This window comes from Trueperaceae bacterium, assembly GCA_023954415.1.
Taxonomy (GTDB): domain Bacteria; phylum Deinococcota; class Deinococci; order Deinococcales; family Trueperaceae; genus JAAYYF01.
Window position 1 is genome coordinate 1 of the sequence record JAMLIB010000002.1, and the last position, 57,671, is coordinate 57,671.

The window sequence follows — 57,671 nt, forward strand, 5'->3', positions numbered from 1 at the left end:
GAGCATCGACCCTGACGCCCTCGCGCCCGGCGGCGGCGAACTCGCGCCCTTCAGCGCCGGCAACGGCACCGACAGCGGCACCTCCTGCTCGGCCCCCACGGGCTTCGTGGCGCGGCTCTGGTTCCCGCTCAAGCAGTTCGTCTCGCCCGTGCGCGACCAGGCGAACCGCGGGACCTGTTGGGCGTTCACGGCGATCGGCGCCATCGAGAGCCGCGAGCGCGTCCAGAACGCCAACCCCGTCAACCTCTCCGAGCAGTTCCTCGTCAACAAGGTCAAGAACGACTGGGCCGAGAGCGACTATTCGGACGGCTACAGCTCGCTCAACGCCATCAACCTCGCCACGCAGCACGGCCAGGTAATGCCGTCGGAGAGCGTCTGGACGTACAACACGGCGCCGAACCGGGCCGACTCGAGGGACGGGAAGGCGGAGTACTACCGAGGCACGTGCGACCCGTACGGCACCACGGGCGGCGGCTGGTGCTCCGAGACGGCGCACGAGAGCCCCGCCTACTGCACCACGGTCCTGATCTTCACCTACTGCGGCTACAAGACCATGACGTTCAGCGGTTCGGGCGTGTCGGCCGGCAAGGCCGTGCAGGTATGGTCGTCCGGGCAGACGTTCAACCTCAACAACTACCGCAACCTCCTAGCGCAGGGGCACGTGCTCATGGCGAGCTTCCCCGTCTACGAGGGGTTCATGTCGGCACCCGCCGGGGTCGTGTCCGACTACGACAAGAAGTACATCGACGACAAGGGCGACCTCGTCGACGGCTCCTACGGCGGCCACGCCGTGCAGATTGTGGCGTTCTTCAGCAACGCCGACCTCTCGACGCCGTCCTACACGTACGCCATCGGCGGGGGCGGCTACTTCGTCGTCAAGAACTCATGGGGCTGCGGGGCGGGCGACGGCGGCTACTACTACGTGCCGGCCGACTACGTCAGCAGCCGCTTCAACGCCCTCTACACGCTGGACTTCGACTCCAAGCGCAGCGCCGCGTGGACGAAGGAGCAGGCGAACCCAGGCAGCACCGAGGCGCCTGCAGTCACCATCAGGAACGCCCATCCCACGGTCGACCTGCGCGTCGGAACGGACCTGGCCGGCTTCTTCGGCGTGACGCACTCCGTCGCGAGCTCCGTGAACCTGACGGTGCGCTCCAGCGTGGACGGCCTGCTCTTCGACGGCGCGTGGAACACTGCGCCGTTCACCTTCCCCGCGTCGCTCGTGCGCACCTTCACGAGCACGGGTCAGCGCACGATCACGGTGCGCGCCAGCTACGCGGGCAACGTCAGCGAGAAGACGTTCGTCGCGAACGTCGTCAACTCGGCGCCTTCGCTCGCCATCTCGGGAGCAGGCACCGCGTACGTCGCCGAGGCCTACGCGATATCGGCGACCGTGTCGGACGTCAACGACGCCGGCACCGCCGCCCTATGCGCCCGCACGACCTGGAGCGTCACCTCACCGGACGTGCTGAGCACGACGACGGGCTGCCAGGTGTCCGTCACGTTCGGGACGACCGGCACCAGGACCGTGACGGCCACGACGCGCGACGCCGAAGGGCTCGGCACGACGAGGTCCCTGACGTTGAACGTGCAACCGACGCCGGTCAACCCGTACCCGCGGGTCACGGCCTACGGCGTGCACGCGCGCCGGTTCACACCGGTCGGTCAGGTCACCCTCTGCCTCAACAACAGCGTGAGCTCCGGGAGCACGATCGACTTCCGCGAAGACGGCTGCAACTTCGTCGGCGAGACCGGCACGCACAAGCGCTACTCCGCCTACGTGGAGGTGGAGAACCCGGACAACGAGACGCTCACGTACGACTGGCGCGTCTACGTCACCTACAGCGGCTCGGAGCACCTCCTCAACTACATCTCCGCCTCCCCGGACAGCACGTTCGTGCCCTACTCGCCAGGCAACGCCCTCGAAGGCACCGAGCCGTGCCGGATCACGGTGACGGTCCACACTCCCGACCCGGCCCGCGACAAGTCCCTGACGGTGTGGTCGGGCAGCTGCACCTACTACACCACGCGTATCAACTGAGGCGCCGGCCCGGGCGCGGCGCCCGGGAGCGCCGCACCCGGGAACGCCCGAGGCGAGCGACACGCTCTCGAGGGTGAGCAGCCCGACCGCCACGCGATGAGCCGGTGGACCGCGCTACACGACGCGGTCCACCGGCCCGTTCTGCTAAGCTCCACGAGCCGCGCGCGGACTCCGCCCGCGCGGCCCCCCACGCCTAGCGGAAGGCCAGACCAGGTAGATGCGCGACTCGCACTGACGACGAGGACCAGCTGATCGAGTTCTTCGACTCCTGACAGGAGGTCAGTGTGAGTATCGCTTTACGCGCCGTGGCCAAGGGCTACGGCGGCATCGCCGTCTTGGAAGACGTCTCCCTCAAGGTCGGGCGCGGCGACAAGGTCGCGCTCATCGGCCCCAACGGCGGCGGCAAGTCGACGCTACTGAGGATAGCCGCCGGGCTCGAGCGGCCGGACGCCGGCAGCGTCGTGGTCGAGGGCCGCGTGGCCTACCTCGAGCAGGCCGCGACGGCGCCGACCGACCGCTCCGGTGGTCAGGCCAGGAAGGCGCAGCTCGCCGAGCGGCTCCTCGCCGATGCCGACGTCTACTTGCTCGACGAGCCTACCAACCACCTCGACGCCGCCGGGCTCGCCTGGTTGGAGCGCTGGGTGCGTTCCAGCCCGGCCACCATGCTGATCGTCTCGCACGACCGCGCGTTCCTGGACGCCACGGTGAGCGCCGTGGCCGAGCTCGAGAGGGGCGAGCTCACCGTCTGGCCCGGCGCGTACACGGAGGCGCTGGCCACGAAGGCCACCGCGCGCGCCGCGCAGCTAAGGCAGCACGACGCCCAGGCGCGCACGAAGCGGCGCCTGGAGCAGGAAGCCGCCAAGCTCGCCTCCAAGGGCAGGAGCGCCGACAAGTTCGACGCGAAGCGCGCGGGCAACCAGGCGCTCATCCTCGCGAAGGCGAAGGCCGAGAACGTGTCGCGAACGCTCGCGCGGCGCGCCAAGGCGCTGCAGGAGCGCGCCGAGAAGCTGGAGCCCGTGAGGAAGCCCTTCGAGGACGACGGCCTGCCGGAGATCCCGCTGCCGGAGACCCCGCTCGGGCCGACGGACGTGGTCAGGTTCGCCGGCTTCGGCATGGAGCGCGGGGGCAAGCCGCTGGTCGGGGGACTCGACCTCGTGCTGCGCCGCGGCGAGAAGCTGGCGCTCGTCGGCCCGAACGGGAGCGGCAAGAGCAGCCTGCTCGCGACGGTGACGGGGGAGCTGGCCCCCACGACGGGCACCGTCTCCGTCGGGGTGACGCCCTTCGTCCTGGGCCAGCACGGCACGGAGCTCGACGCCTTCCTCACCGTGGAGGAGGCGCTACGCGACGCGCAGGGCGCGCTCCGGCGCCAGGACCTCCACTACCTGCTCGCGCGCATGGGACTGCCTACCGACCCGTCCGCGCCGGTCGCCACCCTCTCGGGTGGGCAACGCACGCGCCTCGCCCTCGCGCGCCTGAGCGTGACCCGTTCGCCGCTGCTCGTGCTCGACGAGCCCACCAACCACCTGGACGTGCGCATGGTCGAGGCGCTGGAGCGCCTGCTAGTCGCGTACCCCGGCGCCGTGCTCCTGGCGTCGCACGACCGGCGCCTGGTGGGGGCGGTGGCGGAGCGCGCCTTGCGGCTCGACGGCGAGGGGGGAGCGTGGCGGGTGGAGGCGGCGGACGGTTAGGCGCTCGGACCGAGCCGCCTACGACCCAGCCCCCAGCCCCGCTCTGAGCCGCTCCAACTCGCGGGCGTCCAGCCGCTCGCCGACCTCCGCCAGCCGTCGCTGCGCCCGCGCCAGCGCGGCGGCGGCGCCGGACGGGTCGCCCGCCCGCTCGCGCGCCTCCACCTCCAGGGCGGCGAGGCGCGGCTCGAAGGGGGCTACGTCCTGCAAGTACTGGGCCACGCGCGCGGCGTCGGTGGGCCGGAACCCGACCGCACGCCCGGCCACGCGGGCGGCGACCTCGGTGAGGCGCGCGGCCACGCCGTCCTCGCGCGCCTCCGGCACGTCCTTCAGGAACGGCCCGCGCCATGCCGCCAGCGCCTCTGTCGCACCGGCGTCGGCGGCCACCGCGCGCCCCGCGGCCACGCCTCCCTCGGCGCCTCGGCTCCCGGTGTCTTCGGCCACCTCCAGGAACCGTTCGGCATCCGAGCCCACGCCCGCGCCGAGGGCGTAGCCCCCGGGAGTGCGGGTCACGACCCGCGTGCCGTACTTGCGCCGCACCTGGTGCACGAGCTGCTTGAGGGCACGCACGGCGTCCGGCTCCGGGATGCTCGGGTAGAGGGCCTCTATGAGGTCGAGGTCGGTCACCTCGGACCTGCCGTCCATGCGCGCTTGCAGCAGGCAGGCGAGCAGCAGGCGGCGCTGTTCGCCCTTCACGGCCTCGGCGCCGCCGATCGGCCCAAGCCGCATGTCGCCCAGCACCTCCAACCGCAACTCGGCGCCCTCCGCCGCTCCCGGACCGGTCACCCCGCCCGCGCTCTGCGCGTGGAAGCCGTGCCCCGTGACTCCCTGCCCGGCGGTCGCCGACCCCATCGGCGCCGGTTCGTCCGCGGTCGAGCCGCTACCGAGGAGGCCGGGGAACGCGCGCCCGACGAGCACCCGGCCGACGCCGAGTCCGTTACCGTCGAACCATGCCAGCGCGGCGGCGGCGGCGGCCGCATCGCCTTCGGCGGCGGCGAGGTCGACGGCGACCTTGTTGGCTTCCAGCGCCAGGCCGCCACCGCGCGCGACCACGAGGGCGGCGCGCAGCTCGGTGGCCGCGGCCGCGGCGTCGCCGGCGGCCGCGAGGGCCAGCCCCTTGGCCCAGCGGGCACGGCACTCGTCGATGAGCGAGGCGCCCGTCTCCGGACCGAGGGCCGTCATCTCCTCGGCCAGCGCCAAGGCCTTGGCGCCGTCGCCCATACGGGCGCTGGCCGCGGCCGCGTCGAAGAGGATCTCGCGCACGACGCGCGGGCCGCTCGTCTCGCGGGCGAGCTGTAGGGACCGCTCGGCGTAGTGCCAGGCCAGGAGCGGCTCACCCCGCGCCAGGTGCAGCACCGACGTCATGGAGAGCGTGTTGACGAGGAAGCGCGACGGGCCGTACAGCTCCTGCGTCTCGAGCGCCTCCTCCAGCAGGTCCTCGGCCTCGGCGAAGCGGGCCTGGTCGATGCGCAGCTCCGCGAGCGCCGCCTGTGCGAACGCGTACGAGCGGCCATCGAGGGTCTCGCTCCTCAGCCGCAGGCACTCCTCCAGGCTGGCGTTCATCTCCTGGAAGCGGGAGAGCTGCTTGAGGAACGCGGCGCGGTTGAGCAGGGCGGTGCTGAGGAGCCGCGGTCGGTCCATGCCCCTCAGCAGTCCGACCGCCTCGCCGACGATCGCCTCGCTCGCCTCGAAGTCGCCCCGATGGTAGGCCACGAGGGCCCGCAGCGAGATGAACTCGCAGCGCAGCTCGTCGCTCAGGTCGCCACTGGCGCCGCGCGCCAGCAGCTCCTCGGCGAGACCCATGTCGCCGGTGGCCAACGCCGAGGCCGCCGCCGCGCGCAGCAGCTCGAAGCCGGGGCTCTCGTTCAGACGCGGGTTGGTCCTCCAGACCTCTAGCGCGGACCGGTGGTCGCCGGCGGCGTTGAAGCTCGTGACGAGCAGGTCCGCGACGTCCCGCGCCGGCGTGCCGGCCGCCGCCAGCCCGGCAGCCAGGTCGCGCACGGCGTCCAGCCTCCCCTGGCGCGCCAGCGCGTGGGCGTGCGCCCGCACCATGCGCGGCTCGGCGCCGGGACCACTCGCCGCTTGCTCCAGGAGCGAGAAGGCGGCCGGCAGGTCGAAGTCGATCAGCAGCGTGGCCGCCTCGTACGCCAGCCGGGCCCGCACCTCGCCCTGCGCGTACTGCGCCGCGCGCGCCAGGAGCCTCGCCCTGTCAGCCTTGTACGGAGCTACGGCCGCGGCGGCCAGCAGCAGGTCGAGCGCCTGACCGGCCGGCAGGTCAGCTGCCTCGACGAAGTGCGCCGCGGCGACGGGGTCGGAACCGAGGCTGGCCACGGCCCGCGCCGCCATGTCCTTGCGGCGGCCGGCAGGCAGGGTCGCCACCGTGAGCTCGCGCACGAGCCCATGCGAGAAGTCGCCGCGCCTCAGGAGCCCCAGCCGATGCAGGCGGGCGGACTGCACCGTCAGCTCGGCGTCCGTCAGGCCGGCGACCTCGCCCCAGAGGCGCATGTCCGGCTCGCCGACCGGCAGCAGCGCCCGCGCCTCGACGGCCGCGGCAGCCGCGGGCGAGTCGCCCTTGGCGTGCGCCACCACATGCTCGATGACGGCCTCGACGCGCGCCGGCCGCACGCCCGCCGGCGGCTCGCGCCAGTTCCACCGCCGCCCGTCGCTCCAGAGGAAGCCGCCGCGCGCCAGCTGCCGCTGGTACTCGAGGGTGAAGAGGGGGTTGCCGCCGGCGCGCGCGTACACCCACTCCGCGGCGGCGGTCGGGACCGGGCCACCGAGCGTGGCTCCAAGGAGCGCGGACGCGGCGTCCTCCCCGAGCGGCTCGAGCCACAGCTCGTCGAACGGCTCGCCGTGGAACTGCCTGCTGGCCACCAGCAGGCCGACGCCCGGGCTGCGCCTGCAAGCGCCGGCCAGCACGTGGAGCATGGCGGCGAGCTCCGGCGGCGCCTCGTGCAGGTCGTCGACGTGCAAGACGAAGGGGGCGCTGCGCTGCAGCGCGGCCGAGACGGCACCGACGAGGGCCGCCTGCTCGACCGCCTCGCCGCCCGCGGCGCGCTCCAGGCCGAGCCGGGCCCACGCCGGCAGGGCGTCCGGGCGAGGCAGCTCCCGCACCAACCGCGCGAGGCCGACGTTGGCCGGGAGGCTGAGGTAGCGGCAGCCGACGCTGCCAAGGGCTTGGGCAGCCAACGTGGTCTTGCCGATGCCGGGCGGCCCGGCCAAGGCCACGGCCGCGCCCTTCCGGCGGGAGACGAGCGGCCGCAGGCGCGCCAGGAGCTGCTCCAAGCGGTCGTCGGCGGGGCTGGCGGCGTGGTGGTTCGAGCGGTGATCCGGCAAAGGGTCGTCCTTCGGGGCTCTGCGTACGACCCCCGGGCCCCTCACATGATAGGCCGCCGCCCACCGGGCGTCAGTGCCGCTGCGGTTCGCGCCCCTCGTGGGCGAAGAGCCGGCCCCCGCAAGCGGAGCAGTACTCGCCGAACGGCGAGCCGATGGGGGCTCCGCAGCTCGGGCACGCCCGCAGCAGTTCCGCGCCGTCGTTGGGGCAGTAGTTCTCACCGGCCGAACTCGGGGTGGCGCGGGCGCAGACAGGGCAGATCCGGTACGAGACCGCCGGCTCCAAGGACGCGCGCGTCTTCGATGACATGCCAAGGATGTTCGCCCGCGCTCGGTTATGCGCCGGTTATACGGGAGGGCGTCGGGGTGTATTACGGCCAAGACGGCAATCGCACTGCGCTAATGCCGGCCCGGCCTTTATGCTGCGGCGAATAACTACATCGGAGGCCTCAAGCATGGATAGTCAGTCGTTCTTCTCCAAGCTCTTCGACATGTCGTTCACGCAGTACGTGACGCCGAGCATCATCCGGATCATCTTCGTGCTCAGCATCGTCATGGCCGGCATCGCGGCCATCGGCGTCTTCACGACGGCCTCCACGACGTTCGGGGGCGCCGGCGTCCTCCTGGGCCTGCTCCTCGCGGTGGTCGGCTTCATCCTTTACGTGGTGTTCGCGCGCATGGGCCTCGAGGTCGTCATAGCGCTGTTTCGCATCGCGGAGAACACCCGGGTCATCGCCGACAACGCGCGCCGGTCGAACGGCAGCGGCGACTGACAGCCGGTTCCACCCCGTCGTAACGAAGAAGCCGCCGGCCCCCTCTCGAGGGCCGGCGGCTTCTTCTTGCGCCCGCTAGGGCGTCAGATCTGCCTCACTCCTGCGCGGGCGGGGTGAGCAGGTTGGCGTAGATGCGGTAGGCGCCCGGCACGTTGTTCTCGATCTCCGTGTGGAGGACGAGGCTCGTGTAGGTGTAGCGGCCCTTGCCGTAGTCGGTCGTGAGCATGGAGCCGAGGAAGGGCAGCTCGTCCCACGTGTCCGGCCACTGCCTGTCGGTGACGCTGAAGAGCGGGGTGAAGTGCTCGTCCCACTCCTGCGCGAAGTACAGGCCGCGCTCCTTCACCCAGTTGTCGAAGTCGGCCTGGGTGAGGACGTTCGGGGTGGTCATGATCGGGTTCTCGGGCTCGAGGAACTCGACCTCGCCGTCGGCGGCCGTGACGCGCGAGAGGAGCGACACGCGGCCGAGCTCGATCTCGTACGGCGGCACGGACTCCGGGTCCCAGGCGTCGGCGGGGCGGTGGTACTGGACGAGCAGGTTGCCGCCGTCCTCGACCCACTGCAGGAGGCGCTGGTTAGCGGCGAACAGGTCGGGGCGGGCGCGGTACGCGTAGATGCCGACCGCGATGGAGTCGTACTTGCTGAGGTCGCCGGTGGTGAGGTCGTCCTCGGTGAGGAGATCGACGTTCATGCCGATCTGGCGGAGGCCTTCGTACACGCGGTCGGAGCCACCGTCGACGTAGCCGATGCGCAGGTTCGGATCGAAGGCGACCTCGAGGGCCTGGACGTTGGCGGAGGCGGAGCTCACGAGGTACGTCTTGCCGGTGTGCTCGTAGCTGATGACGCGGGTGTAGTCAGTGCTGGAGGCGTCGCCTTCCGCGCGGACGGCGAAGTCGTAGGCGCCTTCCACGACGCCCTCGCCCGGGATCAGGGTGAAGCTGGCGCCACGGGCGTCGCCCTTGCGGTCGAAGCTCAAGGCAACGGAGGCGGGCTCGACGGTCCAGCCTGCCGGGGCGTCGACAGTGAGGACCGTCTGGGCGGGGCCGTTCACGTAGTTCGTGGCGGCCACGTTCATGACGAGCTCGGAGGGGCTGAGGAAGTTGTAGACGAGGTTCTCGGGGGTGACGCGGAGGGAGATGTCGGGCAGCACGCCGATGATCGCGCGCGCGTCCACCGTGACCGAGACGGGCACGCCGTCGACCTCGTAGGAGACGACGCCGTAGACGTCGCCCGAGGCGCGGAACGGGTTCACGTTGCGGCGGTAGGGGTTGTAGTACGGGGCGTCCGCCGGGACGGTGACGACGAAGGTCTGCTTGGCGGTCTCGCCGTTGGTCAGGTTGGCCGGCTCGACGGCCTCCTTGGGCTCGACGGTCCAGCCTTCCGGGGCGACGACGGCGAACGTGACGTTGTCGGCGTTGACAGCGCCGCCGAGGTAGGCGCTGACGGTCACTTCGGTCGTGCCGCCGCGGGTGAGCTCCGGGTTGGCGGCCACGACGCGCGTGACGAGGGAGAGGGCGCGGCGGCTCGCGACCTGGAGCTCGAGCTCCTTCTGGGCGAGGCGGAAGTCGATGTCGGAGGCCGTGGCGGCGTCCACGTCGCTCGCAGCGAGGGCGGCGCGAGCGGCCCGCACGGTCGCGAGGGCGACGGTCAGCTCACCCTGCACGGCGCCGAAGTCGGGGAACGCGGCGATGGCGCGGTCGATGGCGGCCTGCGCGTCGGTCAGGAGGCCGGCGAGGCCGGCGTCGTCGACCTTGGCGGCCAGGTCGGCCACGGTGTACGGGATGCCGGCGAAGAGCGAGGTGTCGGTCTCCGCGTCCGTCACGAACGACTGGACGAGGTGGAGGTTGGAGTTAGAGGCGCGCTCGTCGGCCCAGCTGCCCATGTCCTGGCTGCGGTGGTAGGCACGCGACTGCTGGCCGAGCTGCTCGTACGTGGCGCCGTAGACCTGGTCGTACCCGCCGGTCGGGATGGAGAGGGTCGTCTCCAGCTCGAAGTCGGCCTGGCCGGAGCCGCGGCCGCTCGGCAGGTAGAACTTGGCGGCCTGCCACGGCTCGAGGCCCAGCTCGAAGTGCTCGGGGTAGGCGTTCGGGTCGGCGGCGAGGGCGAACGCCTGCTCGGCCGCGTAGGCCATGGCGCGGTGGTTGCCGTGCTGGCCGAAGACGTTCTGGAAGTTCGTGAAGATGACGTCAGGGCGGCTCTGGCGGATGGCGCGCACGAGCTTCTCCATCATGACGTCCTCGCCCCAGATCTCGAGGGTCTCGACGGCGGACTTGGAGAAGCGGAAGTCGAAGATGGGGTCGGCGAAGCTCTCGCTGAGGAAGAACAGCTCGACGTTGAACGCCGCGCTGGCCTGTTCCATCTCGCGGCTGCGCAGCACGCCGAGGGCCTGGCGGTACTCGGTGCCGATGGAGTTCTGGCCACCCTCGCCGCGGTTGGCGGTGACGGTGATGCTACGCACGCCGAGGCCCTTGGAGAGGAGCGCGATCTGGCTGGAGCGCTCGTCGTCGGGGTGGGCGCCGACGGTCATGAAGCTGGCGACCGACTTGAGGGGCGTGAGGGCCTCGTAGAGGTCGAGGATGCCGATCTGAGCCTCTTGCTCGAGGACGCGGGCGTCCGTGCGGCTCTGGGCCGACGCGAACGCGACGAGGAGCGCCATGAGCGAGACGACCACCGCGCGCAGAAGGTTGTTGGGCTTCGCTTGCATCAGGTTGTGCCTCCGTGGGTGTTCAACGTGGGTCCAAGGGTCGTGCCCCCGGCCAGTCGCTGCCGAAGTCTCCGCGGGCTCGCGTCGGCTTCGTCGAACCGTGTTCGGTTCCGGGCTGGAGTCGTGGCGTGCGGCCTGTCCTTCGCTCTTGCGAACCGTCACCTCCGCGGCCCTGGTGATGGTCGACGGCGGTCGGGCTAGGCTTCGCCGGCGGCTGGAACTCGCACTATGAAACAGCTTTCGCAATGGGGTTTCTAAATCTCCCTCTGAAAGGGTACGCAGGGTGTGCGGGGATGTCAACACGCCGTCATGGTCAAGTGGTACACAGGCCGGCCGTCCGGCCTGGGGCGGGGGGTGAGCGGCCCGGTCGTAGGTCGAACAACGCCGTTCGCAGCGCTAGGATCGATCAGCCATCCGCGCTCATGGCGGACTGGCGCCATGACTGTTACCATCGACGCCGCCGGCCGGCTCGTCATCCCGAAGACGCTGCGCGACGCGGCCGGGTTGCGCCCCGGCATGCCGTTGCAGGCGCGCCTGAGGGACGGTCGAATCGAGATCGAGCCGGCGCCGACCGCCGTGAGCCTGGTGATGAAGGACGGCATCGGCGTAGCGCGCAGCGCAGGTGCGCCAGGTGAGGACGAACCCGTCCTCCTCGCCTCGGAAGTAGAGACCGTCCGGGCTCGGCTGCGTGATGAGCGCGGGCAGTAACAAGCCGATCGCGCTCGACACGAGCGTCATCCTGGCGGCGCTGATCGAGCGTCACGAGCACCACGACCGCGCGTTCCCAGTCGGCCACGCCGCTAGCGAACGAGGCCGTACCCCGCCCACTCCTTGAGGAGAAGCGCCTCCAGGTCGGCGTCGGAGCGCGCGCGCAGCCACATCCCGCCGTGGCGCACGAAGGCGGCCTCCAGCCCCTCCTGCCACCGCCGCAGGTTCCGCGCGTAGACGGCCAGCGCGGCGGGCGTGAGCGCCACGTTCACCTCCGCCCCCGTCTCCACGTCCTCGAGGGTGAGCGTGCCGCCACCGAGCCCGCCCGTCGCGAGCACGCCCGGGTCCAGCTCCTCGGGCGAGCAGACCTGCACACCGACGACCGCCTGCCGGGCGCCCCGAAGCACACCCAACCCAGCCTCGGGGGCCGCGAAGAGCCAGTCGCTGACGACCAGGCACACTCCTGGGCGCGGCAGGCGCGCCGCGAGCGCCTTGGCGGCGTGGTCGAACTCCACCGCGCCCTCCGCCCGCAGCCCCTCGAGCCACTCGAAGAGCTGTCCGGCCGCGCGCACCCCGCCGCCCCGCGGACCCCAGCGCAGGCCGCGGCCGGTGAAGGCTACGAGCCGCACGCGGTCGCTGCCGGCGAGCGCCACGTACGCGAGCGCCCCGGCCACGCGCCGCGCTAGGACGGACTTCTCCGGCACGCCGCCCCCCATGGACGCACTCATGTCGACCACCACCGTCACGGCCAGCTGCTCCAAGAGGTCACCCTCCCGCACGAACAGCTCGCCGGACCGGGCCTCCAGATGCGGGTCGACGCGCCTGAGGTCGTCGCCCGGTTGGTAGGCGCGGTACTCGGCGAACTCGAGGCCGGGCCCGAGCGTGCTCGAGCGGTGCTCGCCCACCCCGCCGAACGTGCCGGCGCGCGGCACGTTCAGGCGGCGGCGCGCCAGGCGCTGCAGGAGGCTCGGCGGGGGCGCGACGTCCACCACGCTCAGCCGCACGTCCGCGCGCGGCTCCGGTCGCTCGCCTCCGCTCACGCGCTCACGCCCGCCCACTCACGCGCCCGCGCTGGCCTCGAAGACCTGCCGGAGCAGCCGCTCGGCGTCCACGCCCGGATCGGCCTCCCCCTCGAAGTTGAGCTGGAAGCGGTGCCGCAACGTGGGCGCCAACACGGCGCGCAGGTCGTCGAACGCCACGTTGTAACGCCCGCGCAACAGGGCGTTCGCCTTGGCAGCGAGCAGGAGCGACTGCCCGCCCCTCGGGCTCACGCCGAAGCGCACGTACCGCCGCACGTCGGGGCTCGACGCCTCGCGCTCGGGGTGCGTGGCGAGCAGGAACCGCGCGACGCCGCGCCTCACGTGAGCGGCGACGGGCACCTCGCGAACGAGGCGTTGCAGGTCGAGGATCGTGTCGGGCGTCGCCACCTGCTCGGGGGTGGGCAGGCCGGCGCCGGTCGTCTGCTCGAGGATGGCGTCCAGGACGTCCTCGCTCGGCAGCGGCAGGACGATCTTGAGGAGGAAGCGGTCGAGCTGCGCCTCCGGCAGGATGTAGGTCCCCTCGAGCTCGATCGGGTTCTGCGTCGCCAGCACGAAGAACGGGCGCGGTAGCGGCCAGGTGCGGCCGGCGGCCGTGACCGTGTTCTCCTGCATCGCCTCGAGGAGCGCCGACTGCGTCTTGGGCGTGGCGCGGTTGATCTCGTCGGCCAGGAGGAGCTGCGTGAATATCGGCCCATGCTGGAACTCCAGCCGCCCGCCTCCTCGCTCGTCGCGCACGAGGATCATCGTGCCCGTCACGTCCGCCGGCATGAGGTCGGGCGTGAACTGCACGCGCGCGAACTGCAGCCCGGCGGCAACGGACACCGTGCGCACGAGGAGCGTCTTGCCGAGCCCTGGCGCGCTTTCCAGCAGCACGTGCCCGCCGGAGACGAGGCCGATCAGGAGCTGGTCGACGACCTCGTCCTGCCCGAGGACGACGCGGCCGATCTCCCGGCGCAGGCGCTGCAGGCCGCTTAGCGCGCGCTCCAGCGCGGCGGCGTCGGTGGGGGCGGTACCGGCAAGTGGGGCGCCGGTGGACGGGGCGGTGGTCCGGCCCGCGGTGGTCGCGGCCGGGCCGTCTGGCTCGCCGCCGGATCGTGTCGGGGTCGTCGCTTCGGCTTCTGGCATGGGCATCAGTCCTTCCGGGGCGCGACCGGAGCGCGCGGTTTGGCGACGCGCAGCAGGTCGGGGGCGTAGCGCCACGTGAGTTCGAGGAGGAGCGCGAGGAGGGCGGCGCCGAGCGCCAGCGGCCACACGGGCGAGCGCGGCCAGTACCAGCCGACGGGCGCCAGGGCGTCCGCCAGGTCCGCGAGCGCGTGGCCACCCGTCGCGGTCGCCGCGGCCACGAGCCGCTCCGGGGCAGCGCGACCGGCGTCGAGGACGGCCAGGTAAGGCACCTCGAGCGTAAGCGTGGCGCCGCCGGCCGTCACGCGGTACGTGCCCGTCTCGTCCAGTAAGAGCTCGGAGGCGTAGCCGCCTGCCGCCGGCCGCGCGCTCAGGTCGGCGGACCGGCCGCCCGGCAGCTCGACGACCGCATCCGCCGCCGCCGACACCACGCGCAGGAGGTCGCCGTCGCGCACGAGGCGCACGGCGGCGGCGCTCGGGGTCCTGGCGAGCTGCCTGACCAGGTGCGCCCACAGCGTGGGGTAGGCCGGGTCGCTCAGCCACTCCCGCGTCCACGGTCCGGCGGCGTGGGCCGTGAAGGCGACCACCTCGCCGGCGCCGTAGTGCCAGCTAGCGAGGAGGGGCTGGACCTCTCCCTGCTCGTCCGTGATGGAGAGGTGCAGCCTGGCCTCCGGCTTGACGCTCGTCGGCACGTACCCGCCGACCGCCGGGAGCGCGTCCGGCCAGGCGCGCAGGAAGCGCGGGCGCTGGCCTTGCCAGGTCGGGGTGGAGTCGCGCTCGTCGGTGAGCTCGCCCGACTGCAGGAGGACCTCGTGGGCCATGATGCCCGGCAGCGCCGAGAAGTCCGCGCTGGAGTGGAACGTGCCGCCCCCCAGGCGGGCGACCTCGCGGAGCTGCTCCGCGTCCGCCTCGGGCCCGATGGCGATGGTAGACACGGTCACGTTCGCTTCCCGCAGGAGCGCGAGGATGCCGGGGAAGTCACCCGGCTGCGACAGGCCATCGCTCATGACGATCACGTGCGCGGCGGCGGCGCCCGCGCCGGACAGCTGCTCGTAGGCCGCCGCCAGAGCCGGGTACAGGTTCGTGCCGCCCCGCGGGTCGAGCTCGAGCACGGCGGCGCGGAACGCCTCGCCCGCCGCCGCCGGACCGAGCGGCACGAGCGTGCGCGCGGTGGAGTCGAACGCGATCAGGGTGCTCCTCGCCCCTTCCGGCAGCAGCTCGTGCGCGCTCAAGGTGGCCACCTTGGCGATGTCGAGCCGCACGGCGTCGCCCGCGTACTGACGCATGCTGTTGGAGCGGTCGAGGACGAACGCGATGGCCAGCTCGGGCGCCTCGCGCGGCACGAGGCTGGACGTGGGCGAGAGGCGCTCGAGGGGCGTCTCGTAGTAGCCGCCCGGGCCGAACGCGCTCTCGCCGCCGAGCATCAGGAGGGGCAAGCCGAGGTCGAACACCGCCGCCTCGAGGGCGAGCTGCTGCCCGCTCGTGAGGGCGATCGCGGGCACGTTCATGAGCGCCGCGGCGCTGAAAGCCGCCAGAGCGCCGGGGCTCGCCGGCAGCTCCCCCGGGGCGCTCGACACGACCTCCACCCCCTGCGCCTCGAGGGCGGCCGCGAAGACGCGCAGCCAGGCGTCGTCCTCGCCGACGAGGAGTACCCGCGGGGCGCGAGCCACGCTCACGTTCGCGACGCCCACGTCGTTGCGACCCTCGCCGTCGCCCGGCAGCGCCACGACGACCGCGTAGCGCTCGTCGCCGGGCTCGAGCGCCACGACCTCGACCGCCACCAGGTTGTCGCCCGCTCCCAGCACGACCTCGCGCTCGTCGAGCGCCTCGCCTCCACGGTAGGTCGTCACGCCCGCCGCCGCCGCGCTGCTCACGTGGACCACGGCCTGCAGCTCGAAGCGGTCGCCGAGCATGACGGCCGCGGGCGCGACGACGCGGCGGAGCACGGCGTCGGGGGCGGCAGAGGCCCCCGCGGCACCGTCAGTAGCGCCATCAGCGGCGCCTGCGGGGCCGTCGCGACCGACGTCCACCCGCGCGTCGAGCGTGAGGCCGCGCGCCTCTATGCGCGCGGCGGCGCGGGTGAGATCGCCGCGGGTCTCGAGCCCGTCGCCGGCAATCAGGAGGCGCGCGGGCATGCCGGGCGGGGCCGCCGCGGACGCCATGTCGAGGTCCTGCTCGAGGTCGGACCTCGTCGGTTCGGCCGGGGGCTCCAACGCCAGCTCCGCTGAGGGCTCCAGCGCCTGCCGCGGTCCCGTGACCACGAGCAGGCCGCCGCGGGTGGGCAGGGGGAGGCGCGCGTCTGTCATGGCGAGCGCCACGAGGGCGAGCACCAGGAGACGGGGGGCGAGGGCACCGAGCCGCGCCAGCCGGCGCGCCGCCAGCCCCTCACGGTCGCCGGCCCGTGCCGACGACCGCCACCAGACGACCGCCTCCGCCACAAGGACGACGAACAGCGCGGCCACCAGGATCCGGCGCAGCGGGACCTGGGATGGAGGGGCCCGACCAGGCGCCGCGCTCCCGTCCGCACCGGCCAAGGCCGGTAGGCGATCGGCGAGCGCGGCGACGGCGAGGGGCCGCGCGGCGCCGCGCGCGTCCATGAGCCGGTAGCTGCCGGCCATGGCGGGCACGAAGTCGGCGCTCGCCAGGCGCTCGGAACCGTAGAGGGTCGTGCCGAGCGGCACGCCGTGACCTCGCGGATCGGTCACGGCGAGCGTCCCGGCCGGCAGGGCGCACGCCGAGCCGACGAGGCACGGCCGCTCCACCAGGCGCCCGGCGTTAGGCTCGACGAGCTCCAGCAGACCGCGCACGAAGAGGGGGAAGCCGTCGGCCTCCGGCCAGTCGCTCGCGCTCAGGTCGAACGCGGTGCGAAGCTCCAGCCCGCTCTCGCCCCGCCGCAGCTGGAGCAGGGGTCCGTGAGAGCCGGCCACGAGCACAGTGGCGCCCGGCAGGGCCTGCGAGCCCCACACCGCGCCGAACGACGTGGCGCGCCAGTCGGTCGCCGCCACGAACGGCTCCTCGACCCACGGTCCAGCTATCACGTCGCCCGGCGCCGGACCGCTCACACGCTCCGGCGCCGGCTCCGACTCCGTGCGCGCGGACGCGAGCCACCACGTGCTGGTCCGCGGCACCGCCGGCACGACGACGCGGTCGAGGACCACGAGGTCGAACTCCGCAGCGTCTCGCGGCAGGCCCGCCGTGACAGGCAGCTCCTCGAGCTCGACGTATGCCAGGGCGCGCAGCGCCCTCGAGAGCGCGGCGTTGCCCGGCCCGAGGTAGAGGACCCGCACGGCCACCGGCCGAGCGTGAGCCACGAACGCGGCCACGCTCGCGCCCACCGAGAGTTGTAAGGTCCCCACCGTGGCTTCGGGGCCGAGGCCGAGGTCGGTGGGGAGGTCGAGGAGGAGGTCGAACGCGCCGCGGAGCTCGCCCGCGGTTCCCGGCTCCAGCGCCACGGCCACCGTGCCGACCCGCCCGAGGGCGCCCTGGCCCGCCGACCACGCCAGCTCAAGCGCGGTCGCAGCGGCGGCCCCGCCGGCGTCGGCCGCGCCTACGTCGACCGCCCCGGCATCGACCGCGCCGGACCCGTCGGCCCGCCCGACGACCTCGCCCGCGACGCGCCACTGGCCGGGCGCGGCGCCGGGCGTGAGCGAGGCCGAGGCGAGCGCCGCCGACGGACCGCCCGGAACCGGCAGAACCTCCGCGTCGGGCAGGACCGCCAGCGCCTCGGCCGCGCCCGCGACCGTCGGGCCGACCAGGACGACGCGCACGGCGCCGGACCCGACGCCGGACCCGACACCAGGCCCGACACCGACAGCCATCTCGTTGGCCACCTCGCCCGAGGCCCCAGCCCCGGCGCTCGTAAGCGTGAGCCCCTCGCCCGTCACGATGCGCCGGGCCAGCAGCGCGGCCTCGCGCCAGTCGGCGGTGCCGCCGCCGCTGACGAGGCCGGGGCCGAGGTCCGCCAACGACGTGCGCGAGGCCGGCCACCGCACCGCCAGCGGCGTCGGGCGCCCGGTGACGAGGACCAGCGACCAGACCGCACGCTCGCTAGCTCCGGTCGCCACGACCAGGCGCCGCACCTGTTCGAGCGAGGCGGCGAAGCGCGCCTGGTCCTGCGTGGCGCCGGCGTCGAGCAGCACGACGAGGTGGTCCGCGCCGGCGACCCCGAGCGCCGGCCTGGTCAGCGCGGCGGTCGCCAGCACGAGCGCTACGAGCTGTAAGACGAGCGCGGCGGTGAGCGGCGGTGGTCGCAAGGCGTGGCTGGGCCGCGGCGTGGCGGCCACGCCCTCCCACAGGAGCAGGCTCGACACGATCACGCGCTTCTTGCGCCGCATGTGTAGGAGCACGATCGGCCCGGCGAGCAGCAGGAGCGCGAACCAGGCCGGGGCGAGGAAGGTCACTGGCCCACGGCCCCCGCGAGCGAGCGGTAGCGGCGCAGGAGGTCGAGGTCGTCGGGGTAGGACGGGGGGCGCGACACGCGCGGCTCGTCAGCGGCGACGAACTCGACCCACGCGGCGGTCCGGTCGAGGCCGGCCAGGTCGGGCGCGTCGGGTAGCCGCTCCACGCGCACGCGCCTCCCGGAGGGGTCGGTCACGTCGGGGATGTCCAGCTCGCTCGTGCGTTGGGGCGCGCCGGGCAACCCCTCTCCCCCACCGCCCTCGTAGCCGGCAGTGGCGTCGCCGGCGACGGCAGCGTCCGCGAGGGCGACCGGCTCACCACCGCCACCTCCCGGGGCTGCGGCAGACTCGCGGCGGCGCGCGTAATCCCGCAGCTCCTGATCGCGGGTGGAGGCGGCGCCGTAGGTGGGGTTCGTGCTCCCGTCGTTGCGGAGCGACGGCGCCGCCGGCTCGGTGCCGACGGGTGGGGCCTGTTGGCGTCCTGCCGCCTCGGCCACGGCCCGCAACGCGTCGCTCACGTCGTCGCGCTGACGCTCGACGGCGTTCGCCGGGGCCGCCGTCGCAGGTAGGCTCGCGACGCCCGTCTGGCGCTCCGCGCCTGTCACCCCCGTGTTTCCTGCCGTTCCGCCGTCTCGGGGGCCGGCGCTCTCGTCTGACCGCGCTTCCCGAGCGCTCGCGCCGGCCTCCCCCGCCACGGTCATGAGCAGGTCGTCGATCCTGACGCGCGCCAGGTCGGCGCCGTGATCAGCGGCGACGCCAGCGGCCGGCTCGCCGCCGATCACCGCATCGACCCCCGGGGCCCCCGAAGGCAGGGGGGCGAGGAGGGCAATCGCGAGCAGCGCCGACCCGGCGAGCAGCGCCGCCCCTTGCCGCCTGGAGAGCCGTGGAGGGGCGAAGCCGCGCAACGTCAGGGCGCTCGCATGGGCGTCAGCGTCCGCGCGCAGTGCCTCGGCGACGGCGTCGCGCCGCTCGCCTAGTTCCAAGCTCGTGCTGAGCCGCTCGGAGAGGCCGAAGTGGCGTTCAACGGCGCGCGCCGCGCCGGCCAGGCCGAGCGTGAGGCGCAGCGCCGCCGCGGCGACGCCGACGGCGACGAGGAGGGCGGCACCGACCGCCGCGGCCACCGTCGGCAGGCCAAGCCACCACCCGTCGGCGGGGAGCGGCAAGACGCCGAGCCTGGTAGCCGCGACCAGACCCGCCCCGACCAGCGCCGCGCCCGCGAGGGCCCAACCGGAGCAGCGGACTAACGCCGTGAGGAACAGGCGCGCTCGCGCCCGCTCTAGCGTGCGGCGCATCAGGTCAGGACCGGCTGGGGCGTGGCCGCCGCGCTCGTGGCGTTGCTCATGGCGTCGAGGCCGACGCCGTGGGCGCGGGACGTCCGGAGAGTCGGGACGGAGCGAAGCACGGCTTATCCTAAGGGCTTTGCAAACCCGTTTGCACAAGGTGTGATCGAGGGCGATACACCGACTGGACGGTCATGGTCGAACCCGCAGCCGCGGTCGCCGGCCACGCTAGGGTTCACGGCCGCTGCCGCCGGGCTCGGTCAGCCGACCTCGGCCGCCCGCCCGCGACGTCGTCGGCTCCCCGACGAGGCCGGCGCGAGGACACTTGACAGCCACCCCCGCCCGGCACATACTCGCCCCGTAGCCCGAAGTGCGCTCTTGCGAGCCCGACGCCATGTCAAGCGCGGCGCCAGAGCGATCAGTGGCGACGGAAGGCGGTGTTACATGGCTCATGACGAAGTCTTCGTGATCGCAAGTCAACGGCGGGGCCGTGAACGCCGCTTGCCGGGCGTGCAGCTGTAGGGCACCGGACCGAACCCCCAACGAGCGAGGGACCTGGCAGCTTGGCTTGCAGAGCTTGGCTTGCAGAGCTTGACCGACGACGCTCGGCCTGCCGCGTGTGACCTGCCACGCTTGGCTCGCGGCGGCCGGCCGCCGGAGTCCGGCTCGAGCCTCCCACCGACGACACCCGTCGCACCCTCGAGGTGCCCGTCCCCACACGGCCCGACCGGGCACCCATCCTCGGAGGAAGAGTTTGTCTCGTAACGACTTGTCAGGGAAGCTGGAGGAGTGGGCCGACGACGCCCAGTCCCACGGTTTCAGGAGCGGCATCACGGAGAGCACGTTCGAACCGGGGCGGCCGAAGCGCGACCGCAGGAAGCCGAGCGCCAAGCGCAGGGCGGCGGACCTGGTGTTGCCTGAGGCCGCCAGGCAAGCCGCGGACACGGAGACGGAGTTCGCGGACGCGGACATGCAGCGGCTCTACGCGCGCGGCTACTTCGACAGGCTGATCGGCCAGGTGAAGGGCGGCAAGGAGGCGACCGTCTACCTGGTTGGCCGCGGCGACGAGCTGTTCGCCGCCAAGGTGTACGCCGACATCGACGCGCGCACGTTCCGCGACGACTCGGCCTACTGGGCCGGGATCACCATCCCGGACGCGCGCATCGCCAGGGCCATGAAGCACCGCACGCGAGCGGGTCAGGCAGCCAGGGCCGCCTTCTGGGTCGGCAGGGAGTACATGTACCTCTGGCAGCTCCATAGGGCGGGGCTGCCCGTACCGCGGCCCGCGGTCGGGCCGGAGGCGACGGCGATCAGCGCGGCCGGCGCGGTCGTGCTCATGCAGTTCATTGGTGAGGGCGACGTGCCGGCGCCGCGCCTCTCGGACGTCCGGTTGGCCGGAGCCGAGGCGGAGTCGGCGTACGCCCAGAGCGCCGCCATCCTCGTCCGCCTCGCGGAGTTCGGCCTCGTGCACGGCGACTTCTCGACCTACAACCTCCTCTGGCACCGGGAGAAGGTCGTCCTGATCGACGTGCCGCAGATGCTGGAGCTCCGCAACGGGCGCACGGCGCATGAGCTGTTGGCGCGTGACGTCAGCTCGCTCGTCACGTCGTTCCGGCGGCTGCGCGTGAACGCGGACGAGGGGGAGTTGCGCAGGGCCGTGCTCGGCGCGGCTAGGGAGGGCTAGGCCCGCGGTCGCGGTAGTTGCCGAGAGCGCCCTGGTAGAGGGCGGGGGCCGAACCGGGTTGGCCCGCGTCCAGCGCCGCCAGCGTGGCGTACATGCTGACGCGCAGCAACGCGGTCCAGAGGCCGCCGCGAGGCGCCCGCCTCCTAGTCCGCGTCGAGGTCTATCGCGTGATGGTCGAGGTTGGCGATGCCACGCTTCCAGTAACCGTCGACCACGACCCGCTCTTTAGACAGCCCGAGCTCGCGGCGGAAGTAGTCGCGGATCGGCCGGAGGGCCCCAGCCTCGCCGGCGGCGAAGACGAACCAGTCGTCGCCGTCGGGCGGGAGCACTTGGCGGACGGCGCGCTCGAGGCCACCAGCCCCGGCGTGATCTCGCAGCACCCACGTGACCTCGACGTCGGGGCGGTCCGTGAGCTTCTGGCGCTCCGCGGCGTCGGCCACCTCCACCACTACCCGCGCGGAGGCCGTCTCCGGCAGCTCCTCGGCGAACCGGCCCATGGCCGGCAGCGCCGACTCGTCGCCGGCCATCAGGTAGAAGGAGTAGTTCTCCGGGAAGACGATGTTGCCGCGGGGGCCCATGACGCCGAGCTGGTCGCCCGGCTTGGCCGCCGCCGCCCAGGCGGAACCGACCCCGCGACCGTGCACGACGAAGTCGATGACCAGCTCCCCCGTCTCCGGCAGCCAGCCCCTCACCGTGTAGTCGCGGAAGACGGGCTCGGCCGCGCCTTCCGGGCTCACCCAGCCCTCCTTCGTCCGCTGCGGCATGACGACCTCGCCGGACGGCTGCGGGAAGAGGACCTTCACGTGGTCCGTCGGGGCGAGGCGCACGTACGGGAAGCCGGCGTCCAGGTCGGGGCCGGCCAGGAAGACGCGCCGGTAGCGCGGGGTGATCTGCTCTACGCGGCTCACTCTCACGACACGCCGGCCGACGTTCTCGATGAAGTTCACCTGCGTCTGCCCGGTGCGGTTCGGACCGGACCAGGTCCGGGGTTGGCGCGTGGTCACGTTTGGTCTCCTATCGGTGGCGCGAGCGATTGTCCGCCATGATCGTCTGGTGGTCGTGGCAACCGCATGCGGTTCGGGCGGCTGCCTATGGACTTCGCGCCAACGCCGTGAACGTCTCGGCTCGTGCCCGCGTGTACCGAGCAGCGGCCTTATTCCCGAGTGATGTTATCAGGATTGGCCGGTGGCTTGCGAGCCTGCTGGAGCCGGGTACGTGACCCTCGACCCCTCCACGACCGCGAACTTCGTCAATGAGTGTGGCGTGGACTTGTCAGCGGACATGATGTCGAGCACGCGCACCCCGCGCACGAGCAGCGCGTCGCCGATGAGCGAGCGGTGGCACCGCCACGGCACGGCCTCGGCGCACATGATGGCGAGGTCGTCGCCCTCGCCTTCCTTCACCAGCGCCTCCACCGCCTGGGCGAACTCCGGCGTCTGCATGTAGTCGGCGTAGCCGCGGAAGGACGCGTTCCGCCAACCCAGGTTGACGCTGTCCTTGTGGGCGTGGCGCAGCCCGCCCAGCTCCTTCGCCCACCGGTACGAGATGCCGGCGGCCGCGAGGCTGGCCGGCAACTCGTCCTGGCCGAACTGCGGGTTGTGGCGCGACCTCGGCACCGTGCGCACGTCCACGAGCCGCTCGACGCCGTGGGCGGTGAGCATGCCGATGAACACCTCGATCGGGTGCGTGGAGTGGCCGACGGTGAAGATCGTTTCGGCGGGCATGGGTAAGAGTAGACCCTGAACGGTCTGACCTTCCCAGGATGAGGATCGCGGCCGCGCAGGCACGCACGGCGACCGTCCGTTTACCAGATAGCTTCTACCGACCCGCTCGCTCGGATGCGCGCATCCTTGGTGACGAGCGGCACGCCCAGCCGAAGAGCCGTCGCGACGATCATCCGGTCAGCGGGATCCGGATGGAAGGGCGACAGTTCGACGGCGCCCAAGGCGATCGCCGGGTCGATGGCCTCGAAGCGCAAGAAGGAGAGCGCAAGGCAGCCGCGAACGAGCGTGGTCATGTCGACCGTGAGTTCCAGCCGGCCTTTCTTGACCAGCAGCGCCGCTTCCCACACGCTGATGGCGGACACGACGATGCGGCCATCACGTCTGGCAAGCTCGATCCGCTCCGCCGCGGCTCGGCTGAGCCGACCAGGATCGCTCAGCCACCAGAGCCAAGCGTGCGTGTCGAGCAAGATCACCGAAGCGCTTCCCAGTCATCCTCTCCCACCGGCTCCGTCGGGCCGTCGTACCGGAGTACGACTCCCCGGAGAAGCCGAAGCGCGTCGTCATCATCGCCGTAGGGCTCGATCCTGATCACCGGGCGACCCCGGTCCGTCACCAAGAGGGGCTCTCCCGTCGCCTCGACTTCGCGAAGGTACTCGAGAACCTTCGGCTTCAGCTCCGACTTCGAGACTGTGCGCATAGCCGCTTTCCTCTCACACGCCGCCGGGCAATTATGCCCATGGTCTGTGACCATGAGCGTAATGCATTCTACCCGGAGTACGGTTACCGGCGGTTACGCCGCCGGCGTCCTTACCAGCTCTCGACGGCCTCCGCGAACGCCTTCCCTGTGACGTCGTCGAACACCACGAACCTGATCAGGTCGAACGTGCCCCGCTGGAGCCAGCTCTTGGCGACCCCCGCCGCGATCGGCGCGGCGATCTCTGGCGGGAACGCGCATCGGCCGGTGCCGATCGCCGGCACCGCCACGGACCTCGCACCCAGCTGGGCGGCTAGGGCGAACGCGGCCTCGTGGCGCTGGCGCAGGACCTCACGCTCACGGACGCCCCCACGCCACGGCTGCGCCGCCGTGTGGATGACGTAGGTCGCGGGGATGCCGAAGGCGGGTGTGAAGACCGCCTGCCCGAAGTCGACGCCCCCGATCGCGCGCATGGCCGCCACGTGCCGCGGACCGCCCGCACGGGCGAGCGCGCCGTCGACACCGGCGGCACCCATCAGGGCGCGGTTCGAGGAGTTGACGACGGCGTCCACCGCTTGCTTCGTGATGTCGCCCTTCACGACCTGGACGCGGCCCGCCGGCGAGGCGGCCTCGTAGAGGACGACGGGGGTAGCAAGGGCCTGCGCGATCCGCGCCTCCAGTTCTCGCCGCTCCCGCTCTCGCGTCTCCTCCTCCCCGAACTCCCAGATGACGTTCCTTCCTCGCTCGCCGAGGGCCCTCTTCCGCTCGGTCAGGACGCGTTCCGCGGCCACCATGGCCGACCGCTTCCTGTCGTTCGAGCCGTGGTAACGGTCGCGTGACTTCACGTCCGAGTAGCGCGCCGCGGGGCTGAAGGCGCGTTGCCGGACGTACCCCTCCATCTGCCCGAACTCCGCCTCCTCGCGGGAACGCTCCTCGCCTGCCGGCAACGTGCAGATCAGCGCGTCGAGCCGGCCGAGCCACTGCCTCGCCGCCTGCTCGTCCTCACTCGCCGCGGCTTGCGCCAGTTTGCGCTTGACGCCGGCCAGCTCTACCAGCACCCTAGCCTGGGCGACGCGTTCGTCCGTAGACGCGGCCTCCCAGGCAGCGGGCGAGAACCACGGGAGGTCGATCGGGTAGCTCTCCTCGTCGGGCGCGCCGGTCACGACGTCGTCCCAGTACAGCTTCAGCCTCAGATCCGCGTGACCGGGCTCGAGCTCGAGGCTCACGAGGTAGTCGCCCGGCATGCCGGCGAGCAGGTCGGAGAGGGCGATGCCCCTGTCATCCGTCCCCAAACCGGCGGTCCGGGCCGCGGCCGCGTCGGCATGGGCCAAGAGGGCAGCAGTCCGGGGCTCGGCGGCGAGCCGGACGTCGCGGCCACGCAACGAGCTCAAGCCGGCCACCTCCACCTCGAACGCGCGCGCCATGTCGGTCTCGTTGGCGAGGAAGACGTAGTTGCCCCTGCCGGCGTCGGCCATACCGCGCAGGAGGTCCTCGTCGTAGTGGACACCGAGCCCCATCGTCGTCGTGGTAACCCCGTGTGAGGCCGCTCGAGTGACGTCCTGCGCGATAAGACCGCGGTCGGTGACCCCGCAGTTCGCTTGGCCGTCGCTCAGGAGCACGACCCGGCCGACGACGCCCGGCTCTGCGCAAGCCATCACCTGCGAGAGGCCCTCGGCCCAGCCGCCGAAGAGGTTGGTGCTGCCGCCGGCCCGCACGGCGTCGATGGCCGCGTCGACCCGATCCCTGGGCGAGCCATCCGCCGCCGTCCGAACCTTGGCTACGACCGACTACAGCTGCGGAACGATGAGCACCATCCCCGGGAAGATCAGGTTGGGGTCGTCGATGAGGTGGGCGTTCGCCTCCAGCACGCGCGGCCACTGCGAGCCCTGGCGGTAGAAGAACGTGGCGATCGACGAGAGCGAGTCGAGCGGCTGCACGGTGTAGATGCCGCGCGCGCCCGTCAGCGTGGCCACCTGCTGCTGGGCCTCCTGAAGCTCGGAGCGGATCCGCGCGAGCTCCGCCTGGCGCTCCTCGCTCACCTGCTCGAGCTGGGTCCTCTCGTCTGACAGCGACTCGAGCTCGCGCGTGAGGTCGGCGGCGCGCGCCCTGGCGCTGTCGAGGTCCAGCGAGGTCGCTCCCAGGCGCTGCTGAAGATCGGAGCGCAGCGCTTGCGACGCGTCCACCGTGGCGCGCAGGCGCCCCAGCTCCTCGACGGCCTCGTCGCGCTCGGCCACCAGCCCGTCGCGCTGGGCAGCGAGCTGATCGCGCTGACTGGCGGCCTCGTCGCGCTCGGCCGCGAGCCCATCACGCTCGGAAGCGAGCTCGGCTGCCTGGGCGGCGAGCCCGTCGCGTTCGCTCACGGTGGCGGCAAGATCGGCCTGTGCAGCGCTGAGGGCGGTAGCGACCTCGTCACGCTCGGCGACTGAGGCGGCGAGGTTCGCCTGCGTCGCACTCAGGGCCGTCGCGACCTCGTCGCGCTCGCTCACGGCCGCAGCGAGGTCCGCCTGCGTCGCGGTGAGGGCGGTCACGACCTCGTCACGCTGCTGCATGACGATGTCCAGGCTCATCCTCGCCTCCTCGGCGGAAGCGTCCCCCTCCCCTGAGGCACCCACTCCAGAGGCACCCGCTGCAGAGGCGGTGCTCGCCGCCTCGGCCGCCGCCCTCGCCTCGGACGCCGCGGTGCGAGCGCCTTCGAGCTCGACCACGATCGCATCGCGTTCTTCCATGACCGCCGTGAGCTGGCGCGTTAGGTCGTCCCTGGCGACCCGCAGTTCGGCGATCTCGCGATCGGCCGCGTCGCTCAGGACGCGCAGGTCGGCAAGGTCGCCCCGTTCGTGGTCGAGCGCGGCACGTAGGTCGGCGACCTCCGCCATCGCGGCCGAGGCCTCATCGCGAGCAGCCTGTAGGAAAGCCACTGGCGCCGCGGCCACCGCCCCGGCCGCGTCGCCCGCGGCCGCGCCCTGGCCGGACTCGAGCGCTTCGAGCCGCGCCTGAGCCGCCTCGGACTGGGCTCGAGCCTCCTCCAACTGGGCCGTCGCCTGGGCGCGCCCCGCGATGGCCTCGTTCAACTGGGCATTGACGGCGTCACGCTCGGCGTTGGCCGCGGCGAGGTCGGCCCCGGCCTGGTCCCTCTCGGCGTTGGCCTGACCAAGCTGGGCGTTGACCGAGGCCACCTGGGCCAGGGCGGCGTCGACCCGACCCTGGGCCTCGCCCAACCTCGCCTCGAGGCCGGTAACCCGGTCCTGGAGGTCGGTCACGTTCGCGGCCGCCGTGTCGCGGTCGGCCTCGGCGCGCGCGAGCGTGTCGAGCGCCTCCGCGAGGCTCGCCTCGACGGCCTCCTTCGCGCTCGTCGCCTGGCTCAGCTCGCCCTGGAGACTCGTGACGCGGCCGGACAAGGTCGCGTTCTGCTCGGTGAGCTCCTTCTCCAGCTTGCTCGGGCCGCAGGCGAGCAGGAGCGTGAGCGGCATGACCGCCGCGAGGACTACGAACGAGGCCCGCCTCCGGCGAGCCGCTGGCCGGGTGCTCTGGTTGCGCATGACCGAATATACAAGGCGAGGGGCACTTCAGACGAGACTCATGAGAGCGGCCCAGGGAACGAGCGCTAGGCCCAGCGTAGGCCGCCCACGGCGAATGGCCGGAACTTTCTTCTCAAACTGCTGAACAATGTATTGACACCCGACCCGCTAGCCCCTACACTCCCCTCAAATGACAAGCGAGCGGCCTTCGCGCCACTGTCTGCAACGGCTACGTCAGCACTTCTCGCGGCTGTCTCCAGCCCAGCAGGTCGTCGCGGAGTACATCCTGAAGAACCCGAACGACGCCATGCAGGCCTCCATCCACGAGATCGCGGCGCGCTGCCGGACGAGCGTCGGCACCGTCGTGCGCCTCGCGAAGGACATCGGGTTCGAGGGCGTGAGGGAGATGAAGCTCGCCCTCGCGCTCGAGGTCGGCACCCTCATCCCCAACCTCACCGCGCGCCAGGGGTCCAGCCGCGGGAACGCGGCGGAACTCCTCGAGAACACGGTCCTCGGCCTGAACGAGACCGCCGCAGCCCTCGACATACCGGAGCTGCAGCGGGTGGCGCGCCTGATCGCCGAGGCAGGCCACGTCGACGTCTACGGGGCCAGCACCTCCTACCTCGTCGGGATGGACCTCGTCGAGAAGCTCAAGCGCCTCGGCATCTACGCCTCCGTGTACGAGAACAGCTACATGCAGGCGATCTCGGCCACGGGCCTCGGTCCGGGCGACGTCGCCATCGGCGTCTCCTACTCCGGCGAGACGCAGAGCGTGGTGGAGTGCGTGGCCATGGCCCGCGAGCAAGGCGCTACCACCGTCGCCCTCACGAACTTCACCGACTCGAGCATCGTGGACGTGTCCGACGTCGTCCTCTCGACCGCCGTGTCGCGCCACCTGATACCCGACGGCAGCCTGGGTGGCCGGATAGCGCAGCTCTACGTCGTGGACGCCCTGTTCATCGAGCTTATCGCCTCTGATTCCGAGCGCTTCGATGCGGCCTTCCACCGCTACAACCAGATCCTCCTGCAGAAGGTGGGCAAGTCCCGCGACCGCCTCGGCCTGGGCCTCAAGCACCCGGGCCTCGGCAGGGGCCGGTCAGGTGACGGCCCCTCGGCCCCGCCCCCCACCAGGTCCTCGGCCAAGACCCTGACCGTGGCGGCCAGCACCAAGAAGACGGCCAAGAACGCCAAGAACACCGGGAAGAAGAGCGGGGCCAAGACCCCGCGTAAGGAGAGCAGCCATGAGTAGCGCAGGTTCGATGCGCGCCGCCGTGTTCCGCGGGGTGCGCGACATCGCAGTGACGGAAGTGGCGCGGCCCACCGCGGAACCGGGCAAGGTCCTCGTGAAGGTGACGCGCACCGGGATCTGCACGTTCGAGCGGCGCATCTACAGCGGCGCCCAGAAGCACGTCCCCATGCCGTCTATCGCTGGGCACGAGGTCGCCGCGACCGTCGAGGCCGCGCCGGCGGACACGGGCTTCGAGCCGGGCGACCGCGTCGCCCTCGACCTGGTCTACCGCTGCGGCCATTGCTACTACTGCGTGCGCGGCCAGGACAACCAGTGCGTTCGGCTCTACAGCGAGGGCCTCAAGTGGGACGGCCTCAACGTCATCGGCGGCGGCTTCGGCGAGTACATCTCCGTCGACCCCGCCAAGGTCTTCAAGGTCGACCCCACCGTCCCGCACCACATCATCGCGCTCTCGGAGCCCCTCGGCTGCGTGATCCACAGCTTCAGCAAGACGACCGTCGGCCTCGGCGACACGGTAGCGGTGATCGGCGCCGGCACGATGGGCTCGCTCCACGTGGTCCTGGCCAAGCTCTACGGCTGCAAGGTGCTGGTCAGCGACCCCGACGAGGAGCGCCTCGCGTTCGTGCGCGACCGCCTCGGAGCGGACGTCACCGTGAACCCGACCAAGGACGACCCCATCGCCGCCGCTAGGGCGCTGTCCGCCGGGCGCGGCACCAACGCCGTCTTCGTGACCGCCGGTGTGGGCGCAGCCGCCGAGCAGGCCATCGAGATGGCGGGCAAGTACTCCACCGTGGTCCTGTACGCGTCCACCCACCCGGCCGCCAAGATCCAGGTCGACTGGAACCGCATCCACTACAACGAGATCCGCATCGACGGCACGGAATCGCGCACCAGGAACGACGTCCGCACGGCCGCCGAGCTCCTGCCCCAGCTCCAAGGGCGGCTCGAGCACCTCGTCTCGCGCCAGATCGCCCTGGAGGAGCTACCGGACGAGCTCGAGCACGGGGTGCCGACGGGCGCCACGCAGCGCGTCATCGTGAACTTGGAGGCGTGAACCTAGAGGCGTGAACCCAGAGGCATGAGTCTGGAGGCGTGAAGGCCGTCGCCCGTCCAGCCGCCCCATGAGGGACGGACCCACCACCGCGCGCCACCCGACCGGCGCCGAGGCCCCGACCACCGCCTGCGCGACGAGCGCAGAGAGCCCGCAACCGGGCGAAGCTAGAGAGTCAGGAGAGCGAACATGCACGTCAGCAGCACCAAGGTCCGCAGGCTCCAGAGGGTCTTCCGTGAGGACGGCCGCACGCTGATCGTGGCCATGGACCACGGGTCATACATGAACGTCCTCCCCCAGGCGGCAGACCCTGGGAGGATCCTCGACGAAGTGCGCGAGGCCGGAGCAGACGCCGTCCTTACCACCCTGGGCATAGCGACGACCTACACGGACCGCCTCGGCGGCATGGGCCTCATCCTGCGCCTCGACGGCTCCGGCTCCATGCTCGACCAGGGCTCCACCTTCGAGCAGCGCTACACCATCGAGGACGGGCTGCGCGTCGCCGCGGACGCCGTGGCGGCCATGGGCTTCCCCGGCGAGGGCCGGGGCGAGACCCTGCACAACCTCGGCCGGATCGCCAGCCAGTGCACGGCCTGGAACATGCCGCTGCTCGCCGAGATGATGCCGGGCGGCTTCAACCCGAGCCTGCACACGCCGGAGAACATCACTCTCGCCAGCCGCATCGGCGTCGAACTCGGCGCAGACATCATCAAGACCACCTACACGGGCGACGTGGAGTCGTTCAAGGCCCTCACCGCCGGCGTCTTCGCCCCCGTGGTCGTGCTCGGCGGGAACAGGAAGGGCGAGTTGGTGGACCTCCTCACGATGGTCCACGACTCCCTCCAGGGCGGCGCGAGCGGCGTGGCCGTCGGCCGCAACGTCTGGCAGCACGAGAACGCCGGGGGCGTGGTGCGCGCCCTCGCCCGCATCATCCACGACGGCGCCACCGTCGCGCAGGCAGCCAAGGAGCTCGGGTCGCGGTAGTGACCGAGTAGCCGATGCTCAGAGCGACCACCCAGGCCCTCGCCAGACGCTCCGCCACGTTCGCGGGGGAGCTGTGGGCGCTTGCGGCGGTAGTCGGCTACACCGGCTCGAACCTGTTCGGCCGCGCGGGCGTCGCCTTGGGCAACCCCGTCGCCGGCCCCCTGCTACGCGACCTCCCGAGCTTCCTGCTCGGGCTGGCGCTGCTGAGCCGCGCGGGACGCTACCGCCAGCTCGTACCAGGTCGGAGCGCCTTCCAAGGCGCCAAGCTGGTCCCCTTCGCCCTCAGCGGCGCCATCTCGGTCATCGGCACCTTCGCGTTCTTCTTCTCGCTGAGTATCGGCGGCGTGAACATCGCCGTGCCCGTCCTCCAGACCCAGCTCCTCTGGGGCGCCCTCTTCGGCTGGCTCCTCCTCGGCGAACGCGTCCTGCCCCGGGGCGTCCTCGGCATCGCCGTGACGTTCGCCGGCCTATGCGTGCTCGCCGTCGGGCAGAGCAGGGGTACCCCCGTGTCCGACGCCTGGTTCACGGCCCTGCTCTTGGCGCTGGTGCCGGCGGTGGCCTGGGGCCTCTCCGGCGTCATCTGGCGCCGCGGCCAGATGCAAGGCGTCGAGCGCGCCACCGGCATGACCGTGCACTACGGCACGTCAGTCAGCCTCAGCCTGGGCTTCCTCGTCGCGGCCGGCCAGCTTGGCGTGTATCAGGCTATCGGCTGGGAGAGCCTCGCCTCGCTCGTCATGAGCGGCATCTGCGGTGGCGTGATCGCCGCGTTCGCCATGTTCACGGCCATCAAGCTCCTGCCGGCCGCCACCGTCTTCGTCCTGAACGGCCTCACTCCCCTCCTCACAGCGCTGGGCGGAGCCTGGTTCCTGGGGGAGTACGTCAACCTGCTCATGTGGGCCGGCATCGCGCTAACGAGCCTCGGCGTCGTGGTGTTCCAGGCCACCAAGCCCGTCAGGATCGGCGCGCAGGACGGCGCACCAGGCGTGCCGGCGCGCGGCGCCCCCGGCGCGGCGGCCGCGCCGGCACCCGACCCACGCCCCGGGAGGCGGCGTCCATGAGCCGGCCCGAACGCCCACGCCCCACGGGTGGACCCGGCGACCTCGTCCTGGGCGTCGACCTCGGCACCACGGGCTTCAAGGCCGGGGCGTTCGACGCGGAAGGGCGCCTCGTCGCGGCGGGCAAGGTGGAGTACGCGCTCGAGCGGCCGCGCGCCGCGTGGGCGGAGCAGCCGGCCGAGCGCTGGTGGGAGGCCTTCGAGCTGGTGCTGAGCCAGCTCCGCGAGAACGTCGACACGCGCCTCATCCGCGCCATCGCCGTGGCGGGCCAGTCGCCGACCGTGGTGCCGGTCGGCCCGGACGGCGCCGCGCTCAGGCCTGCCATCACGTGGGCCGACCGACGCGCGGTCGCGCAGGCCGCCCGGATGGCGGAGACGCTGGGGGCCGGCTTCGTGAACATCGAGTTCGAGTCCTTGCCACGCGTGCTGTGGATCAGGGACAACGAGCCGGACGTGTTCAGGCGCACCGCGGCCTTCCTGCAGTCTTACGAGTACCTCGCCTTCCGACTGACGGGCACGGCCGTGACCATCGAGCCGCTCGACGGTCTGCCGAACTGGACCGACGACCGCTTGGAGCGCCTGGGCCTGGAACGGACCCGCTTCCCCGCTCGCACGGTGGGCACCGGCCGCGTCATCGGCACGGTGCGCCCCGCCGTGGCCGAGGCCCTCGGCTTGCACCCTGAGGCACAAGTGGTGAGCGGCACCGTCGACGCGTTCGCGCACTGGATCGGCGTGAACTTGAGCCGCCAAGGCCAGCTCTCCAACATCGGCGGCACCTCGGAGGGCGTGGCTTTCGCCTCCGAGGCGCCCCTAACCGACCCGAGGCACCGGGTCTTCCGCATGCGCAGCCCCTTCGGCGCCGGCTGGGTGATAGGCGGCGCCATGTCGAACAGCGGCGGCCTCCTCGACTGGGTGGTCGCCAAGCTGGGCGGTCCGCGCGCCGACCACGACTCCGTGCTCGCCGCCATCGCCCGCGTGAGGCCGGGCAGCGAGGGCCTGATCGCCCTCCCCTACTTCCGCGGCGAGCGGACCCCCATCTACGACGCCGACGCCCGCGGCTGCTTCTTCGGCGTGAGCGCCGAGCACGGCCCCGAGCACCTCGGCCGGGCGCTCCTCGAGGGCGTGGCCTTCGGCCTGCGTCAGGTCGTCGGCGTCCTCTCGGATATCGGCGGCGACGTCGAACGCGTGGTGATCAGCGGGGGGACGGCTCGCGCCGCCGCGTGGAACCGGATCAAGGCCGACGTCCTCGGGAAGCCCGTCCACGTACCCTCGGTCACCGACTCAGGCGTGCTCGGCGCCGCGATCCTCGCGCGCGCCGCCGTAAGCGACGAGCCGCTGAGCCAGGTGGCTCAGCGCATGGTCCACGATCGGGAGGTGATAGAACCGGACGCGAAGAACACGGCGGTCTACGACCAGACGTACCCACTCTTCCTCGAGCTCTACGAGCGCCTGAAGGAGCCGTACCGCCGCCTAGCCGAGCTGAACCCATCAGCGTAGTCCCGACTCGGACCCCTCCACCCAGCGATGACGCAACCCCACAGAAGGAGAGCCTTAATGAAGAAGCGTGGCTTGTCGATCGTAGTCGCTATGGCGTTGGCGCTTGGCCTTGGCTACGGCCTCGCGCAGCAGACCTTCGACGTAGCGGTGTTCTTCCCCGGCACCTTGGGCGGCAACCCGCTCGAGCCGCCGATCACCGCCGGCGTGACGCGCGTCCGCCAGGACTTCCCGAACGTCACGGTCCGCGTGGTAGAGGGCGGCGCCGCCTCGGACTGGGAGTCTGGGCTGACCGCCCTCGTGGCCACCCAGACGTACGAGCTGATCATCACCCTCACCGACGGGATGCCGCAGATCCTCCAGTCGGTGTCGGCCATGTTCCCCGACCAGAAGTACGTGCTGCTCGACTCCGCCGTCGAGGGGCTGCCCAACGTCTACTCGCTGATGTACTCCGACGAGGCGCTCGGCTTCGTAGGCGGCGTGTTCGCCGGCCTCCTCTCCAAGAACTTCAGCATGTCCGGCGATTCCGCCAGCCCCAAGGTGGGCCTGCTCGCCGGCACGCCGTACCCGCAGATGGACAACAAGATCCACCCGGGCTACGCGGCCGGCGCGCACTACGTCGACCCGAGCATCGAGGTGCTGTTCGCGGCCGTCGGCGACTGGAACAACCCCAACCGGGCCCGCGACCTCGCCCTCAACATGTTCAACCGCGGCACCACGGCCATCATGTCGATCACGGGCGGCGGCGACCCGGGCGTACACAAGGCGGCCTCGGAGACCGGCCGCTACGCCATCGCGGTCAACACGAACCAGAACGCCTCCATGCCAGGCGTCATCCTCGGCTCGGTGCTCAAGCGCATCGACAACTCCATCCACAGCGCCGTCGAGGCGGCGTTGGCCGGCACCCTGGCCTACGGCACGACCGACATCGCCGGCGTGAAGGAAGGCGCCATCTCGATAGCGGACGACGACCTGTACAGGGAGTTCGTGCCCGGCTCGATCCGTGACGAGCTGGCTTCCGTCATGGCCGCCATCGTTTCCGGCGAGATCGACCTGACGGCCCTCCTCCAGGCGGAGTTGGGCAACTGAGTCAGCAGGAGTAGTCGCGGGAGTGGCGCTCCCGACGAAAGGGGCGCCACTCCCTCCCGCACCCGACCCCGCCCAAGGAGACCTCGGCATGGCCCCGTATCTGGTGTGTGAAGGCCTCTCGAAGACGTACGGCGGAACCCTGCGTGCCCTGCAGGGGGTCAGCCTGAGCGTCGAGCGGGGGAAAGTACACGCGTTCATCGGGGAGAACGGCGCCGGCAAGAGCACGCTCGCCAAGATCATCGGCGGGATGGTGGCGCCGGACGCCGGGAGCATGAGCTTCGATGGCAAGCCCTACGCCCCCGGTAAACCGCGAGACGCCCACGCGCACGGGATCGGCATGGTGCATCAGCACTTCACGCTGTTCCCGGCCCTCACGGTCGCGGAGAACATAGTCCTGGGCGACGAGCCTACCCGCCTCGGCCAGGTCGACATCGCCAGGGCCGTGGAGGAGGTGAGGGCGCTGTCCGAGGAGTACGGCATGCCCCTCGACCCCAGGCGGCGCCTCCACGACCTGTCGGTAGGCGAGCAGCAGCGCGTCGAGATCCTGAAGGAGCTGCGGCGCGACGTCGAGCTCCTCATCCTCGACGAGCCCACCGCCGTCCTCACGCCCCAGGAGGTCGAGAGGCTCTTCAAGGGCATCCGGCGCCTGATCCGCGAGAACCGGACCGTCATCTTCATCGCCCACAAGCTCGAGGAGGTCCTCGCCATCGCGGACGAGATCACGGTCATGCGCAAAGGCCGCGTCGTAGGGCACCGCGACCGCGCCGAGGCCACCAAGGAGGAGCTCGTGCAGCTCATGGTGGGCGAGAGCCTGCCAGTGCACGAGCGGCGCTACGGCGCTGAACCGGGAGGCGAGAAGCTCGTCACGCGCGAGCTGACCATCCGGGACGAGCGGGGGCGGCCAGAACTCGACGGGATCACGCTCAGCGTCAACGCGGGCGAGATCCTCGGCCTGGCCGGCGTGGAAGGGAACGGCCAGCAGGCGCTCGAGCAGGTGCTCGGCGGGCTGATCACGCCCACCACCGGCAGCGTGGTCCTCAACGGGGCGGCCATCACGCGCGCTTCGCCCGCTAGGCGGCGCAGGCTGGGCCTCGCCTACGTCCCGGCCGACCGGCTGGAGTGGGGCTGCGCCCCCCAGGCGAGCGTCTTCGAGAACGCCATGACGCAGTGCTACAGGCGCGAATCCACCGCAGGTATCTTGCGACGGAGGCGGCTGCGGCAGGTCGTCCGCTCCATGTTCAAGCGCTTCGACGTCCGCGCCCCCGACCTCGACTCCCCTATCTCCTCCCTCTCCGGAGGCAACATCCAGAAGCTGATCCTGGCGCGCGAGCTCGGCTCCGAGCGGAGCGAGCGGCTGGAAGCTATCGTCATCTCCAACCCCAGCCGCGGCATCGACATCAGGGGCGTGCAGTTCGTCCACGACCTGCTCGCGGGCTACCGCGACGCCGGCTGCGCCATCCTCCTGATCTCCACCGACCTAGACGAGATCCTCGCCCTCAGCGACCGCATCGGCGTGCTCTACACTGGCAGGCTCGTCGCCATGCTGCCCGGCCAAGGCCGCACCAGCAAGACGGAGCTGGGGCGCTACATGCTGCAGGGCGACGACAAGGAGCGTGCGGCATGACCGACCGCCTGCTCGATCGACTCGCCGACGGGCTCAGCCTCGCCTTGACCATCGGCGTGGCGCTCGTCGCCGGGGCGGTCATCATCTGGCTGACGAGCGCCGACCCCGGCCACGCCCTGCGCGCCTTCTTCCTCGGCCCGTTCCAGAACAAGCTCTTCTTCGGCAACTTGCTGCAGACGGCGGCGCCCCTCCTGTTGACGGGCCTCGGCGTCGCGGTGGCCTTCCAGGTCGGCGCCGTGAACCTCGGCGCCGAAGGCCAGGTGTACGCGGGGGCGCTGGCCGGCGCGACGCTCCTACTGTTCCCACCGTTCGTCAGCCCGTGGCTGATCCCCGTCGCCGTGGTGGCGGCCGGAGCGGCCGGCGCGCTCTTCGCCTGGCTCGCCGGTTGGTTGCGGACGCGCTTCGGCGCCACGGAAGTCATCGGCTCGTTCCTGATCGGCGCGGCGCTCATCCAGCTCTTCGACTTCTTCCTCAGGCGCTACCTGGCCGACCCCACGGCGGGCTTCCCCACCTCCAAGCCGCTCGCCGCCACCTTCCGCCTCGCGAGGCTGCTGCCGCCTTCGAACCTCAACGTCATGTTCGCGATCGGCATCGTGCTGGCGGTCGTGGCCTTCTTCGTGCTGTACCGCACGACCTTCGGCTACCGCATCCGCCTGACGGGCTTGAGCGTGAAGTACGCGCGCTACAGCGGCATCCGCGTCGGCTGGCACTTCCTCGTGGCCATGGCCATCAGCGGGGCGTTGGCCGGCATCGCCGGCGTGGGGGAGGTGATGGGCGTGCAGGGCCGCCTCGTGACGGGCCTCTCGAACAACCTGGGTTGGAACGGCGTGACCGTGGCGCTGGTCGCGCGCCTCCATCCGCTCGGGGTGATCCCGGCCGCGCTCCTATACGGCTACCTGCACTCCGGTGCCACGGTGGCGGGCCTCACGTCCGACGTCTCGCCGCGCATAGCCGCGATCATCCAGTCGTTGATCTTCTACCTGATAACGGCGCAGGCCATCTACGTCTGGCTGCGGCGGAGGCTGGGGGCCGCACGCGCGAACGCCGGGCCCGGGGGCGCCCTGCCGAGCGGCGCGGCCGGAAGGCCACGACGCCAGGGCGGCCCGAGCGCCGCGCGGAGCGACCGATGAGCTCGTTGGCGGAGGTCTTCAACCTGCAGCTGCTGTTCGACGTGCTGCGCATGACGACGCCCATCCTCCTGCTCGCGCTCGGCGGCATGATCACCGACAGGGCGGGGGTGCTCAACATCGCCCTGGAGGGGCTCCTGGTGTTCGGGGCCTTCGCCGCGGTCGTCGGCACCGGCATGACGGGGAACCTGCTCGTCGGCGTCGTCGCCGCCCTCGTCGGCAGCGGGCTCCTGTCGCTCGCCTTCGCGTGGTTCGCCCTGTACCTGCGCGGCAACATCTTCATCGTCGGCCTCGCCACGAACGCGTTCGCGGCCGCCGTCACCACCTACGCCTCGTGGCTGATCTCGGGGCGCGAGGGCTCGCTCAGCTACCCGCAGGCGCCCACGATCGGCCCCATCAGCGTGCCGCTCGTGAAGGACGCCCACTTCCTGTCGTTCCTGAGCGGCCACACGGTCATCGACTACACGGCCTGGGCCCTCGTGCTCGTGGTCTCGTTCGTGGTGTTCCGCACGCGCATGGGGCTGCGCCTCAGGGCGGTCGGACAAGAGCCGCTGGCGGCGCGAGCCGTCGGGCTGTCGGTCCGCCGCATCCGCTACCTCGCGGTCCTGGCCAGCGGGCTCCTCGCCGGGCTGGCCGGCGCCCAGCTCTCCCTGACCCTCGGGGGCTTCGTGCAGAACATGTCCGCCGGGCGCGGGTGGATCGGACTCGTCGCCTCGATCGTGGGGAGCGGGACGGCGTTCGGGTCCGCCGCGGCCTCGCTCCTGTTCGGGGCCACGGAGGGCGTGGCGAACTCGCTCCAGATCACCGCGCCCAAGGTGCCGGCCCAGCTCCTCTTCGCCCTGCCATACGTGATCACCCTCGCAGCGCTGGTGTTCTACAGTGCTACCCGCTCACGCAAGAAGGGCGTGCTCGACACGTGAGCGCGCCCTCGCCCTTCAGGAGGATAGGCACTTGAGAGAGTTCGGCCTTTACATAGACGGCGAGTGGACCGCTGCGCTCGGTGGCGGGACCTTCGAGGTCATCGACCCCGCCAACGGCCGCCCGGTCGCGCGCGTGGCGCGCGGCGGGGCGCAGGACGTCGAGCGCGCGGTGCGCGCGGCGACCAAGGCCGCGGCGGCGTGGCAGGCCATGCCGCTACGCGAGCGCGCGGCCGCCATGCGGCGAGTAGCCGACCTCATGCAGCGCGACACGGAGGAGCTGGCGCTACTCGAGACGCTGGACTCCGGTGGCACGCTCTGGTACTCGCGGGTGACGGTGACGGACATCGCGGCCAAGCGCTTCGAGTACTTCGCCGGCCTCGTCGACAAGGTCGAGGGGCAGCAGATCCCGGTCTCCGCGAACCACCTCGTCTACACGGCCCTCGAGCCGCTCGGGGTGACCGCTCACATCATCCCGTGGAACGGGCCCCTCTGGGAGGCGTCGCGCAGCGTGCCCCCGGCCTTGGCGGCCGGGAACGCCGTCATCCTGAAGCCGGCCCAGGAGGCGCTCCTCGGCGCCATCAAGCTCGGCGAACTCGCCAAGGAGGCGGGGCTGCCGGACGGCCTCGTCAACGTGATCCCCGGGCCCGGCTCGGACGTGGGGGAAGCGCTGGTCCAACACCCCGGCATCCACGGCATCACGTTCACAGGCTCCGTCGCCACCGGCCAGCGGATCATGCGCGGGGCGGCGGCCACCATGAAGCGCCTCGTGCTGGAGCTCGGCGGCAACGCCGCGAACATCGTGTTCGACGACGCCGACCTGGAGCGGGCCGTGGAAGGGAGCGTCTGGGCCGCGTTCTCCAACTCCGGTCAGATCTGCGTGTCCGGGCCTCGCATACTCGTGCACGAGTCCGTGCGCGAGGAGTTCACTGCGCGTTTCGTCGAGCGCGTCAAGAGCCTGAGCGTGGGACCGGGGGTGGAGAACCACCCCATCGGCCCCGTCGTCTCGGAGCACCACATGCGCTCCGTGCTCGACTACATCGAGGTCGGTAAGCAGGAGGGCGCGAAGGTCCTGACGGGCGGCTACCGCGCGACGGACGGGGCGTTACGCGACGGTTACTTCGTGATGCCCACGGTATTCGACGACGTGACCCCGAGCATGCGCGTCTGGCGCGAGGAGGTCTTCGGTCCGGTCGTGACCATCACGGGCTTCCGCACCGAGGAGGAGGCCGTGCACATGGCGAACGACACCGAGTACGGCCTCGCCAACGGCATGTGGACGCAGAGCCTCGCGCGCGCGCACCGGGTGGCCCGGCTCCTGCAATCCGGCCAGGTGTACGTGAACGAGTGGTTCTGCGGCGATATCCAGTGCCCCGCCGGGGGGTACAAGATGAGCGGCATAGGCCGCGAGGAAGGCCAGCAGGCGTTGGGGAACTACCTGCAGCTGAAGAGCGTCAGGGTGAACTTGGGGTAGTTGGCGTCCTGGGCGATGTGCCGTTGATAGCCCCGACGATCAGGCCGGTGTAGTACCGCCGCGCACTCCGCAGTGGCGTACGCGGTGCGCGCGGCGGCCTTCGTGGGGCCGAGGCAACCGCGCGACCCGGAGCGCCCTCAGAGGACCCCTATCAACACGTGCCAATCCTCTCGGCCGTCGTCCGACACGGCCAGGTGGTACGCGACCACCCGCAACCCGGACTCCTCCATGACCTGCGAGAGGTGCGACGTCACCAGCGACACGTGCCCGCCCGCTCGGACCGGTCGCGTGATCATCACCGCCGCACCGCCCTCCGCCAACGCGAACAGCGAGCCAGCGAGCATCTCGGCCACCTCGTCGAGGTAGCTCTCGACCGTCGCGATCGCCAGCACCGGGTCGGACTGCCTTGCCAGCCAGGCCGCGTGCGTGGGCGGGTGGACGACGAGCATGTCGGCGGCACCGGCGAGCCCCATGGCCGCGACCCCCGCGTGCCGGTGCAAGGACCTGGCGTCGACCCGGTGTACGAAACCGGCACCCGGCTCCGTGTCGCCCGACCAACTATCGACCCCGAACTCGCGGGCCGCGAGGCCGATGGTCCCACTGCCGCGCCCGACAGCGCCGGCACGCGCATCCTGCAGACGACCAGGGAGCTGCTTGACTGCGAGGACGCCTACACCATCTCGCATGAGGACGGCTTCACCTGGTGGCTCGAGCGGCGCGCCCAGCGGTTCAGCCTCAGCGGTCCCCACGAGGACGGGGGCAGGCGCTTCAGAACGCTCTCGTTCACCACGGACTTCGTCGCAGGCGTATCCAGGCGCACCGCCGCCGTCGACTCGCTGATCGAACTGCTGCACCGCGGCGGCGAGATGACCAACGCCGCGCTCGTCGGCGACAAGCTAGTGCAACGGGGCCGCATCGCGATCTACGAGGACAGCTCGGACGAGGAGGTCGAGAACCGGCTCAAGATGTTCACGCATCGAGCCATCCTGGCCAACCTCATCTGCGGCGCTCACGGGCCGCGGGTGGCCGTCGGCCTCACCGCCGACGGCGCGGGCTTCCCTAACGTCACCGCAGACGACACCGTCCACCCCACTACCGGACCGCGCCGGCACCCCCACCCCCTCCATGACGCCCTGGACCGCATCTTCGTTGCCCGCGGGAACGAGCCGCTCCCTGGACCGTGCCGCCCCGACCTGGTCGAGTGCTTCGTCGACCTGGTCAAAGCCGGGTACAAGGTCTTCATCAAGCCCGACATGAGCGAGTACTTCCTCCCCGGTACGCAGCGAGGGATCGAGTACAGGGTGAGCCTCGACCTCAGCGAACGCAACGCGATGCTGGGCGGCGGCATGTTCGTGCGACTCACCCTCACCCTGCCCAAGACCATCGCGGAGAAGGCAGACTTCACCCTCCCGCAGCTCCTCAACGACCTCGAGTGGGATTCCCCCGATCCGCTCATGCAGTGCGGCGGCTGGGCCCTCCTGGCGCCCGACCTCCAGCCGGGGCCCAACCCCCTGCGGCCTACTGACGAGCTCCTACCGCTCGACAAGACGTCACTGCTCTACGGCGCCTTCTTCCCCAACGCCTCGATGACCGCCGGCCTCGCCATGGACGCGACCTTGGACGCGTTGGCACGGGTCGGGCGAACCGTGCGGTGGTTGCAGCCGGATTGGCCGAACTGAGGCGCCGCGCAGGTCACCCCGCCAAGGCCACCAACCCATCCGCCAACCGCGAGATGACGTCCCGCATGGCGAGCACCTCGCGCCAGCGCTCGGGGATCCCACTCTCACCGTAGTAGGCGCCGGCGAGCTGGCCGTAGACGGCACCGATCGTGTCGGCGTCCTCCCCGAGGTTCACGGCCAGAAGCGCCCCCTCCTCGAACGACGCCGCGCGCGCGAACGCCCATAACGCGGCCTCGAGGGACCTCACCACGTAGCCAGCGCCGCGAACGACCGGCGGTTCCCGGTGCAGGAACGAACCGCCGGCCACCTCGGCGACCCCCGGCGCCAGCCCGTCCAGTCCACCCGCGACCGGCGAGTAGTGAGGCGCGAGTAGCTCGGCCTTGGTGGCGCCGTTGATGGCCCCGACCATCAGGCCGGCGTAGTAGCGACACGCGCTCACGCACTCCGCGGCGCCGTGCGTGGTGCGCGAGCTCTCCCCCGCCAGGCGCAGCGCCGCGGCGGGGTCGTGGTGGAACGCCATCGGCACGGGCGCGAGGCGCATGAGGCTGCCGTTACCGGCCGACTGGCTGTCCTCACTGCCGCTGAACGCGTCGCCGGACCGCTCGAAGCTGGACAGCGCCGCACGCGTGGCGTTGCCGATGTCGAAGCAGCGACCGTTCACCGACAGGTGCCCTTCGCGCCACCAGCGCACGTAGCGCCGCATCTGGTCCAGCGGGTCGAAGCCGCCGGTCTCCACCAGGCTCTCGGCCAGGCAGAGCGCCATGCTCGTGTCGTCCGTCCACTCGCCGGGCTCGAGACCGAAGGGCCCGCCACCGACGATGTCGGTGACTGGTTCGAACGAGCCGGGGGACGTGAACTCGACGGTCGTACCCAGGGCATCGCCCACGGCCAGGCCGATGAGGGCGCCGCGCGCGGCGTCGCGGCGGGCGACCGAGCCGGTATCGCGGCCGGAAGCGGCCGCGGGATCCACGGCGCGGAGCGCAGCGGCCGCGGCATCACCGGCGCGGAGCGCAGCGCCCGCGTCGGACCCGGCGCCGCTCACCACCGCGCCCACGTCCCGGCCGACGCCCAGCGCCGCTCCGCGCCAGCCACGTAACCCGTCTGGAGCTCGTTCTCCAGCGCCTTCGGCTGCGCCACGCGCACGTAGCGGATGGCCTCCTCCGCAGAGAGCCCGTAGCTCGTGAGGGTGAGCGCCGCCACCGTGCCCGTGCGGCCGTGCCCGCCCATACAGTGGATTACGACGGTCTCGCCGGCCGCCAGCGCAGACCGGACGGTGGCGATCAGTCCGTCTACCTCCCCTTCCTGACCGGCCCGCGGCACCCGCGCGTCCTGGATGGGGAAGTGCTCGGTGCGCACCCCGCAGGCCTCGGCCACCGTGAACAGGTCGGGGATCCCGAGGTCCTCGTACTCGAAGTCCTCCAGCAAGGACACGAGTAGGTCCGCACCGTGCACCTCGCGCAGGCGCCGCATGTCCTGACCCAGGTCGCGGTCCCAGTAGACACCCTCGTCACTGCCGTGGGCCCTCTTGCCGGGTGCGAAGGTCAGGCCCAGGCGACCGGGAGTGCCGTGGGCAGCGTCGGCGACCCAGAACACCTTGATGGGGCTGTCTGCTGAGGTAAGGCGGCCAGCGTGGGTCATGGTCGATCTCCGGTCAGCGCGCTCAGCGCGCGCAGCAGCGTAGCGGCGGAACCCGTCAGGTACGGTCGCGGCGCCAGCGCCGCCCAACGAACCTGGTCCACGGACCTGGTTCGCCGCGCTCGGCTCCGCCTACCCCGTCCCGTCGCTTCCTGTCGCAAGGCGAACCTAGCATGCCTTCAGGTGGCCGGGTGGCAACTCGCCTCCGGTTGTAGTGTGTGCTCAAAGCTACATGGCGGCGAACCAAGAAGACCAGGAGGTCCATGGATGCGTCGATTCCGATGATCCCCATCATGGCCAACACGTTCCATCAGCCGTACGCCCGGCTCAACACCGAAGAGCAGAAGCTCGTGAAGGACCTGGTCATGGAGTTGCATCTTGGCGTTCACACGCCGGGTCAGAACCTCGAGAAGCTCGGCGGCACGGCCTCGAACGCGCACTCCATGCGGGTGAACGACGACATCAGGCTGATCCTGAACATCCACGGGCGGCACGCCGTCCTGTGCTACGTCGGTCACCACGACGACGCCTACGCTTGGGCGAAGGGCCGCACGCTCGAGGTGAACGAGGACACCGGGGCGGCCCAGTTCGTGGTCATCGACGAGAAGACCGTCGAGGTGATCAAGCGCAAGGTCATCGACCAGGCGCCCGAAACGCCCGAGGAGCGCCTCAGCCGCCGCCCCTTCAAGCACCTGACGGACGCGCACCTCGGCCTGCTCGGCGTGCCGAAGGCGTGGCGTGCCCTCGTGCGCGACGCCTCCGAGGAGACGTTCCTCGGTGAACTCGGCAGACAGCTCCCCGAGGAAGCTCGCGAGTACCTCCTCGAGGTCGCGGCCGGTGGCAAGCCGAACCTCCCCGCCAAGGTCGCGGGCCGCGACCCCTTCGAGCACCCGGACGCCAGGCGCCGCTTCCACGTACTGAACGTCGATGACGCGGCGCTGCGCCATGCCCTCGCCGAGCCTTGGGAGGACTGGGAGGTGTTCCTCCACCCCGCCCAGCAGGACGCGGTGGACCGCAGCCGTAGCGGTCCCGCCCGCGTGAGCGGCGGCCCGGGCACGGGCAAGACCGTCGTGGCCGTGCACCGCGCGGCCAGGCTGGCCCGTGAGGGGCGCGGGCGCGTGCTGCTCACCTCGTTCTCCAAGACGCTGGCCGAACGGCTGCAGGAGCAAGTGAACTCCCTGATGCGCCTGGAGCCCGCGGCCAGGGCGCGGGTCGACGTCGTCCACCTGCACCAGGTAGCCGTGCGCGGCTACAACGACCGCTCACCGCAGCCGTTCAAAGCGGTGCAAAGCGCCAGGCTCGAGGAGCTGCTGCGGCGGGCCTGGAACGAAGCGGGCGGCGGCGGGCAGACGCTGCCGTTCGCGGAAGCCGAGTGGGACATGGTCGTCGACCCGCTCGGCATCCGCGACTTCGCGTCGTACCGGGTGACCGAGCGAGCCACGCGCGTCACGCCCCTCGGGCCGCCGGCGAGGGAGCGGCTCTGGCCCGTGTTCGGCCGCCTGCACGAGCTGCTGGACGAGGAAGGGCTCACCACGTGGTCGGGTGTGTGCTGGCGCTTCGCGCGCATGTTGGACGCGCCCGGCGAGCGCCCGTACACGCACGTCGTGGCTGACGAGGCGCAGGACCTCGGACCCGCCGAGCTGAGGCTCCTGCGCGCGCTGGCCCCGGAAGGCGAGAACGACGTGTTCATCGCCGGCGACGGCTACCAACGCATCTTCAAGCCCCGCACCTCGTTCCTGGCCGCTGGTGTGGAAGTGCGTGGCCGCTCGAGCGTCCTTCGCCTCAACTACCGCACCACGGAGGAGATCAGGAAGGCGGCCGACGCGCTCGTGGCGCGCCGCGCCGCCGACGACCGGGAGGGCGAGCCCGGCGCGGTCTCCCTCATGACGGGCCCGAAGCCCGTCTACAACGTCTACCCGACGGTCATGAAGGAGCGCGCGGCCGTGGCCGAGTGGATCGCGAAGCTCGTCTCCACGGGCTACCGGCCGAGCGAGATCGCCGTCCTGGTGAGGACGAAGGACCTCCTGGGCGACCGCGTGAAGCCCGCGCTGGCCGCGGCGCGATGTCGGTACGTCGAGCTCGAGTCGGCCCGCGCGGACGAGGCACAGGGCGTGGCCATCGGAACGATGCACCGGAGCAAGGGGTTGCAGTTCAGGGCGGTCGTCGTGATGGGTGCCGAGGCCGGCATCGTGCCACTGGAGAAGGCGCTCAGGAAACAGGTGGACGAGCCGGCGCGCCGCGCGTTCCTCGAGCAGGAGCGGAACCTGCTGTACGTCGCTTGCACCCGGGTCAGGGAGAGGTTGCTGGTCACGGGGGTCGGGGAGCGGTCGGCGTTCCTCAGGTTGGCTTGAGGGTACGGCAGCGTCCCTGAGGAGCCCGAAGGAAGGAATAAAGTGAGCCAGCCGATCAAGAGCCAGACAGTACCTCGGCGGGTTGATGGGGGTGTCCACGTGTTCATGAAGCGCCGTACTCTCGTAACCCACGGTTCGCTGGCAACCCGCACCCTCCAACTCGAGGCTGCTCGCCAAGGCGTCAACGGCCTCCACATCACGACGATCGGGCACGCCGCCGCCCGCTTGGCAGGTGGCTTCGCTGCCCCAGTAGACAACGAGTCCTTGCGCGACGCCGTCGCTGCTGCGCTCAGGACCACCCCGCTCGGCGATCTCGACGCGATCAGGGGGTTGCCAGGCTCCGTCAGCGCCGTCGCTGGAACCCTTCGCAAGGTCTGGCTGGCGGGGCTCGACCTGGACGCGTACGCGGCTCCCACACCGGCCGCTGCCGAGCGCACCGCGACCGTCGGGAGGCTGCGAACCGCCGTCAAGGCCCACTTGCCACCTTTCCTCATGACGCCGGACGACCTTGTCGGCCGCGCGCTCGAGCGGCTGGTCCATGCGCCGCGCGTCCTGGGAGACGTGAAGGTGCAAGGCGTGCTCGACGTCGCCCCCGTGTGGCGTGCACTCCTCGCCAGGCTCGTGGAGCACGTGCGGGTCGAGTGGGTGGCCGCTGGTGGACACGTGCCGGAGTGGCTCCCAGGCACGGCCATCGAGGTCATCACACCCCCACTGCAGGAACCCAAGGCGACCATCGTCAGCGCAGCCACGGCTTACGACGAGGCGGTCGAGGCCATCCGCTGGGCGCGCGAGCTGTTGGCCTCGGGAAGTGTCAAGCCCGAGGAGATCGCGTTGGCAAGCACCGCCATCGACGACTACGACGACTACCTCATCGCTCTGAGGGACGACTCGGCTCTCCCCATCCACTTCCCGCATGGGATCCCCGTGCTCACGACCGCAGCCGGGCAAGCGGCCGCCGCCCTCGCCGACGTCCTCGCGAACGGTCCTACCCAGACGAACCTGCGCCGCCTCGCACGCCGCGTCGGCACCGACCAGGGGCCGTTCGCCACCCTACCGGAAGGTTGGACGCAAGTCCTGTCCACGACCGCTTCGCTAGACCGCCCGGCCGCGTGGGAACGTTTCTTCGCCCGCCTCACGTCCGACCAGTGGCCCGACGGTGAGGACCATGGTGCCACGTTGCGAGACATCGTCACGCCACTGCAAGGCGGCACCGCGAACGCGCACGAGGTCGGCGAGCGGTTCCTGAGTGGGCTCGCGAGGCAGGTCTGGCGGCGGGCGCTCGCCACCGGTCCGGCCAGCATGATCGATCAGACGCTCTCCGGCATGCGCCAGGCCGATACGCAGGACCCGACCACGAGCATCGCGTGGCTACCCGCCAGCCAGTTGCCGGCCTCGCCACGGCCTTACGTACGCCTACTCGGGCTCAACTCCGGCAAGTGGCCACGCCCTTCGGTGGAGGACGCACTGCTACCGGAACACGTGGTCCCGACCAAGCTGCTCGACCCGCTGCCCGCGACCAAGCTCGACAGGACGACCTACTTCGCCATCCTGAACGAGACGGGTAGACAGGTCTTCTTGTCGTACGCCCGGCACGAGGCGGAGGGCCGCCTCGCCAGTCCGAGCCCGTTGCTGAGCGGCGGCGCAGCTGCCGTTCACTTGGTGCGGCACCGCGTCCCGTCTCATGCGCTGAGCGAGAGCGACCGGCTCCTCGCACGCCCGGCCGAGTTCGGTTCTACGCCGCTCGCCAAGAGCGCAGTAGCTTGTTGGCGCGACTGGAGCAGACCGGAGATCACTCCCCACGACGGCCGCGTCCGGGAAGATCACCCGCTCGTCCTCAAGGCGCTGGAACGCGTCCAATCGGCCAGTTCTCTTACGACCCTGCTGCGGCAACCGCTGGGGTTCGTGTGGAAGTACGCCCTACGGGTGACCGACCCGTACGAGGAGAGCGAGTCACTAGTGCTCGACAGCCTCGCCTTCGGCACGCTGCTGCACGAGATCGTCAGCCGGGCGCTGGACGACCTCCGCGTCAGCCCGGACCTGGTCACGACCTCCGCGGTCGAAGGTGCAGCCAAGGCGGTCGGTGAGCGGTGGCTCGCGGAAGAACCGACGCCGCCGCTCCTGATCTGGCAGCGCCAACTCGAGGACGCCACCCAACTGGCGGTGCAGGCGCTAGAGCTCACGCGAGCCCAGTGGCCCTACTCCCGGCTCTGGACGGAGCTCCAGTTCGGCGCCGCCGACGTGGAGCCCGGCACTCCCACCGAGCCCTGGGACCGCTCGCGTCCCGTCCTCATCCCGCGTGCCGGCTTCACCATCGGCGGCCGCATCGACCGCCTGGACACGGACGACGAGTACGCCAAGGCCCGCGTGATCGACTACAAGACCGGCTCCATGCCGTCCAGAGCCCATGAACTCGTGCTCGGCGGTGGGACCGAGCTGCAGCGCAGCCTCTACGCCTTCGCCGTCCGCGACCTCCTCGGTGAGCGGACTGAGATCGAGGCCGCGCTCGTCTACCCCCGCAACGGCGCCGTGTTGCGCCTCGCCGATGCCGATGGGGTGCTGGAGCGCCTCACTGACCACCTGATGGCCAGCCGCACGGCCATGAGCAGCGGCCTTACCCTACCGGGCATCCAAACTCCGGAACGGTACGAGCCGTTCAAGCTGGCCTTCCCCGCGTTCTGCGGCGGCTACTGGGAGCGCAAGCAGCGCCCTGTCACCACGGCGTTGGGTCCGGCAGCCCAGGTCTGGAGCGAGCGGTGATCGCTCCGTCCGATCAACTCGCACGCGACCAGGCTCTCACCCGCCACGACCGCACCCTGCTCATCGAGGCGGGTGCCGGCTCCGGCAAGACCGCGATCCTGGCGGGCAGGGTGGCTCTCATGCTCGCCGGCGGCATCCCCGCGAGGAGCATCGTGGCCATAACGTTCACCGAGGCGGCGGCCAGCGAGCTCTCCACTCGCATCAGGTCGTACGTGAACATGCTCGCCGACGGTGGCGCCCCGCCACCCGAGCTGGCCGCCACGCTCGCAGAAGGCCTTAGCGACGAGCAGCTCGACCATCTCGACAACGCCAGAGACGAACTCGACGAGCTGACCTGCACCACCATCCACGGCTTCTGCCGCAGGCTCGTGGGCCCTTACCCGGTGGAGACGGACTCCGACCCGGGTGCCGGCGTTGCCGATCCGATCACTGCGCGGCTCATCCTCCAAGACACCGTGGAAGAGTGGCTCCGCGACCACCTCGGCGAGGCGAACGACGGCTTCCTCGTGGAGCTCGTCCAACACGACGCCAAGCAGGCCGTCAAGCTGATCGGCGAGCTCGCGGAGACCATGTGCGATCACGCAGAGGTGAGACCACCTCAGGTGACGGACCTGGCGCTCGTGCGCCAGGCGGTCGCCGTCACGATCACCGCCTTCATCGAGCATGTGCGCGCCGGCCGTTTCCACGTCGCGGAAGTCGAGGCGGTCGTCCAGGACATGGAGGCGCTGCTGGACGCCCTTCCGACGAACGATCCGAAGAGCCTGCTGCGCTTCCTCGAGTTGGGTGGCGGCAACGTCCTGAAGCAGGACGGAGACTTCAAGGTCTTCAAGCTCAAGGGCAAGTACGAGGCGGCGGCCGGCGCCAACGGGTGCACCAGGCAGCAGGCGGGCGAGGCGTACATCGCGGCACAAGCACGCTACGCAGCCGCAGCCGAGGCCTGGCCCGCGCTGCGCGCCGAGGCGGCGAGCACGATGCTCGCGGGGCTGATGCGCGAGGCCAGCCTGGCCGTCGGGCAGTATCACCTTCGCAAGCGCGGCTCGGCGCTACTCGACTTCAACGACCTGATCCACAAGGCCCGGGCGCTGCTGGCGAACGACGAGGCTGTCCGCCGGGCGTTGAGCGCACGCTACCGGCACGTGCTCGTGGACGAGTTCCAGGACACCGACCCGCACCAGGCCGAGATCCTGTGGCGCCTCTGCGGCGAGGCCGACCCGGAGGCACCGGACGACTGGACCAAGCGCGTGCTGCGCCCTGGCGCGCTCTTCCTGGTGGGAGACCCGAAGCAGGCGATATACCGCTTCCGCGGCGCCGACATCGCTACCTACGTGCGCTCGCGCGACGCCATCGGCGCGGCCGACCCGGGTTCGCTGCTCTCGATCACCACGAACTTCCGGTCCAGGGCGGGTGTCCTGGACTACGTGAACACCTGCTTCGAGGAAGGGTTGCGTGCCGAGGGCCAACCGGGGTTCGCCAGGCTCGAGGCTCGACGACCCGACCGGAATGCCGGACCGACCGTAGCGCGGCTCATCGTCGAGTGCGACGAAGAGGCGAAGATGGACGAGGCCAGGGCGCGCGAAGCGGGGGCCGTGGCCGAACTGTGCGCCTCCCTGTTGACCAGTCACACCGTCGATGACGGCAGGGGGTCCAGCCGACCTCTGCGGCCAAGGGACATCGCACTACTGGCACCCACAGGCGCCGGGCTCCACGCGTACGAGGAAGCCTTGGAAGCGCTAGCCATACCCGTATCCAGCCAGGCGGGCAAGACGTTCTGGCAGCGGCAGGAGATACAGGACATGATCGCCCTCACGCGCGTCCTCGCCGACGGGCGCGACGGACTGGCCCTGTTGGCCTTCCTGCGTGGCCCCCTCGTCGGCCTGACCGACGAGGAGCTGCTCGACATCAACTGGCAACTGCCGCCGGACGAGCGCGCACCTGGGTGGCCGACACGGCTGAACGTGAACACCCCGCTCGAACACGTCCGTCACCCGCTCGCGCACGATGTCCTGGAGCGCCTCCAGACACTGCGGCGCTACGCCGCCACGACGACGCCCCACCACATCCTGGCGCAGGCAGTCGAGCATCTGAACATCCGCCCGCTCCTCCGACAGCGCCACCGCAGGCCCGAACGCGCCCTGGCGAACATCCAGGCCTTCCTTGAACTCGCGCGTCCGTACCGGGTGCGCGGGCTCCTGCAGTTCGCCGCCATGGCCGAGAGCAGCTGGGAGGACTCCGAGCGCGCCGTGGAAGGCAGGGCGGACGTCCAGGAAGACACGGTCGCGCTGGTGACCATGCACGCTTCCAAGGGCCTCGAGTGGCCGGTAGTCATCCCTATCAACACCATGTCCAGCCCGAAAGGGCAGGAGAACGCCTTCGTCGACCGCCGAGACATGCGGCTCTATCGCACCATCCTCGGGGCCAAGCCGCGAGGCTTCGAAGAGGCCATCGCCAGGGAGGAAGCCCAAGCGGGCTTCGAGCGGCAGCGGCTCTGGTACGTCGCCACCACCCGGGCACGCGAGGTGCTCATCATCCCGTGGGTCAAGGTCAAGGACTCGGGTCGCCGTTGGCGTGAGGCAGTGCCACTGATGGTCGAGGACCTGAGTGAGTTCGAGGTCAACGGTGCCAGCGCAAGGACCCCGGTGGTCTCGGAGGTCATCAACAACGAACAAGCGCGCGACGTCTTCAGCGAGCAAGCCCAGGCGATCGAGGGGTTGAGCGCTCGGCGCAAGTGGGCGCGCCCCAGCCGCGACGAAGGCTCTGACGACGAGCCCCCAGAGGCCGCCGAGGTGGCGGCAGGCATGGAGATCCTACGTTTCCTGGAGGCCGACACGGACGAGCCTCTCGAAGCCTCGCCGCAAGGTGGCCGGCTGCGAGGCACCGTGCTGCACAAGCTGCTCGAGGAGGTGCTCACGGCTGAGCTGACCGAAGATCCGGCCGCCGTAGAGTCGCGCGCTCGCCAGTTGATCCACATCCTCGGGCACGAACCGAGCGAAGACCCGGCCCACGGGTTGGCGCCGGCCGAACTCGCCGCCACCGTGCTGCGCGCGCTGGCGCTACCGGAGGTCGTGGAGTTGAGGCCCGGCCTCGAGCCGGAGCTATCGGTCTTCGCCCTGAACGAACTCGGCGAGGGCCGAGAGGAGGTCGTCGTCGGAGTCGCGGACGCGATCAAGTGGGCGCCAGACGGAACGGCTGAGGTGGTCGTGGACTGGAAGAGCGACGTGAGGCCTAGCAGCCGGGCACTGTCCAAGTACGTGGGCCAGGTGCGGGACTACCTGGCGGCTACCGGGGCGAAGCACGGCCTCATCGTGTTGGCGACCGTGGGGCGGTGTCTGCGGGTGAGCGCTTGACTCGGGCGAGTACGAAGGTGGGCGACTATGGGCACCTCGGTACCACTTATGCGAGCGTGTAAATGGACAGTGCCACCGCAAGTCCATCCTATCGAACCGTCGTTCACCTAACGAACGCCGCTCAAATAGTCGTTTTCGGCGTTAGGAACGCTAACGCCGGGTTCACCTTGGGCCGCCTGAATGGCAAGCCCAAGTGCGGGACTTCTCGTTCTAGGCGCTCCACTGATTGCTGGAGAACGGTTAGCTCTGCGGTTGAAGGAGGTTCGGCGGCCTCGGCTAGCGGTTGTGCTTCGTTGAGGAGCAGCAGGGCCTCCCAATCTCTCATGACCAGTACGCTGCCGTCCGAACCTGTTCGTACTGCAAGAACAATCCGGTGGATCGTTGCATCCGTCCCAGTCACCTCGTCTTCCACCTGTACAAGGACCACCGGGCCCTCCAGATTGCCTACGCGGCATAGGAAGGACGGCCTGGCACCGAACTCCTTGACAGCCCGGTCTATGAGCGGATGGCCCATACCTAGCAGGTGATTCAGCGAACGCTCATACGGCATGTCTCGATTGAACACGAGGCCGTCATATCGAGACCGGAACTCAAGCGAACCGCGCCAGGCCTCTGGCGTCGCCACCGAGAGCCCTGCATCTGTTCGCGTCACGCGCCGACCCAGGTGCTGCATGACGTTCCTGAAGAATGGCTCCAGTGCAGGCAGGTCAAGTCGTGGGATGTCGGAGCCCACGGACTGGAAATCGTAATGTGCAACACTTCCTACCAGTTGACGCACGGTCGCTACCACGTCCTGTCCACCGAACTGCTGCGTATGTGCGTCGAACCAGGTTGAGAGGCCGTCCTCATCGACGACCGTAGCATGCGTGAACAACTCATCGAAAAAGTGGCTCCCAGTCATGCCAATCACCAGCTGGGTAATGTCCTCTTCTACCTCCATAGATGCAGACAGGGTGGCTTGGATCCGCCCCAATTTCTCCTCTAATAGTTCCCAAATCCGCGCCTCTACGGTGTCGGGGTTGCGGAGTATGAAGACCCTTACTGGCCTCTTCTGCCCGTACCTGTTTACTCGTCCAACCCGTTGGTGAAGCCTCATCGGGTTCCATGGAAGATCCAGGTGAACTAGTGTGGCACAGCGTTCCTGGAGATCGATACCCTCTCCACCAGCTTCGGTGGAAATCAAGAAGCGAATACGACCGGCATTGAAGTCGGAAGCCGCCGTATCTCGATTGCTCGTGTATGACCGTTCCGATCCATCAGGTTGTTCCGTGGTCAGCTTGTCATCTCCGTTGATGAAACCCGCGCAGCCAATCCCGTATCGCGCTTCAAGCGCCGAATAAGCCAGCGCCTGGGTGGCCTTGTACTCAGTAAAGAGAAGCAGGGGCTCGTCGGAGGTCAGGCGCTTGTCGATTAGGTGCAACAGACTCGCAACCTTGGATTCGTGCGAGATCGTCCTAGCCAAGTTGATCAAGTCATCCAGACGGTTGATCTCATCCGACATCAATAGCAGTTCCCACTCGACCGGGCGACGCTCCTCACCCTCCGCCGCTTCGTCCAGAGTCTCGTTTTCATCCTCAACAGTCGGCGGAAGCCGTTCACTTAGCATTTTCTTAAGCATCGCTCGGCGTCCGCGAAGCGCACGCGTGATTGCGGCGATGGAACTCGCAGCAAGCTTCTGGAGCGCAACCAGCAACAACATGCGAGCAGTCTGCTGTCTCCCCGATAGGCTCATGGCGTAGGCCCGCCCGTCAATGATGAACTCACTCATCGTGGTGTAGAACTGCGCTTCCGCGGGCACGTAGGAGTAATCGATAGACTCAGTGCTCACCGGTTGGAACAGCTTGTTGCCGTGTAGGTCCGTGACGGACGCCTTGTTGTTGCGAATCATAGCCTGCGGCAATGCGTAAAGCTGCTCGGCAATATCCCTGTTCGGGTCGAACAAGTCTCGTCGCAGCAACTGCATGAGAGCGAGGAAGCCAAAGTCCTTCCCTCGGTGGGGCGTGCCCGTCAACAAGACCAGCGAACTTATGCGCTCGGACTCATCCAGTTGGCGCAGCAAGTTGTATGTCAACGTCGACGCGCGCTCCTGCGCCTGGAAGTGGTGCGCCTCATCGACGAGCACCATGTCCCAGGCCTCAGCTCTCAACAACCGTTCCAGAGCCCTCTCCTGCCGCAGCGTTTGGAAGGAGGCCACCACTTGGCTGGCTGTCTCCCAGAACGATACCGACCCCTTGTCCTGCGCGGTGGAGTACTCCTGAAGGCGAATGTCGAACATGCTCTTCAGCCGGTCACGCCACTGAGGCACTAGGCGCGCCGGGGCAAGCACGAGGAGTCGCCTCACTCGTCCACCTGCCATAAGGGGCTCGAGAATCAGACCAGCTTCGATGGTCTTACCCAAACCGACATCGTCCGCGACCAACCAGCGCGTCGGCCACGTCCGCGTGACCTGCTTGCACACCCACAGTTGATGCGGTAGGAGCCTGACCCGGGACCGAGAGAAGACACCCCATTGATCGTTAATCGACCTGATAAGCAAAGCTTGGGCCTTGGCCAGCGAACCAAGCGATCCGTCGAGCGTCCCCTCGAGGAGGACATCCTTGAACGAACGAATGCGAACGAGTTCGTGAGCTTCAACCTGGTGTAGATTCGTGTCGAAGCGCACAACAACCGTCGGTCCAAGGTCCGTCACTACCCGGCCTTCACCATGAACGGGGTGTGAAACGACCTCGTCCTGCAAGTAGCTAACCACGAGCCCCCAGCGAGCCAGACACACCAGCACCTGAAAGTCGGTTAGGGTGCCTCCGTGAATCTGCGACTATCATGCCCCGTGGCCTCGGATCATTGCTGAACATGCAGTTGGAGAGGTAGGTCCAAGTCGCCCTGGAAGTCAGCTCGGTTACCCAGCGACTTACGGACCTTGTCATATACAACGCGGGAAAGGTCCATCTGGTTTCCACCCTGTGTATTGAGCCCGGCTTCCTCCAATCCGAGGAAGTCGCGTACGCGACGCGTGGCTGACCAGGCATAGGGATGCAAGAGCGCTGCCTCGCCCGGCCGCCACAGGCCATTGCGGGCGGCCTCACGGATCATCCAATTTGCCCCCAGGCCGAGGCTTTGTGTTAGCGGACCGCCCTCCAACCCTCTGCGTTGCCAAATAGGTGACGCGCTCAACCGCCAGGCATCCGACAGCGAAAAGGGGCCAGTCTTAGCAACCACCGGCAGCAGCCGAAAGGCCTCGGCATACTCAGGCAACCAACGAGCTGCAGCATAGAGATCAACGACGGCCCGGTGCCACTGGGGATAATCGATATAGGTTGCGTCACCGGATGCAAACGCTTCGAGACGGGATATCCACGGCTCCGGGGCCTCTGGAAGCCTCGCGCTGGCCATCTCCTGCCACCAACCACGCTCCGTAGCACGGTCAATGAAGTTGCGATGTGCACTGTCCCTGGTCCGGCCTATCGTTCGGAAGATGCCCAAGGCGAAGAATGTGAACCACGTCTCTCGGTCAAACTTCTCATCCATTGCCTGGAGCCGTTGCCAATCGAACCTGGTGGGATACACGTCATCAAAATACCGGCTCGCCTTGTCTTGCCGATTACGGTTCCACCATGAATAGAGGTCCTCTAGCCGCGCGTCAAGAGCGTAGGTGTCTGCGCTCTGAAGCGCGTGGGTCTCCTCCTCAAACTCGTCCTCAAGAACGAATGCCACGGCCCAGCGCCTTTGGCTTTCACGCGGGTATAGCCGGCTTAAGAGGATATCGCGGCTGCGTTCGTCCATCCCCTCAACCAACGGTGACTGCTTCATAGACTCGGGACTCGCTGGAATCCAGGCAGGTTTCAGGCGAGCGAGTTCATCCGCCATCTCGTCACCGGACGTCCACTTCACAAGATACTGGATGGCTGCTCGCTGCGCGGAAGGGTTGCTACACTCTGCCGCCCACCGCGCAATGGTGCGCGCATCCCTCTGGAACCCACCTTGCTCACTGGCCAACTGATAAAAGTCTAGGCCCATACCTACGTAACCAGGAGCTGCTACTACGCTCTTGGGAGCGAATTGAAGGAGTGTGCTCTCTAGCTTGTCGGTCGGGACGGAGGCTCTCGGCGGTAACGCAACCCGGCCCCATGTTCCATCCTCCATGCGGAACTGGGCGTCCTTCCTCAATAACTCACGTACCTCTGTCTGCTCGTTCCGGTCGAATTGCTCGAACCACTGCTTGGCCACAATCGTCCCAAGGCGCCCTGCCAGCTCCTGGTCAATCCGAGAACCCTTACCGACCTCCAGCTTCAGCAGTTCACGTAAGCGAAGTGCCGGTGGCTTAGAGAATCCAAGGTCAGCAAGTGTTTCGGCCGTCGCGCTGCCAATGCTCGTGGATAGCAACCCGCCTATTGACTTCCACCCCTCCAAGGTCGCCAGGAACCCGGCTTCTGCCATTGCACCTGACACCAGGTGTCGAACAGCACCCAACTCCACCAGGGGAGCGAACGGACCAGGTAGGCCAGACGGCAACGACCGCCTGGAACTGAGTAGATAACCTAAGCCTCGATCAGTATCGTGCAAACGTCTGGCCACGGGGTCTTTGAGGTCAGCGGAGAAGAGATCAAAGAGTTTCATGAGAAAGTGGTCGCTACCGCGGGACCCTTGCGTGTCAATCAGGCCTGCGGACTCTGCAAACTCGGCCCAACCGGTCGTTACCAACTCGTAGAGGTCGACCAGGGCCGCGCCAAGCGCGCGGCCCGTGTCCCGAAACAATTCATGCTTTTGCTCCAAGGTCCCGGCCAACCGTCCCCGACCAGGATCGACCCGGAAGGACCAGTTGTTCATCAGCCAACCGACGCGAAGTTCCTCCTCCAGTGGGGCAAGGCTCCACAGGCGTGGTACGCCAACCTCGGCGGGGACGGGTCCAACCCCATCTAGACACAAGAACAGGCGCACTTGATCACTTAGTTCTAGTGCCAGGGCCTTACGTACACTTGAACCTCCCAAGGTGACGAGCCGTACACCTGGCTTCCTCGTTTGATCGAAATGCGCGGTCCACGTCAGCACCCGTTCATGGCCGAGCTCAATCCTCCTAATGTGCCTTGTCATGGCGGGAAGCCAGGGTGCCGACGCACGAAACCCAGTGATGGCTGAGTTCACCTGCTCTTCACACTTCGGATCCTCGACCAATTCGATTATTGTGGCCGAACGCCCTCCAACCTTGTGAGCAGACGACACTCTCCGACCGCTGGCCCAAATCTCAGGTAGCATTCCGCCCCGAATTCTGCACGCGACGAACCTACTTGCCACCCCTACCTCTTTGCAGAATAGGTGCACACCCTTGAACCCAAGCCCGAACCTGCCAGTTACACCTTCCCGCTTGTTCGAAAGGTTCAAGGTCAGCATATTGGAGAGGTCACGCCCCCAGCCCATTCTCTCACCAACCTTGGGGTCTTCGCCCAAGTGGTTTATTGGCCTGCCCCAATGGACAATGCGCAATTGATCGGGCGACTCCTCACTCTGAACGATCTTGAAGCGGGCCTCGCCAGCGACAGGCTGCTGCGCATAAGCATCATCGGCATTCTGAAAGAGTTCGAAGAACACGCGCTTTGAGTCGTAACCCAGCTCGGTCAATGCATTGCGAACCGCGTTGAGCAGGGCGGCGTGGCCGTTTGGGGTGTTGAGCTTGTTCCACAGGGTGAACTTCGCTCTCCGTCTTGCTAGGTATCTTTCTCTAGGGGCCACCCGGTAGATGTCCGAATCGAATAGGTTCAAAGCGTCGCTCACCAGCCCCACATTCGGTGGCTTCAACTGTCGAATCGTATTATCCAAGTGGTCGTTGACTTCGTCCAGAACGCTCTGAACATCCACCTGGTCGGGAATTGCATGGTCAGCCAGAAGGCTAGCGAGCGCATCTGTAAATGCGGTTTGCTGGGTCGGCTCTCCGTAGACAATCCGGGAGACTTCCAGGCAGAGGGCTTTGAGCCCCGATTCATCAGGAGTGCCGCCGGCAGGAGTTGCGACCTGGAGGGAGTAGATGCGCCGACCGGTAATTACTTCCGATTGTGCGCTTCCACGCACCCTGAAGCCCCCGATGACCCCCAGGGGGCGGATGTCATCGCGCGTTGGAACGGTAGCCATTGAACCCGCAAGCGTCTCCACGTTTACTGAGGCTAGGTTCTCCGCAAGGGCCGTAACCACGACCAGGCGCTGTTGGCGCCGCCTTTCTGACCCTGCCGTACCGTTAGGAGCGAATTGAGACTCGACCCGCTCCTCAAGCTCGGTCCACACGCGAGAGATGTCAGCCTGGGAAGCTTGCCTTAGTTCGGTCCGCACGAGGTTCTCGAATGCGTCTGAACGCCCAAATAGCCCGACGAGGACTAGCAACAACCCGTGGGGCACAAAGGGCTCCGCATACTGAAGGACACCTCGCAGACCTCTGATTACGTCGCTCTCGAGGCTAGCCAATTCGGCTGGCGAAGGCGTTAGAACGTTGGCCTTTGACGTTGTTTCGTGTGTCTGGACCGGTCCATTGCTTGTCTGCGGCTGGAGAAGTTGGCGAAGATCGACGCTCAGCAAATGACTGTCGGCTATCCCCTGCCCGTGGGCTGCAACCTCACTCCCGTTCCTGAAGGCGCCTGACGCAGTTGGCACGAGCACACTGCCGAAGACGTGCCGGCGGACCGCCACTGGCCACCGCGAAACGGCTTCGAATGCGAGCTTATAGGCATCGCGCGCTTCGGCCGCACCATTCTCCCACTCGGCAGCCATTGCCGAAAGGTAATTGCAAGCGAGTATCGGCTCATGATTGTCTACGCTTGCGAACGCTTGAATCAGAACGCTCGGGGGGCGACCATCCTTGAGGCGCAGCAGCGCCGACAGCAGTGGCCAACCAGGGAGGTTTGCCGAGATGCCTCTTCTCGCCAAAGCCGGGAGGATCGTCGTGAGTGAGCCCGCAGCACCAAGAAACCCGACCAAGCGCCGATTGGTGGCCACGCGCAATACTGCGTCCTCAGCACCAGCGACGCCGGGAAGCAAACCCTTCTCGTGCAATTTGGCGAAGCCAGCGTGATTTCTGACTTCGGGTAAGACCGTACTTGCAAGCGCAAAGGCCCCATGGTCAGTCCCAAGCGCCTCCTGGACGGCCTGTTCAACTTCTGGAGGAA

At 69.7% G+C, this 57,671-nt stretch carries 37 protein-coding genes (1 of these 37 running past the window's edge); 19 read left to right on the forward strand and 18 right to left on the reverse strand.

Translation table 11 applies throughout. The annotated features are described in order from the left end of the window. The coding region (locus tag M9914_02575; GenBank protein ID MCO5173049.1) for a C1 family peptidase at positions 1-2,041 on the forward strand (2,041 nt) is incomplete at its 5' end. A 284-nt stretch (positions 2,042-2,325) separates the two neighbouring features. Next, complete coding sequence (locus tag M9914_02580; GenBank protein ID MCO5173050.1) at positions 2,326-3,729, forward strand: ATP-binding cassette domain-containing protein; 1,404 nt, start codon at positions 2,326-2,328, stop codon at positions 3,727-3,729. An 18-nt stretch (positions 3,730-3,747) separates the two neighbouring features. Here the strand turns inward: M9914_02580 and M9914_02585 are convergent, their stop codons facing one another. Together M9914_02585 and M9914_02590 are read right to left on the reverse strand one after the other, a co-directional pair. Continuing rightward, the gene (locus M9914_02585) at positions 3,748-7,062 is read right to left on the reverse strand and encodes a hypothetical protein (protein MCO5173051.1); all 3,315 of its coding nucleotides are present in this window, start codon (positions 7,060-7,062) and stop codon (positions 3,748-3,750) included. Between the two features lie 70 nt (positions 7,063-7,132). Continuing rightward, positions 7,133-7,369, reverse strand: coding sequence for a hypothetical protein (locus M9914_02590; GenBank protein ID MCO5173052.1), 237 nt, complete (start codon positions 7,367-7,369; stop codon positions 7,133-7,135). A 145-nt stretch (positions 7,370-7,514) separates the two neighbouring features. Between M9914_02590 and M9914_02595 the strand changes: the two genes are divergently transcribed. Next, complete coding sequence (locus tag M9914_02595) at positions 7,515-7,832, forward strand: DUF4282 domain-containing protein (protein ID MCO5173053.1); 318 nt, start codon at positions 7,515-7,517, stop codon at positions 7,830-7,832. A 94-nt stretch (positions 7,833-7,926) separates the two neighbouring features. Here the strand turns inward: M9914_02595 and M9914_02600 are convergent, their stop codons facing one another. Continuing rightward, a complete protein-coding gene (locus M9914_02600) occupies positions 7,927-10,533 on the reverse strand; it encodes a PIG-L family deacetylase (protein ID MCO5173054.1) in 2,607 nt (868 codons plus the stop codon). A gap of 438 nt (positions 10,534-10,971) precedes the next feature. On the opposite strand from M9914_02600, the gene M9914_02605 reads away from it, so the two are divergent. Further along, positions 10,972-11,241: an AbrB/MazE/SpoVT family DNA-binding domain-containing protein gene (locus tag M9914_02605; GenBank protein MCO5173055.1), complete on the forward strand. Its 270-nt coding sequence runs from the start codon at positions 10,972-10,974 to the stop codon at positions 11,239-11,241. A gap of 92 nt (positions 11,242-11,333) precedes the next feature. Here M9914_02605 and M9914_02610 read toward each other — a convergent pair whose 3' ends face one another. From M9914_02610 to M9914_02625, 4 genes are read right to left on the reverse strand one after another with little or no spacing between them, the layout of a single operon-like run. Next, positions 11,334-12,281 (reverse strand): DUF58 domain-containing protein, encoded by a 948-nt coding sequence (locus M9914_02610; protein MCO5173056.1) that lies wholly within the window; start codon positions 12,279-12,281, stop codon positions 11,334-11,336. A gap of 18 nt (positions 12,282-12,299) precedes the next feature. Then, positions 12,300-13,406 carry an AAA family ATPase gene (locus M9914_02615; GenBank protein ID MCO5173057.1) on the reverse strand — a complete coding sequence of 369 codons (1,107 nt, stop codon included), beginning with the start codon at positions 13,404-13,406 and terminating at the stop codon, positions 12,300-12,302. A gap of 5 nt (positions 13,407-13,411) precedes the next feature. Then, positions 13,412-17,803: a VWA domain-containing protein gene (locus M9914_02620; protein MCO5173058.1), complete on the reverse strand. Its 4,392-nt coding sequence runs from the start codon at positions 17,801-17,803 to the stop codon at positions 13,412-13,414. Then, positions 17,800-19,092 (reverse strand): hypothetical protein, encoded by a 1,293-nt coding sequence (locus M9914_02625; GenBank protein MCO5173059.1) that lies wholly within the window; start codon positions 19,090-19,092, stop codon positions 17,800-17,802. The genes M9914_02620 and M9914_02625 overlap by 4 nt, the downstream gene beginning before the upstream one ends. Positions 19,093-19,849: 757 nt before the next feature. On the opposite strand from M9914_02625, the gene M9914_02630 reads away from it, so the two are divergent. Continuing rightward, entirely contained in the window at positions 19,850-20,764 is a 915-nt protein-coding gene (locus M9914_02630) for a hypothetical protein (protein ID MCO5173060.1), read from the forward strand. A 143-nt stretch (positions 20,765-20,907) separates the two neighbouring features. Here M9914_02630 and M9914_02635 read toward each other — a convergent pair whose 3' ends face one another. The 6 genes from M9914_02635 to M9914_02660 all read right to left on the reverse strand — a co-directional run bounded on the left by M9914_02635 (position 20,908) and on the right by M9914_02660 (position 26,718). Beyond that, positions 20,908-21,768 (reverse strand): siderophore-interacting protein, encoded by an 861-nt coding sequence (locus M9914_02635; GenBank protein ID MCO5173061.1) that lies wholly within the window; start codon positions 21,766-21,768, stop codon positions 20,908-20,910. Between the two features lie 168 nt (positions 21,769-21,936). Then, the gene (locus M9914_02640; protein ID MCO5173062.1) at positions 21,937-22,488 is read right to left on the reverse strand and encodes a DUF488 domain-containing protein; all 552 of its coding nucleotides are present in this window, start codon (positions 22,486-22,488) and stop codon (positions 21,937-21,939) included. An 80-nt stretch (positions 22,489-22,568) separates the two neighbouring features. Beyond that, positions 22,569-22,961 carry a type II toxin-antitoxin system VapC family toxin gene (locus M9914_02645; GenBank protein ID MCO5173063.1) on the reverse strand — a complete coding sequence of 131 codons (393 nt, stop codon included), beginning with the start codon at positions 22,959-22,961 and terminating at the stop codon, positions 22,569-22,571. Further along, on the reverse strand, positions 22,958-23,185 hold the full coding sequence (locus tag M9914_02650) for a type II toxin-antitoxin system Phd/YefM family antitoxin (GenBank protein MCO5173064.1): 228 nt from the start codon (positions 23,183-23,185) through the stop codon (positions 22,958-22,960). Before M9914_02650 ends, M9914_02645 begins: the two co-directional genes overlap by 4 nt. Positions 23,186-23,295: 110 nt before the next feature. Further along, positions 23,296-24,897: a macro domain-containing protein gene (locus M9914_02655; GenBank protein ID MCO5173065.1), complete on the reverse strand. Its 1,602-nt coding sequence runs from the start codon at positions 24,895-24,897 to the stop codon at positions 23,296-23,298. A gap of 72 nt (positions 24,898-24,969) precedes the next feature. After that, positions 24,970-26,718 (reverse strand): LysM peptidoglycan-binding domain-containing protein, encoded by a 1,749-nt coding sequence (locus tag M9914_02660; protein MCO5173066.1) that lies wholly within the window; start codon positions 26,716-26,718, stop codon positions 24,970-24,972. 169 nt (positions 26,719-26,887) lie between these two features. Between M9914_02660 and M9914_02665 the strand changes: the two genes are divergently transcribed. The 10 genes from M9914_02665 (at position 26,888) to M9914_02710 (ending at position 38,760) form a co-directional block, all read left to right on the forward strand. Further along, positions 26,888-27,946 carry a MurR/RpiR family transcriptional regulator gene (locus tag M9914_02665; protein MCO5173067.1) on the forward strand — a complete coding sequence of 353 codons (1,059 nt, stop codon included), beginning with the start codon at positions 26,888-26,890 and terminating at the stop codon, positions 27,944-27,946. Then, the gene (locus M9914_02670; GenBank protein ID MCO5173068.1) at positions 27,939-29,000 is read left to right on the forward strand and encodes an alcohol dehydrogenase catalytic domain-containing protein; all 1,062 of its coding nucleotides are present in this window, start codon (positions 27,939-27,941) and stop codon (positions 28,998-29,000) included. Before M9914_02665 ends, M9914_02670 begins: the two co-directional genes overlap by 8 nt. A gap of 186 nt (positions 29,001-29,186) precedes the next feature. Next, positions 29,187-29,981, forward strand: coding sequence for a hypothetical protein (locus M9914_02675; protein MCO5173069.1), 795 nt, complete (start codon positions 29,187-29,189; stop codon positions 29,979-29,981). Positions 29,982-29,995: 14 nt separating this feature from the next. After that, the gene (locus M9914_02680; protein ID MCO5173070.1) at positions 29,996-31,039 is read left to right on the forward strand and encodes a DMT family transporter; all 1,044 of its coding nucleotides are present in this window, start codon (positions 29,996-29,998) and stop codon (positions 31,037-31,039) included. Then, a complete protein-coding gene (locus M9914_02685; GenBank protein MCO5173071.1) occupies positions 31,036-32,532 on the forward strand; it encodes an FGGY-family carbohydrate kinase in 1,497 nt (498 codons plus the stop codon). Before M9914_02680 ends, M9914_02685 begins: the two co-directional genes overlap by 4 nt. A gap of 57 nt (positions 32,533-32,589) precedes the next feature. Then, positions 32,590-33,618, forward strand: a complete 1,029-nt coding sequence (locus M9914_02690; protein ID MCO5173072.1) for a BMP family ABC transporter substrate-binding protein — start codon at positions 32,590-32,592, stop codon at positions 33,616-33,618. An 88-nt stretch (positions 33,619-33,706) separates the two neighbouring features. Then, positions 33,707-35,242: an ABC transporter ATP-binding protein gene (locus M9914_02695; GenBank protein ID MCO5173073.1), complete on the forward strand. Its 1,536-nt coding sequence runs from the start codon at positions 33,707-33,709 to the stop codon at positions 35,240-35,242. Further along, entirely contained in the window at positions 35,239-36,372 is a 1,134-nt protein-coding gene (locus M9914_02700) for an ABC transporter permease (GenBank protein MCO5173074.1), read from the forward strand. The genes M9914_02695 and M9914_02700 overlap by 4 nt, the downstream gene beginning before the upstream one ends. Further along, on the forward strand, positions 36,369-37,289 hold the full coding sequence (locus M9914_02705; GenBank protein MCO5173075.1) for an ABC transporter permease: 921 nt from the start codon (positions 36,369-36,371) through the stop codon (positions 37,287-37,289). The genes M9914_02700 and M9914_02705 overlap by 4 nt, the downstream gene beginning before the upstream one ends. A gap of 31 nt (positions 37,290-37,320) precedes the next feature. Next, positions 37,321-38,760 (forward strand): aldehyde dehydrogenase family protein, encoded by a 1,440-nt coding sequence (locus tag M9914_02710; protein ID MCO5173076.1) that lies wholly within the window; start codon positions 37,321-37,323, stop codon positions 38,758-38,760. 137 nt (positions 38,761-38,897) lie between these two features. Here M9914_02710 and M9914_02715 read toward each other — a convergent pair whose 3' ends face one another. Then, positions 38,898-39,233 carry a hypothetical protein gene (locus tag M9914_02715; GenBank protein ID MCO5173077.1) on the reverse strand — a complete coding sequence of 112 codons (336 nt, stop codon included), beginning with the start codon at positions 39,231-39,233 and terminating at the stop codon, positions 38,898-38,900. 45 nt (positions 39,234-39,278) lie between these two features. Between M9914_02715 and M9914_02720 the strand changes: the two genes are divergently transcribed. After that, positions 39,279-40,439, forward strand: a complete 1,161-nt coding sequence (locus tag M9914_02720; protein ID MCO5173078.1) for a hypothetical protein — start codon at positions 39,279-39,281, stop codon at positions 40,437-40,439. 13 nt (positions 40,440-40,452) lie between these two features. Here the strand turns inward: M9914_02720 and M9914_02725 are convergent, their stop codons facing one another. Together M9914_02725 and M9914_02730 are read right to left on the reverse strand one after the other, a co-directional pair. Further along, positions 40,453-41,481 carry an ADP-ribosylglycohydrolase family protein gene (locus M9914_02725; protein MCO5173079.1) on the reverse strand — a complete coding sequence of 343 codons (1,029 nt, stop codon included), beginning with the start codon at positions 41,479-41,481 and terminating at the stop codon, positions 40,453-40,455. Next, positions 41,478-42,077 (reverse strand): tyrosine-protein phosphatase, encoded by a 600-nt coding sequence (locus tag M9914_02730; protein ID MCO5173080.1) that lies wholly within the window; start codon positions 42,075-42,077, stop codon positions 41,478-41,480. The genes M9914_02725 and M9914_02730 overlap by 4 nt, the downstream gene beginning before the upstream one ends. Positions 42,078-42,337: 260 nt before the next feature. On the opposite strand from M9914_02730, the gene M9914_02735 reads away from it, so the two are divergent. From M9914_02735 to M9914_02745, 3 genes are all read left to right on the forward strand, one after another. Continuing rightward, a complete protein-coding gene (locus tag M9914_02735; protein MCO5173081.1) occupies positions 42,338-44,425 on the forward strand; it encodes an AAA family ATPase in 2,088 nt (695 codons plus the stop codon). 105 nt (positions 44,426-44,530) lie between these two features. Next, positions 44,531-47,182, forward strand: a complete 2,652-nt coding sequence (locus M9914_02740) for a PD-(D/E)XK nuclease family protein (GenBank protein ID MCO5173082.1) — start codon at positions 44,531-44,533, stop codon at positions 47,180-47,182. Further along, complete coding sequence (locus M9914_02745) at positions 47,179-50,526, forward strand: UvrD-helicase domain-containing protein (protein MCO5173083.1); 3,348 nt, start codon at positions 47,179-47,181, stop codon at positions 50,524-50,526. Before M9914_02740 ends, M9914_02745 begins: the two co-directional genes overlap by 4 nt. Positions 50,527-50,647: 121 nt before the next feature. On the opposite strand, the gene M9914_02750 is transcribed toward M9914_02745, so the two are convergent. Together M9914_02750 and M9914_02755 are read right to left on the reverse strand one after the other, a co-directional pair. Next, on the reverse strand, positions 50,648-53,263 hold the full coding sequence (locus M9914_02750) for an SNF2-related protein (GenBank protein MCO5173084.1): 2,616 nt from the start codon (positions 53,261-53,263) through the stop codon (positions 50,648-50,650). Positions 53,264-53,364: 101 nt separating this feature from the next. Further along, positions 53,365-57,671, reverse strand: the 3' portion of a protein-coding gene (locus M9914_02755; GenBank protein MCO5173085.1) for an ATP-binding protein. Its footprint extends 3,148 nt past the window's final position; 4,307 of the gene's 7,455 nt are visible here — the last part of the coding sequence; the start codon falls outside the window, past its right edge — the gene reads right to left on this strand; it ends in the stop codon at positions 53,365-53,367.

Excerpts from the sequence above, each read along its gene's own strand:
- M9914_02590 (MCO5173052.1), bottom strand. The coding sequence starts at position 7,369 with ATGTCATCGAAGACGCGCGCGTCCTTGGAGCCGGCGGTCTCGTACCGG.
- M9914_02595 (MCO5173053.1), top strand. The coding sequence starts at position 7,515 with ATGGATAGTCAGTCGTTCTTCTCCAAGCTCTTCGACATGTCGTTCACG.
- M9914_02600 (MCO5173054.1), bottom strand. The coding sequence starts at position 10,533 with ATGCAAGCGAAGCCCAACAACCTTCTGCGCGCGGTGGTCGTCTCGCTC.
- M9914_02605 (MCO5173055.1), top strand. The coding sequence starts at position 10,972 with ATGACTGTTACCATCGACGCCGCCGGCCGGCTCGTCATCCCGAAGACG.
- M9914_02615 (MCO5173057.1), bottom strand. The coding sequence starts at position 13,406 with ATGCCAGAAGCCGAAGCGACGACCCCGACACGATCCGGCGGCGAGCCA.
- M9914_02625 (MCO5173059.1), bottom strand. The coding sequence starts at position 19,092 with ATGCGCCGCACGCTAGAGCGGGCGCGAGCGCGCCTGTTCCTCACGGCG.
- M9914_02640 (MCO5173062.1), bottom strand. The coding sequence starts at position 22,488 with ATGCCCGCCGAAACGATCTTCACCGTCGGCCACTCCACGCACCCGATC.
- M9914_02650 (MCO5173064.1), bottom strand. The coding sequence starts at position 23,185 with ATGCGCACAGTCTCGAAGTCGGAGCTGAAGCCGAAGGTTCTCGAGTAC.
- M9914_02660 (MCO5173066.1), bottom strand. The coding sequence starts at position 26,718 with ATGCGCAACCAGAGCACCCGGCCAGCGGCTCGCCGGAGGCGGGCCTCG.
- M9914_02665 (MCO5173067.1), top strand. The coding sequence starts at position 26,888 with ATGACAAGCGAGCGGCCTTCGCGCCACTGTCTGCAACGGCTACGTCAG.
- M9914_02670 (MCO5173068.1), top strand. The coding sequence starts at position 27,939 with ATGAGTAGCGCAGGTTCGATGCGCGCCGCCGTGTTCCGCGGGGTGCGC.
- M9914_02675 (MCO5173069.1), top strand. The coding sequence starts at position 29,187 with ATGCACGTCAGCAGCACCAAGGTCCGCAGGCTCCAGAGGGTCTTCCGT.
- M9914_02680 (MCO5173070.1), top strand. The coding sequence starts at position 29,996 with ATGCTCAGAGCGACCACCCAGGCCCTCGCCAGACGCTCCGCCACGTTC.
- M9914_02685 (MCO5173071.1), top strand. The coding sequence starts at position 31,036 with ATGAGCCGGCCCGAACGCCCACGCCCCACGGGTGGACCCGGCGACCTC.
- M9914_02690 (MCO5173072.1), top strand. The coding sequence starts at position 32,590 with ATGAAGAAGCGTGGCTTGTCGATCGTAGTCGCTATGGCGTTGGCGCTT.
- M9914_02695 (MCO5173073.1), top strand. The coding sequence starts at position 33,707 with ATGGCCCCGTATCTGGTGTGTGAAGGCCTCTCGAAGACGTACGGCGGA.
- M9914_02700 (MCO5173074.1), top strand. The coding sequence starts at position 35,239 with ATGACCGACCGCCTGCTCGATCGACTCGCCGACGGGCTCAGCCTCGCC.
- M9914_02705 (MCO5173075.1), top strand. The coding sequence starts at position 36,369 with ATGAGCTCGTTGGCGGAGGTCTTCAACCTGCAGCTGCTGTTCGACGTG.
- M9914_02715 (MCO5173077.1), bottom strand. The coding sequence starts at position 39,233 with ATGGGGCTCGCCGGTGCCGCCGACATGCTCGTCGTCCACCCGCCCACG.
- M9914_02730 (MCO5173080.1), bottom strand. The coding sequence starts at position 42,077 with ATGACCCACGCTGGCCGCCTTACCTCAGCAGACAGCCCCATCAAGGTG.
- M9914_02735 (MCO5173081.1), top strand. The coding sequence starts at position 42,338 with ATGGATGCGTCGATTCCGATGATCCCCATCATGGCCAACACGTTCCAT.
- M9914_02740 (MCO5173082.1), top strand. The coding sequence starts at position 44,531 with ATGAAGCGCCGTACTCTCGTAACCCACGGTTCGCTGGCAACCCGCACC.